Annotated in this window: 57 protein-coding genes, 1 tRNA gene and 1 riboswitch; of the genes, 19 read left to right on the top strand and 39 right to left on the bottom strand. The window is 41.9% G+C overall.

The window, feature by feature from the left end; translation table 11 throughout:
- Positions 1-66 precede the first annotated feature (66 nt).
- The 5 genes from IWT5_RS07950 to IWT5_RS07930 all read left to right on the top strand — a co-directional run bounded on the left by IWT5_RS07950 (position 67) and on the right by IWT5_RS07930 (position 5,302).
- Positions 67-507, top strand: coding sequence for a MarR family winged helix-turn-helix transcriptional regulator (locus IWT5_RS07950; RefSeq protein ID WP_089109431.1), 441 nt, complete (start codon positions 67-69; stop codon positions 505-507).
- 140 nt (positions 508-647) lie between these two features.
- Positions 648-1,514, top strand: a complete 867-nt coding sequence (locus IWT5_RS07945) for a DegV family protein (RefSeq protein ID WP_089109430.1) — start codon at positions 648-650, stop codon at positions 1,512-1,514.
- Between the two features lie 139 nt (positions 1,515-1,653).
- Positions 1,654-3,348, top strand: a complete 1,695-nt coding sequence (locus IWT5_RS07940) for an oleate hydratase (protein ID WP_089109429.1) — start codon at positions 1,654-1,656, stop codon at positions 3,346-3,348.
- A 110-nt stretch (positions 3,349-3,458) separates the two neighbouring features.
- Positions 3,459-4,184, top strand: a complete 726-nt coding sequence (locus IWT5_RS07935; protein ID WP_089109428.1) for an SDR family NAD(P)-dependent oxidoreductase — start codon at positions 3,459-3,461, stop codon at positions 4,182-4,184.
- Between the two features lie 17 nt (positions 4,185-4,201).
- The gene (locus IWT5_RS07930; RefSeq protein WP_089109427.1) at positions 4,202-5,302 is read left to right on the top strand and encodes an NADH-dependent flavin oxidoreductase; all 1,101 of its coding nucleotides are present in this window, start codon (positions 4,202-4,204) and stop codon (positions 5,300-5,302) included.
- 86 nt (positions 5,303-5,388) lie between these two features.
- On the opposite strand, the gene IWT5_RS07925 is transcribed toward IWT5_RS07930, so the two are convergent.
- Complete coding sequence (locus IWT5_RS07925; RefSeq protein ID WP_089109426.1) at positions 5,389-5,910, bottom strand: helix-turn-helix transcriptional regulator; 522 nt, start codon at positions 5,908-5,910, stop codon at positions 5,389-5,391.
- 259 nt (positions 5,911-6,169) lie between these two features.
- Here IWT5_RS07925 and IWT5_RS07920 point away from each other — a divergent pair, with 259 nt between their 5' ends.
- Both IWT5_RS07920 and IWT5_RS07915 read left to right on the top strand, forming a co-directional pair.
- Positions 6,170-6,841, top strand: a complete 672-nt coding sequence (locus tag IWT5_RS07920; protein WP_089109425.1) for a response regulator transcription factor — start codon at positions 6,170-6,172, stop codon at positions 6,839-6,841.
- Positions 6,838-7,749 carry a sensor histidine kinase gene (locus IWT5_RS07915; protein WP_089109424.1) on the top strand — a complete coding sequence of 304 codons (912 nt, stop codon included), beginning with the start codon at positions 6,838-6,840 and terminating at the stop codon, positions 7,747-7,749. The genes IWT5_RS07920 and IWT5_RS07915 overlap by 4 nt, the downstream gene beginning before the upstream one ends.
- A gap of 25 nt (positions 7,750-7,774) precedes the next feature.
- Here IWT5_RS07915 and IWT5_RS07910 read toward each other — a convergent pair whose 3' ends face one another.
- Both IWT5_RS07910 and IWT5_RS07905 read right to left on the bottom strand, forming a co-directional pair.
- Positions 7,775-8,551, bottom strand: coding sequence for a DUF2705 family protein (locus IWT5_RS07910; protein ID WP_089109423.1), 777 nt, complete (start codon positions 8,549-8,551; stop codon positions 7,775-7,777).
- Complete coding sequence (locus IWT5_RS07905; RefSeq protein ID WP_089109422.1) at positions 8,544-9,470, bottom strand: ABC transporter ATP-binding protein; 927 nt, start codon at positions 9,468-9,470, stop codon at positions 8,544-8,546. The genes IWT5_RS07910 and IWT5_RS07905 overlap by 8 nt, the downstream gene beginning before the upstream one ends.
- Positions 9,471-9,821: 351 nt before the next feature.
- Here IWT5_RS07905 and IWT5_RS07900 point away from each other — a divergent pair, with 351 nt between their 5' ends.
- From IWT5_RS07900 to IWT5_RS07890, 3 genes are all read left to right on the top strand, one after another.
- A complete protein-coding gene (locus IWT5_RS07900; RefSeq protein ID WP_089109421.1) occupies positions 9,822-10,394 on the top strand; it encodes a DUF2975 domain-containing protein in 573 nt (190 codons plus the stop codon).
- Between the two features lie 18 nt (positions 10,395-10,412).
- Positions 10,413-10,631 carry a helix-turn-helix domain-containing protein gene (locus IWT5_RS07895; protein WP_089109420.1) on the top strand — a complete coding sequence of 73 codons (219 nt, stop codon included), beginning with the start codon at positions 10,413-10,415 and terminating at the stop codon, positions 10,629-10,631.
- Between the two features lie 116 nt (positions 10,632-10,747).
- Positions 10,748-11,995 carry an IS256 family transposase gene (locus IWT5_RS07890; RefSeq protein WP_143443090.1) on the top strand — a complete coding sequence of 416 codons (1,248 nt, stop codon included), beginning with the start codon at positions 10,748-10,750 and terminating at the stop codon, positions 11,993-11,995.
- A 112-nt stretch (positions 11,996-12,107) separates the two neighbouring features.
- Here IWT5_RS07890 and IWT5_RS07885 read toward each other — a convergent pair whose 3' ends face one another.
- A complete protein-coding gene (locus IWT5_RS07885; protein ID WP_089109419.1) occupies positions 12,108-12,440 on the bottom strand; it encodes a winged helix-turn-helix transcriptional regulator in 333 nt (110 codons plus the stop codon).
- Between the two features lie 150 nt (positions 12,441-12,590).
- Here IWT5_RS07885 and IWT5_RS07880 point away from each other — a divergent pair, with 150 nt between their 5' ends.
- Positions 12,591-13,529, top strand: a complete 939-nt coding sequence (locus tag IWT5_RS07880; protein ID WP_089109418.1) for an NADP-dependent oxidoreductase — start codon at positions 12,591-12,593, stop codon at positions 13,527-13,529.
- 601 nt (positions 13,530-14,130) lie between these two features.
- On the opposite strand, the gene IWT5_RS07875 is transcribed toward IWT5_RS07880, so the two are convergent.
- A complete protein-coding gene (locus IWT5_RS07875; protein ID WP_089109417.1) occupies positions 14,131-14,415 on the bottom strand; it encodes a helix-turn-helix domain-containing protein in 285 nt (94 codons plus the stop codon).
- A gap of 306 nt (positions 14,416-14,721) precedes the next feature.
- On the opposite strand from IWT5_RS07875, the gene IWT5_RS07865 reads away from it, so the two are divergent.
- Positions 14,722-15,345 (top strand): helix-turn-helix domain-containing protein, encoded by a 624-nt coding sequence (locus IWT5_RS07865; protein ID WP_089109416.1) that lies wholly within the window; start codon positions 14,722-14,724, stop codon positions 15,343-15,345.
- Positions 15,346-15,454: 109 nt separating this feature from the next.
- Here IWT5_RS07865 and xerS read toward each other — a convergent pair whose 3' ends face one another.
- The 3 genes from xerS to IWT5_RS07850 form a co-directional block, all read right to left on the bottom strand.
- On the bottom strand, positions 15,455-16,567 hold the full coding sequence (gene xerS, locus IWT5_RS07860) for a tyrosine recombinase XerS (RefSeq protein ID WP_089109415.1): 1,113 nt from the start codon (positions 16,565-16,567) through the stop codon (positions 15,455-15,457).
- Positions 16,568-16,631: 64 nt separating this feature from the next.
- Entirely contained in the window at positions 16,632-18,599 is a 1,968-nt protein-coding gene (locus IWT5_RS07855) for a glycosyltransferase-like membrane protein (protein ID WP_089109414.1), read from the bottom strand.
- A gap of 19 nt (positions 18,600-18,618) precedes the next feature.
- Positions 18,619-19,263: a phosphatase PAP2 family protein gene (locus tag IWT5_RS07850; protein ID WP_089109413.1), complete on the bottom strand. Its 645-nt coding sequence runs from the start codon at positions 19,261-19,263 to the stop codon at positions 18,619-18,621.
- Positions 19,264-19,649: 386 nt separating this feature from the next.
- Between IWT5_RS07850 and IWT5_RS07845 the strand changes: the two genes are divergently transcribed.
- The 3 genes from IWT5_RS07845 (at position 19,650) to IWT5_RS07835 (ending at position 22,835) form a co-directional block, all read left to right on the top strand.
- Positions 19,650-20,519: a bifunctional 5,10-methylenetetrahydrofolate dehydrogenase/5,10-methenyltetrahydrofolate cyclohydrolase gene (locus tag IWT5_RS07845; protein WP_439959092.1), complete on the top strand. Its 870-nt coding sequence runs from the start codon at positions 19,650-19,652 to the stop codon at positions 20,517-20,519.
- Between the two features lie 109 nt (positions 20,520-20,628).
- Positions 20,629-22,083 (top strand): cardiolipin synthase, encoded by a 1,455-nt coding sequence (gene cls, locus IWT5_RS07840; protein ID WP_089109412.1) that lies wholly within the window; start codon positions 20,629-20,631, stop codon positions 22,081-22,083.
- A gap of 152 nt (positions 22,084-22,235) precedes the next feature.
- Entirely contained in the window at positions 22,236-22,835 is a 600-nt protein-coding gene (locus tag IWT5_RS07835; RefSeq protein ID WP_089109411.1) for a hypothetical protein, read from the top strand.
- Positions 22,836-24,272: 1,437 nt separating this feature from the next.
- Here IWT5_RS07835 and IWT5_RS07825 read toward each other — a convergent pair.
- From IWT5_RS07825 to parE, 9 genes are all read right to left on the bottom strand, one after another.
- Positions 24,273-24,647, bottom strand: coding sequence for a hypothetical protein (locus IWT5_RS07825; RefSeq protein WP_089109409.1), 375 nt, complete (start codon positions 24,645-24,647; stop codon positions 24,273-24,275).
- A 78-nt stretch (positions 24,648-24,725) separates the two neighbouring features.
- Positions 24,726-25,163 (bottom strand): peptide-methionine (R)-S-oxide reductase MsrB, encoded by a 438-nt coding sequence (gene msrB / locus IWT5_RS07820; RefSeq protein WP_089109408.1) that lies wholly within the window; start codon positions 25,161-25,163, stop codon positions 24,726-24,728.
- A gap of 165 nt (positions 25,164-25,328) precedes the next feature.
- On the bottom strand, positions 25,329-26,618 hold the full coding sequence (locus IWT5_RS07815) for an NtaA/DmoA family FMN-dependent monooxygenase (protein WP_089109407.1): 1,290 nt from the start codon (positions 26,616-26,618) through the stop codon (positions 25,329-25,331).
- A 22-nt stretch (positions 26,619-26,640) separates the two neighbouring features.
- Complete coding sequence (locus IWT5_RS07810) at positions 26,641-27,237, bottom strand: ECF transporter S component (protein WP_089109406.1); 597 nt, start codon at positions 27,235-27,237, stop codon at positions 26,641-26,643.
- Complete coding sequence (locus tag IWT5_RS07805; protein WP_089109405.1) at positions 27,234-27,953, bottom strand: TenA family protein; 720 nt, start codon at positions 27,951-27,953, stop codon at positions 27,234-27,236. The genes IWT5_RS07810 and IWT5_RS07805 overlap by 4 nt, the downstream gene beginning before the upstream one ends.
- A gap of 121 nt (positions 27,954-28,074) precedes the next feature.
- A riboswitch (TPP riboswitch) is annotated at positions 28,075-28,168 on the bottom strand.
- A gap of 145 nt (positions 28,169-28,313) precedes the next feature.
- Positions 28,314-29,243, bottom strand: coding sequence for a manganese-dependent inorganic pyrophosphatase (locus IWT5_RS07800; RefSeq protein WP_089109404.1), 930 nt, complete (start codon positions 29,241-29,243; stop codon positions 28,314-28,316).
- A gap of 51 nt (positions 29,244-29,294) precedes the next feature.
- On the bottom strand, positions 29,295-30,254 hold the full coding sequence (locus IWT5_RS07795) for a LysR family transcriptional regulator (protein WP_089109403.1): 960 nt from the start codon (positions 30,252-30,254) through the stop codon (positions 29,295-29,297).
- Between the two features lie 114 nt (positions 30,255-30,368).
- Entirely contained in the window at positions 30,369-32,813 is a 2,445-nt protein-coding gene (parC, locus tag IWT5_RS07790; RefSeq protein WP_089109402.1) for a DNA topoisomerase IV subunit A, read from the bottom strand.
- A 20-nt stretch (positions 32,814-32,833) separates the two neighbouring features.
- On the bottom strand, positions 32,834-34,819 hold the full coding sequence (parE, locus tag IWT5_RS07785; RefSeq protein WP_089109401.1) for a DNA topoisomerase IV subunit B: 1,986 nt from the start codon (positions 34,817-34,819) through the stop codon (positions 32,834-32,836).
- 122 nt (positions 34,820-34,941) lie between these two features.
- Here parE and plsY point away from each other — a divergent pair, with 122 nt between their 5' ends.
- Positions 34,942-35,592 carry a glycerol-3-phosphate 1-O-acyltransferase PlsY gene (gene plsY / locus IWT5_RS07780; RefSeq protein ID WP_089109400.1) on the top strand — a complete coding sequence of 217 codons (651 nt, stop codon included), beginning with the start codon at positions 34,942-34,944 and terminating at the stop codon, positions 35,590-35,592.
- Between the two features lie 90 nt (positions 35,593-35,682).
- Here plsY and IWT5_RS07775 read toward each other — a convergent pair whose 3' ends face one another.
- A complete protein-coding gene (locus tag IWT5_RS07775) occupies positions 35,683-36,567 on the bottom strand; it encodes an aldose 1-epimerase family protein (protein WP_191981302.1) in 885 nt (294 codons plus the stop codon).
- Between the two features lie 181 nt (positions 36,568-36,748).
- Here IWT5_RS07775 and IWT5_RS07770 point away from each other — a divergent pair, with 181 nt between their 5' ends.
- Positions 36,749-37,795, top strand: coding sequence for a zinc-dependent alcohol dehydrogenase family protein (locus IWT5_RS07770; RefSeq protein ID WP_089109398.1), 1,047 nt, complete (start codon positions 36,749-36,751; stop codon positions 37,793-37,795).
- A 70-nt stretch (positions 37,796-37,865) separates the two neighbouring features.
- Here the strand turns inward: IWT5_RS07770 and hslU are convergent, their stop codons facing one another.
- The 20 genes from hslU to IWT5_RS07675 all read right to left on the bottom strand — a co-directional run bounded on the left by hslU (position 37,866) and on the right by IWT5_RS07675 (position 54,167).
- The gene (hslU, locus tag IWT5_RS07765; RefSeq protein WP_089109397.1) at positions 37,866-39,278 is read right to left on the bottom strand and encodes an ATP-dependent protease ATPase subunit HslU; all 1,413 of its coding nucleotides are present in this window, start codon (positions 39,276-39,278) and stop codon (positions 37,866-37,868) included.
- A 23-nt stretch (positions 39,279-39,301) separates the two neighbouring features.
- Positions 39,302-39,844 (bottom strand): ATP-dependent protease subunit HslV, encoded by a 543-nt coding sequence (gene hslV, locus IWT5_RS07760; RefSeq protein ID WP_089109396.1) that lies wholly within the window; start codon positions 39,842-39,844, stop codon positions 39,302-39,304.
- Positions 39,845-39,863: 19 nt separating this feature from the next.
- Positions 39,864-40,775, bottom strand: a complete 912-nt coding sequence (xerC, locus tag IWT5_RS07755; RefSeq protein WP_089109395.1) for a tyrosine recombinase XerC — start codon at positions 40,773-40,775, stop codon at positions 39,864-39,866.
- A 90-nt stretch (positions 40,776-40,865) separates the two neighbouring features.
- Positions 40,866-42,995 (bottom strand): type I DNA topoisomerase, encoded by a 2,130-nt coding sequence (gene topA / locus IWT5_RS07750; protein ID WP_089109394.1) that lies wholly within the window; start codon positions 42,993-42,995, stop codon positions 40,866-40,868.
- A 168-nt stretch (positions 42,996-43,163) separates the two neighbouring features.
- Positions 43,164-44,048, bottom strand: coding sequence for a DNA-processing protein DprA (dprA, locus tag IWT5_RS07745; RefSeq protein ID WP_159459308.1), 885 nt, complete (start codon positions 44,046-44,048; stop codon positions 43,164-43,166).
- A 41-nt stretch (positions 44,049-44,089) separates the two neighbouring features.
- Positions 44,090-44,863, bottom strand: a complete 774-nt coding sequence (gene rnhB / locus IWT5_RS07740) for a ribonuclease HII (protein WP_089109392.1) — start codon at positions 44,861-44,863, stop codon at positions 44,090-44,092.
- Positions 44,856-45,710: a ribosome biogenesis GTPase YlqF gene (ylqF, locus tag IWT5_RS07735; RefSeq protein WP_089109391.1), complete on the bottom strand. Its 855-nt coding sequence runs from the start codon at positions 45,708-45,710 to the stop codon at positions 44,856-44,858. Before ylqF ends, rnhB begins: the two co-directional genes overlap by 8 nt.
- 112 nt (positions 45,711-45,822) lie before the next feature.
- On the bottom strand, positions 45,823-47,073 hold the full coding sequence (locus tag IWT5_RS07730; protein ID WP_089109390.1) for a tyrosine-type recombinase/integrase: 1,251 nt from the start codon (positions 47,071-47,073) through the stop codon (positions 45,823-45,825).
- Positions 47,074-47,148: 75 nt separating this feature from the next.
- On the bottom strand, positions 47,149-47,385 hold the full coding sequence (locus IWT5_RS07725) for a DNA-binding protein (protein ID WP_089109389.1): 237 nt from the start codon (positions 47,383-47,385) through the stop codon (positions 47,149-47,151).
- A gap of 3 nt (positions 47,386-47,388) precedes the next feature.
- Entirely contained in the window at positions 47,389-47,889 is a 501-nt protein-coding gene (locus tag IWT5_RS07720; protein ID WP_089109388.1) for a hypothetical protein, read from the bottom strand.
- Entirely contained in the window at positions 47,886-48,485 is a 600-nt protein-coding gene (locus IWT5_RS07715) for a replication protein (RefSeq protein ID WP_089109387.1), read from the bottom strand. The genes IWT5_RS07720 and IWT5_RS07715 overlap by 4 nt, the downstream gene beginning before the upstream one ends.
- A gap of 207 nt (positions 48,486-48,692) precedes the next feature.
- The gene (locus IWT5_RS07710; RefSeq protein WP_089109386.1) at positions 48,693-49,298 is read right to left on the bottom strand and encodes a hypothetical protein; all 606 of its coding nucleotides are present in this window, start codon (positions 49,296-49,298) and stop codon (positions 48,693-48,695) included.
- The gene (locus IWT5_RS07705; protein WP_089109385.1) at positions 49,295-50,374 is read right to left on the bottom strand and encodes an AAA family ATPase; all 1,080 of its coding nucleotides are present in this window, start codon (positions 50,372-50,374) and stop codon (positions 49,295-49,297) included. The genes IWT5_RS07710 and IWT5_RS07705 overlap by 4 nt, the downstream gene beginning before the upstream one ends.
- Positions 50,374-50,688: a hypothetical protein gene (locus tag IWT5_RS07700; protein ID WP_089109384.1), complete on the bottom strand. Its 315-nt coding sequence runs from the start codon at positions 50,686-50,688 to the stop codon at positions 50,374-50,376. The genes IWT5_RS07705 and IWT5_RS07700 overlap by 1 nt, the downstream gene beginning before the upstream one ends.
- A 168-nt stretch (positions 50,689-50,856) precedes the next feature.
- A complete protein-coding gene (locus tag IWT5_RS07695; RefSeq protein ID WP_089109383.1) occupies positions 50,857-51,282 on the bottom strand; it encodes a hypothetical protein in 426 nt (141 codons plus the stop codon).
- Positions 51,283-51,992: 710 nt separating this feature from the next.
- Positions 51,993-52,364, bottom strand: a complete 372-nt coding sequence (locus IWT5_RS07690) for a hypothetical protein (RefSeq protein WP_089109382.1) — start codon at positions 52,362-52,364, stop codon at positions 51,993-51,995.
- A 115-nt stretch (positions 52,365-52,479) separates the two neighbouring features.
- Positions 52,480-52,695, bottom strand: a complete 216-nt coding sequence (locus tag IWT5_RS07685) for a hypothetical protein (protein WP_089109381.1) — start codon at positions 52,693-52,695, stop codon at positions 52,480-52,482.
- Between the two features lie 59 nt (positions 52,696-52,754).
- A tRNA-OTHER gene (locus tag IWT5_RS12200) sits at positions 52,755-52,814 on the bottom strand.
- A 34-nt stretch (positions 52,815-52,848) separates the two neighbouring features.
- Entirely contained in the window at positions 52,849-53,754 is a 906-nt protein-coding gene (locus IWT5_RS07680) for a hypothetical protein (protein ID WP_089109380.1), read from the bottom strand.
- 23 nt (positions 53,755-53,777) lie between these two features.
- Positions 53,778-54,167: a hypothetical protein gene (locus IWT5_RS07675; RefSeq protein WP_089109379.1), complete on the bottom strand. Its 390-nt coding sequence runs from the start codon at positions 54,165-54,167 to the stop codon at positions 53,778-53,780.
- A gap of 223 nt (positions 54,168-54,390) precedes the next feature.
- On the opposite strand from IWT5_RS07675, the gene IWT5_RS07670 reads away from it, so the two are divergent.
- A complete protein-coding gene (locus IWT5_RS07670) occupies positions 54,391-54,720 on the top strand; it encodes a helix-turn-helix domain-containing protein (RefSeq protein WP_089109378.1) in 330 nt (109 codons plus the stop codon).
- Positions 54,721-55,226: 506 nt separating this feature from the next.
- Here the strand turns inward: IWT5_RS07670 and IWT5_RS07665 are convergent.
- On the bottom strand, positions 55,227-55,658 hold the full coding sequence (locus IWT5_RS07665) for a MarR family winged helix-turn-helix transcriptional regulator (RefSeq protein ID WP_089109377.1): 432 nt from the start codon (positions 55,656-55,658) through the stop codon (positions 55,227-55,229).
- 123 nt (positions 55,659-55,781) lie between these two features.
- Here IWT5_RS07665 and IWT5_RS07660 point away from each other — a divergent pair, with 123 nt between their 5' ends.
- Positions 55,782-57,149: a DHA2 family efflux MFS transporter permease subunit gene (locus tag IWT5_RS07660; protein WP_089109376.1), complete on the top strand. Its 1,368-nt coding sequence runs from the start codon at positions 55,782-55,784 to the stop codon at positions 57,147-57,149.
- Positions 57,150-57,671 lie beyond the last annotated feature (522 nt).

Here is a 57,671-nt window from a genome sequence, read left to right as displayed (position 1 = left end):
TTAAGCCGCATTTTAATCAAAAAGATGTATAATACAAGTAAATCATAGTGAAAGGGGCGTCGTGCCTTGGAGGGAATCTTAGATAACTTAAGTTTGGCCGCTAAATCATTGCAGACACAAACGACTAAACTCACAAAACATTATCACGTGACCATTGCTGAATGGCGGCTTTTACGTCAAATTCAAAACCAGGTCATCACACAAGATGCAATGGCTGAAGCCCTGCAGCTCGATACTTCGACTTTAAGCCGGCAGTTAAAAAGTCTCAGCAGCAAGGAATTGGTCTCCAAAACGGCAGTTGGTAAAGATCGCCGTCAATTGGAATATGCATTGACCGCCACTGGCCAGGAGACCCTACAACACATCAACGCGGATTATGATGCGTTGATCGACGCTGTTTTTCATTATTGGCCTGAAGATGAACAGCAGATGATGAAGATCATGTTGAATCGGCTGAGCCGAAGTATTGATCGGGCAGATAGTCTTTTAAACGAAACAACTCATTAACGAAGCGTAACGATTGCTAGAATTCTTAAACAATCGTTACGTTTTTGTTGACGCTTGCTTTAACGGCGGGTATTCGTTACAATTAATCCCAGACTTAAACAATAGGTAAGTAAAATCGAAAAAAGAAACGGGTGTTTACAATGAAAATAGCTGTCGTCACTGATAGTACCAGCTATTTGTCAAAAGAAGACATTGAGCGCTACCAGATTCACGTCGTTCCGATCCCAGTGATCATTGACGGCCGTTCCTATAACGAAGGTGTGGATATCAGCACCGAGGAATTTTGGGATAAATTGCGATCATCTAAATCATTTCCAAGTACCTCTCAACCACCGTTGGGTGAAATGATTCAGTTATACCAGCAGCTAGGTGACGAAGGCTATGACACGATCATTAGCATTCACTTAGCCAGCACAATCTCCGGTTTCGTCAACTCACTGAAACAAGTTAACGAGAACTTGACCAACACTCACGTGGTTGTTTACGATTCACAAATCACCGTGAAGTTGATGGGTTATTTAGCGATTGAGGCGTCAAAATTAGCTGCAGCCGGTAAGTCTGTGGACGAAATCATCTCTCGCTTGGACGCTGTTCGGGCTACGATCGATGAAATTTTCGTGGTAGATGATCTTCAAAACCTTGTGCGCGGTGGTCGGTTGTCAAACGCATCAGGCTTTGTTGGTAGTTTGCTTAAAATCAAGCCACTCTTGACCTTTGATGATGAGAGTCACGAAATCGTGGCTTTTGAAAAAGTTCGCTCACGCAAAAAAGCGTTGCTGCGGGTTGAAGATTTGTTTGCTGAAGCAGTGGCAGCTGCGGATTATCCCATTCGTGCCATTATCATTGATGGTAATGATCCCGAGGGCGGCGATAACTGGCAGAAACAAATTAAAAATAAATTTCCAGAAATTCCTATCGAACGCAGCTACTTTGGGCCAGTGATTGGCACTCATTTAGGGGAAAAATCCCTGGCTTTAGCTTGGCTGATGGATACGGATAAAGCTTAATCTTGCTATTATCATTCGATTTATTCTTAGGGAGTCGCTCATTATGCGACTTCCTTTTTCTTTTACAGAAAGGTTTTGTATTTCCTGATAGCGCTTTATAATGAAGAGGATAAGACATAAAACTCAAGGAGGCTATCTCATGGTGAAAACGAAAGCAATCATGATTGGTGCTGGCTTAGCCAATATGGCAAGTGCGGTCTATCTGATTCAAGAAGCACACTGGTCTGGTAATCAGATCACGTTTTATTCGATTGATGATCATGGCTCAAATGATGGTGATGAGGTAAAGTATGCCAAGGATGATTATTGGAACAAAAATCATCCCACTGAAAACCAGGAAGGCTATATTGCCCGCGGTGGCCGAATGCTTAATTACCGGACCTATGTGGACTTGATGGACTTACTGGGCCGCATCCCATCGGCCACCGAAACCGGCATGACAGCAGCAGCCGATACCCGCGAGTTTGATGCCCGTCACCGGACCTTTGATAAAGCCCGGTTAATGCAGGGCGGCAAAGGCATCATCGATGGTGGTAAACTTGGTCTGAATAATAAGGATCGTGCACTGTTGACCAAATTAATTTTAATGCCAGATGATCAAGAGGAGCGGTTGGATAACGTGACAATAGCGGACTACTTTAATGAAGATCCGCACATGTTCCAAACGAACTTCTGGTATATGTGGGAAACCACCTTTGCCTTTCGAATCCAAAGTTCGGCACAGGAATTACGCCGTTACATGCACCAAATGATTTACGAATTTACGCAAATTGAACATTTAGTGGGGGTCAACCGGACCCGCTATAATCAGTACGAAAGTATTATGTTGCCGTTGGTTAATTATCTGAAAGATCAAGGTTGCAACTTCGTTTTGAATCGCCGAGTGACTGACTGGCACTTCAAGGAAACCCCGCTTCAAGACGAAATCACCGTCACTGGCCTGGTGATGACTAACACAGAGACTGGTGAAGAAGAAACCGTCGACGTGGATGAACAGACCGCCGTCATTTTCACTAATGGCTCGATCACGGATTCAGCAACCATGGGTGACTTCAACACGCCAGCTGCTGAGAATATGGATTATGGTGCTGCTTCAAGTCTCTGGAAGAAAGCAACAGAACACTTCTATAACCTTGGCAATCCAGATAAGTTCTTTGCTGATCGGAACGCCAGCGAATGGAGCAGCTTTACGTTAACCACCAAGAATCACCTGCTCTTAAATGAAATTACGCGGATCACCACTCAGGTTCCTGGCAACGCACTGAATTCGTTTCTATCAACCACGCCAATTACTGATCTGGGTCAAAAAGATGTCAACATGTCCATTGTGGTCCATCATCAACCGCACTTCACCACGCAAAAGCCAAATGAATCAGTGATCTGGGGTTACTTCTTATACCCACGTCGCCACGGTGAATTCGTGGATAAACCCTATATTAAGATGACGGGTAAAGAAATGGCTGAAGAACTCATTGGTCAGCTGTCAAAAGTTGATCCTGGCCCTGGTAACATTATGACCAAAAAGGCTGATATCATGGACAGCATCATCAACTGCATCCCCGTTTACATGCCATATGCCTCCGCACTGTTTAATAACCGGGCTAAAACGGACCGCCCAAATGTGATTCCTAATCACAGTACCAATTTGGCATTTACCGGTGAGTTTGCTGAACAGCCTTATCAAATGGTCTTCACCGAACAAAGTGCCGTTCGTTCAGGAGAGATTGCCGCTTATCATTTTGCTGGCATTCCAATGAGTAAACTCGTTCATAATCCGCGTTACGATAAGGATTTGAAGACATTGGCTAAAGCCACTAAAAAGCTGTTCTCTTAGTTATCATTAACCGTAAAAAGTATCCAATGGTCTGACTTCTAATGACAAGTGGTGATCAGGCCATTTTGTTGATGATACATTAAAATATTTTTCAGTAAAGAGGTCTTTAAATGTCAGAAACAGTATTGATCACGGGTGCTAACAAGGGAATCGGCTTTGAAATTGCCCGCCAGCTCGGCCAAAAGGGTTGGACGATTTTGTTAGGTGCCCGGAACAAAGAACGGGGATTAGCGGCGGTTAAGAAATTGCGGGCGCAAGGTGTAGAAGTTGAATGGGTGCCAATTGATCTCAACGACTTAGCAACCATTCACGTTGCAGCCGATAAAATTGCTAGTGTTCACCCCGAATTAAAGGTACTTGTCAATAATGCCGGTATTGCCGGTGATATGGATGCTGAACCGCTGGCTACCAAGACGGCGGATCTAAAAGCGACACTGGATGTTAATGTTATCGGCAACTTTGAACTGATCAAGACATTTACCCCGATTTTGGAACGTCATCATGGCCGCATCGTTAACATGACAATTCCAGCGGCTGGTAACCGATTCTTTCATCCATTCGCGTACTGTACCAGTAAATCAGCTTTAAACCAGATGACGAAAATGTTTGGTGAAAGTTTCAGGTCACAGCACATCCCAGTAGAAATCTTTGGCGTAGTTCCAGGTGGTATCACCACCGACTTGAATAACCACATGGATAACCGCTTCATGCGCTCGGTGGAAGATGGTGCCGGTTCCGTGGTTAAGTTGATCCTCGATAAGCATCACCATCAGGGTAAAATTGTCACGCGATTTGGCGGTTTAAAATTGGTTAAGAAAGTCATTACGGGTCATTAATTTTTGTGGGAGGAAACATGACAACTTATCAAGACTCATTTACATTTCAATCCGGCGTCACCGTTAAGAACCGTTTAATGATGCCACCCATGACGACGTTACAGAGCTTTTACGATGGGACGATTACCACCGACGAAATCAATTACTATGCGCAACGCGCTAAAGGCGTTGGCGCCGTGATCACTGGAGCAGCAAACGTCACCGATCTAGGTAAGGGATGGCCAGGCGAACTGAGTATTGCTCATGACGCGGATCTACCTGGACTAACTGAGCTAGCAAGTGGGATAAAAGCGCAGAGGGCCAAGGCGTTCGTTCAAATTTTCCATGGCGGACGGATGAGTGATCCGAACGCGTTAAACGGGAAACAGCCCGTTTCTGCCAGCGCGATAGCTGCAGAACATAGTGATGGCTCACCCAAGACCGGCATCCCTCGTGAAATGACCATTGGAGAAATTCACGAAACCATTGCCGGCTTTGGTAACGCTACAAGGCGCGCTATTGAAGCTGGCTTTGATGGCGTTGAAATTCACGGAGCGAACCTGTATCTGATCCAGCAGTTCTACTCACCGCAATCCAACCGGCGAACGGATCAATACGGTGGTGACCGGGCAGGCCGATATACGTTCATTAAAGAAGTGCTCGACAGTGTCTTCACAGCAGTGAAACAATACGCTGACCGGCCATTTGTGGTGGGATACCGGTTTTCCCCAGAGGAGTTCACCACTCCTGGCATTACGTTGGAAGATACCTTTTACCTAGTTGACCAGCTTGTGCAGACGCCATTGGATTATCTGCACGTTTCGTTGGATAAATTTGACCGGGTACCTCAAGCTAAGGCATACCAGGATCAGTCGATCCTTACTTATTTGCACGAACGAATCGCCGGCCGTAAACCACTAGTGGGCGTTGGTGGTGTGCGAACCCGGCAAGATGTGACAGACCTCCTGAAGCATGCTGAATTTGCAGCAGTGGGTCAGCAGCTCTTGATCGATCCAACTTGGGTTCAAAAGCTAGAAAATAAACAAGATGACGATATGATCACCGGTAAATTTGCTGATGCCATTCAATGTACACCGTTTACGCATCCGTTGTATCAATTCTTAGTGCGAAGATATTAGGCAACAATCCAGCTGAACGACTTAATCAATTTTGAAAACATCAAGCGCCCAAGCAGACGTGACTGCTTGGGCGCTTTTTTCATTGCTCACTTCTTTAAGAAATCCTGTGCCCACCAACCATAGACAGGGCTTAACCCCAGAGTCAAAATAGCGATAAACATTTCAGAGAGATAATTAATAGACAGATTATGTTCAAAAATATAGCTAATTGCAAGCTGCAAAACAAACAACATGAGATTCATGTATACAGCAATTGTGAGTGTAAACAGCCAAAAGATAAAATTACCTTTGCCCCATTTGGGATGATGACCAAAATGAACAAATAGATAAGAACCAATAATCCCGAATCGGTGCCGAATTTGTTTCAAATAGTGCAGATCCCGCGAATCCGTCTGAAATTTTGTCATGAGGTCTTGATCCCCCTTTAATAGCGTATCCAGTGAAATTTGGTAGAGATCACTGATTTTAATGAGGGTCGGTATGTCCGGATAGTTATTGCCATTCTCCCAGTTTGAAATTGCTTGCCGGGTAACGTTTAGTAATTCAGCCGCTTGCTGCTGAGTCAGACCTAATGATTGTTGTCGTGCTTTTAACTTATCTTTTAACATACTCATCCTCATCTCTATTATTAAATTGTTTAAGTTCAGTATACTAGCAAGAGGTCGTTACAGCACGACAGGGTTTCTTGCATCCGCGACAAATTGGGAATTTCGGTTGTTGTGGCTTGTATTACCATGCTTAACTCGAGAGGAAGAAAGACGGCTGGTGCCACAGCTTAAATCTTTGAATTTCTAAATCAGTTAAAATCACACTTGTTTTCATCACTTTTAAGCCATAAGCTTACCTTAAGAAGTAGAGGTGACTACCATGAAAACCATCTTGATCGTTGAAGACAGTGATGACATGCAGGGGCTCTTAACCAGTATGCTGTCATCTGATTACCAAGTCATTAGCGCTTATTCAGGTACTGAGGGCCTGCTGCTGTTTAAAAAGTATCCGGTGTCATTAATTTTGTTAGACCGATTATTACCTGGTAAAAGCGGGGATGAGGTGCTACAAATTATTCGACAGACGTCGCAAGTGCCAATCATCATGCTGACGGCATTAGATGATGCCACAGACATTGCTGATTTACTGGTGGCTGGGGCTAATGATTACGTGACGAAGCCCTTTGATATTAACGTGTTAAAAGCGCGAATTATGGTACAGTTGCGACACACAGGGGCTGATGCAAATGATGAACAGCCAATCACTTATCAGCAGTTAACGCTGTATCCACAGGAATTCGTGGTTAAAAAGGGCGCTGTAAGTTGTCCGTTGAAGAAAAAAGAATGTGTAATTCTAACCTTGCTGTTTAAGAACCCGCAGCAAATTTTTACCAGAGAACAGCTTTATGAGCAGGCCTGGCAAACACCTTATATGGGCGATGAAAATACGATCAACGTTCATCTCAGTAATTTGCGCAATAAGTTAGCCAAACTGGATCCAGACCATTCTTATATCAAAACTATCTGGGGAATCGGGGTGCGGTTAGCATGATACCATTAGCCATTATTTTTGTTATTCTGCTTGCCATTTTAACCTACTTCTTGCTGATAATGATGGATCTTAGAACTTTAATCACCCAGTTAAAATTCATTAATCAGCACACCACGAATCAACAGTTGAAAGTCAAAACTCGCAATCCAGTGGTCGTGACTTTGACCCAGCAAATCAATCACATGATTGCCAAGCAGCAAGCCACCCATCAACGGTCAGTTCAAACACAACAACAGTTGGACCTGGCGATTCATAATATTTCTCACGATTTGAGGACACCGTTGACGGTTGCTAGCGGCTACTCACAGTTGTTATTAACAAATGAAAATCTAGCAGAAACTGAGCACCAGCAGGTCAGTAAGTTAAATCAAAATCTGCAGACGTTGTCGAAGCACCTTAACCTGCTCCTGCTATATAACCGGCTATTAGAGAATCGAATCACGATTACTCCTAAGCCGTCAAACCTGTCAAAGCTGCTGACCCAGACCTGCTTGAATTACTACGACGCGTTGCAGCAGAAACAAATTATGACGGACTTGAAAATTGAGCCGAACATCACGTGGCAACTGGATGAAGAAGCGACCACCCGAATTTTACAGAATATTTTGGGTAATATTCTGGATCATGGCTATCAAAAAGCGACCGTTGAACTCAAACACATTGATCAAGGCGTTCAGCTAACAGCAACTAATCAACTGATGACGCCCATCAAGAACTTTGATCGGCTGCTAGATCGTTTTTATACTGAAGACCTATCTCATCGCGAACAAAATGCCGGGTTAGGGCTGTACATTATCGCGGAACTCGTGCGGATGCAGGGCGGTCAGGTTAGCCTGAATACCAAGGATCTGCAATTTCAAATTCAAGTGACGTTTAAGTTAGCGGACACAGAAAAGGATGAGGCCTAAAACAAGGCTTCATCCTTTTTGCTGTTTACAAGTTGCGCTTTCTAAAGGATAAGAAGGCCAATACTAAACAAACAATAATGGTCCCAAATCCGACCAAAAGCAATTGATTCATTTGACCAGATGTGTAGTGGGTAAAGTAAGCAGAATCAACGTTATTTTGAAAACTAAAATACTTCAGCCAATGCTGCTTGGTAAAAATCTGTACCAGAACTGTGATGATCAACGGGAAAAGGATGGTCGTCACCACAGCAGTAATCGTTGAAAAGAAGAGGTACATGACTAACGTTGAGATGGCAAAAATGGCACTGAGTTCTAGTAATTGAATACTTGAGGTTTGAAGTAATTTGATTAAGAAATGACCGGTAATTTTGCCAAACCCATTCTTAAATCCGCCAGCTAAAAAGATGAACAGGTAATAGAAAATCACCTGACAAGCCGAAATTAGCAGAAAGATAACGTACTTGGAAATAAAGTAGTTAAGCCGCGTCATGCCACTGCTGAGCGGATTTTTATAAATCTGTCTCGAAAATTCGAAACCAATCGTCATGATAAATAAGGGTAAAATAAAGTAAATCAGTGCACTCGTTTCACTAGACATCGCTTTAACACATTGGACGCCGGTCCAGACAACTCTTTGATTAGTTGCCTGAAAATTGGAAAGGGCATCAGAGCCACCGCCGATAATACCAATTGTTGATGTCAGGATACTAATGGTTGTCACAATAATCATCAGAATTTGGGTGATGTAAAACCCTTTAGAGTGGAATAAACGATACATATCAGCTCGTGCCATATTAAGCATTAGGGGTCACCTCGTTTTCCGAGACAATTGATTTGAAGTAGTTTTCAAGATTAATGTGCTCACGGACGATAGTAGTGACACTGACTGAGGCAGCCACAAGCATTTCCACCAATGCCGCGTTGTCCAGTGACAAGTCATAAATATTAAGCGTATGCTGATCGATGACTTTAAAATCGTCAATCCCCATCTTATTAAGTACCGTAGCCGCCAGCTTAGGCTGATCAACTTGCAGTTTAATGTACTCGCGGCTTTGAGCATCGAACTCGTCTTTGGTGAGTTCCTTAATAATCGTTCCGTGATCAATAATGCCGAAGCGAGTCGCCATTTGGTAGAGTTCTTCTAGAATATGGCTGGAAATGAGAATCGTCATGCCTTGAGTCTGATTGAGTTTTACCAGTAGCTTACGGAAATCAGCAATGGCAATGGGATCCAAACCGTTAATAGGCTCGTCCAGAATTAAAAAGTCCGGTTTATTGAGTAGGGCGATTGCCAAACCTAATTTTTGCTTCATGCCTAACGAGAAATCCTTAAACTTCTTTTTGCCGGTATCAGTCAGCCCCACGAACTTCAGCGCGTCATCAATAGCATCTTTATCGACGATGCCTTTGATTTTGCAGTAGTAAGTCAGATTCTGCCGAGCCGTTAACTGATTATTGGCAACGGGCGTTTCAATCACGCTGCCGGTTCGTTTCAACTGCTTGGTGTAATCTTTACCGGAGGTTGCACTGAACAATGTAATGCTCCCTTCATTTGGATAAAGCAACTGAACAATCGTTTTTAAAATCGTCGTTTTGCCAGCACCGTTTCTACCAATTAAGCCGTAAATATCACCGGGTTGAATAGTTAAATTAACGTGATTTAGGGCACGCTGTTTACCAAAGGTTTTCGTAATATTTTGTAGCTGTAAGATTGCTGCCATGATTATCATCCCCTTACACTTTTAGAGTAATGGCTTAATGTTAATAGATTATTAATTGAAATCTTAAATGTTTATTAACTGGTTAGGTTTAGTAAATGAGGCATGACTGATCGATTGAAATATCATTCAGATTATATTCAGATTACCACAAAATAACGGCTATCATCTCATTAGCCTTTTGATACAAAGAGGATCTACACGTAGCCTGCTTAAACTTGAATTGGCAATAATATAATTGATTATCAATTTAATATTATTGCTTATCAATTTAATATTATTGTTTTTTAATTATTGATTATCGATAAACGATATGATATTCTAAAACCATCAAATGATGGAGGGGTAATTATCATGTCACGCACATTAAAATATGGGACGAGTACATTATCAGTTTTTCTGTACCTAATACTGATTAGCTTAGTATTTTCATTGGGAGAACCAATTGGCTATGTGATAAATGGTTTTGGCAGCCATTTTGCCCAAAACATTGTTAATAGCAGCGATTATTTGGTCGTCTTGCATCACACACAAGTTTCACAGCACGCAATTGAGCAATTTCCAAATGCTAACTACGGTATTCTAATGGCGGTGGGGCTGACGATTGCGCTGATTGCCTTAATTATTGCCACTTGGGCTGGGCTTCAAATCTTAGAGTCGATAGGCAAAAAGGATTATTTTTCAGTCAATATCATGAAACAGTTGAGACGTCTGGTGATTGCTCAAACGTTGGGTGTTGTCGCGGATCTTCCGCTGGCATCTGCCAATACGTTAGTTCGGTACAAACTGTATCGGATTAATAGCGACCTTATGATTGACTGGACTGACTTAATATCGGATATGATGCTACTCGTAATTATCGGCTTGATCTATTATATTTACCGACAAGCGATAACATTAAAGCAAGAGAACGAGTTGACCATCTAAAAGGAATGTGAATGAAGAATGATTCGAGTAGAATTAAACGTTATGATGGCAAAACGAAATATCACAACGGGTAAGCTAGCCAAGCTCGTTGGCATTACACCGGCGAATATTTCAATCTTAAAAACTGGTAAGGCCAGGGCCATCCGCTTTAGTACCCTGGAGAAGATCTGCCAGGTTTTAGACTGCCAGCCCGGAGATATCCTGCGGTATGTGCCGGAGAGTGAGGATTTCGATTAAGAAAATGACATCAACCGAGAGTGTAATATTAACTGTGTAAGTAACCACTAATCCTAGGCAGGTGGTTACTTCACAGTTTTTATTTTTCTAAAATGAAACTAAGAAGTGATTTTATTATGGCTAGAAAGAAAAGAAATCCCGATGCTGAAAAGCTAGCTGAAACCATTTTAAACGCTTATCAACCTGAATCTGTAGATGACATGCAAGAAGCTCTGAAAGACGTGTTTGGTCCTTTATTTGAGAAAATGCTGCAGGGAGAATTGAACAATCATTTAGGATATGACCCTCATTCGAAAGAACCCAAAGAACATAAGAATCGACGAAATGGCTACGGTAATAAAACGCTTAAAACAAGTTTTGGGGAAGTAGATATTGATGTTCCTAGAGATCGAGATGCCTCTTTTGATCCTGAATTGATTCCAAAGAGAAAGAGAGATGTCTCCGACATCGAAGACAAAGTTCTTTCGATGTATGCTCGTGGAATGAGCCAACGAGATATTGCCGCAACGATTGAAGATATTTATGGTTTTGATATCTCTCATGAAATGATTTCAGATATCACAGATGCTGTACTTCCGGAATTAGAAGAATGGCAAGCACGCCCGTTAGCTAAGTGCTATGCCTTCTTATTTGTTGACTGTATGTATGTTACTTTACGCGAAAACTACGAAGCCAAAGAATACGCGGTGTACACGATTCTTGGGTATGACCTTAAAGGAAACAAAGAAATTTTAGGGGTATGGCTCAACCAAACGGAATCCAAAAATCGCTGGATGCAAGTATTTGATGAATTGAAATCACGTGGTGTGGAAGATGTTTTCTTTATTTCGATGGATGGTGTCTCTGGTCTCGAAGAAGGTGCGAAAGCGATCTTTCCATCGGTCATCGTTCAACGTTGTATCGTTCACCTTGTTCGAAATGCGTTGCGATACATCCCAAGTAAAGACTACAAGGAAGTCTGCAGAGATATGAAAAAGTTTTATGGGGCATCTTCTCTCAATGCAGCACATACCGCTTTCGACAGTTTCCAAAATCGGTGGTCTCACTATTCTGGTGCAATAGATGTATGGAAACGGAACTTCGCTCATGTTGAACAATTGTTTGATTATGGCAGTGCGATTCGAAAAATTATGTATACTACGAATGCCGTTGAAAGTGTCCATTCCAGTTTTAGAAAAGTCACTAAAAAAGGAGCGTTCCCCAATGAGAATGCACTCCTTAAATTGCTTTATTTACGTACAAAAGAGCTACACAAGAAGTGGGCAGGCGGTCATATCCAGAACTGGGCGATGGTGCTCAATCAGTTAATGGTGAACGAGACCTTCACTTCTAGAATTGAAAAATATGCGATCTACCTTCCGTAAGGCTAGGTTTATTTAACTGTACGTTCAAATAGTTTACTCCTAGCTGCTTAAAAATACTGTGAAAGTTTACTCTCTAGAAAACTTTCACAGTTTAGTTGACAAACCCTCTTTGTTAATCTATTTCTTGATATTTTGTTGTCCATTCTTCTAAAGCTGTAAGCACTGGTGAAAATTTTGTTCCTATTTCTGTTAATGAATATTCCACTTTTGGCGGAACTTGTTTGTATACTTCCCTATGAACTATTTTGTACTCCTCTAAAAGACGTAACTGTTTAGTCAATGATGCTTGAGTCACATTTGGAAGTTTTCGTTGCAATTCGCTAAAACGTAATACTCCTTGGCTTAGAAAATATAATATAACCATATTCCATTTCCCACCAATTATTTTTTGAACAGGTGATATAGGACATTGTGCAATAATTTCTTCTTCATTTTCAATTTTCATCTAGTTTCTCCTTAGTATCTTTTTTGATAGTATCTATATTTTTTTTGCGTACTTGTTTCATTTTGCGTATACCCTATAATGTACCTATAACAAATAGAAATTGCAATAAAAACTAGCTTTCAATTTCAAATAAGCGAGGAATGGTGATTAATGAAAAAAATACTTTTACGTGAATATGGTTCAGTAGATGTTCTATTTGAGAGATACGAAGCTCTTCCAACTATTATGGAAAATCAATTAGTAGTTAAGCTGGCAGCAACAGGAGTCAATGATGTTGATGTAGCTATACGAAAAAATGGTTTTCCAGCAACAGTTCTTAGTAAAAAAAAGTTACCTCATTCTTTGGGTCATGAATTTTCAGGAATCGTTACTCAGGTAGGAAAGAATGTCACAAAATTTAAAGTGGGAGACCATGTTATCGGTTTAAATCCATTAGATACCTATTCTGAAAATATTGTAATAGATGAAAATGCCATAATTGATAAAGTGCCAAAAGAGCTAGATTTGATCCCTCTTGGTGGTTTGTTAGTTGCTGCTCTTCCTGCTTGGAGTGCGGTTATTCTTGAGGGAAAAGTGAAGGCTAACCAAAGAGTTTTAATACACGGAGGAGCTGGCGGTGTCGGCAGTATGGCCATTCAATTTGCAAAAAATGCAGGAGCGTATGTCATTACGACAGCGAGAGCTAGGGATAAAGAATATGTAGAATCTCTTGGTGCAGATGAAGTCATTGATTATCAGAATGAGGATTTTGAAGAGCTGGTTAAGGATGTTGATTTAGTGGTACATCTGGTTGATAAAAACACACAGGATAAAAGTTTTAGTGTTATTAAGTCTGGCGGTAAGTTAATGTCCCCGTCGGTTGTACCTGATCAAGAGAAAGCAGAGCAATATAACGTAGAAGCAAAATTTATAAGAGGCGATACTAGTAGTGAAACGCGTGCTTCAATCATTGACTTGTACTCTAATAATAAGTTGTCAATCCATGTGGATAAAATCTATCCTTTTTCATTAGAGGGTGTTAAAACGGCGCATACTGATTTTGAAAAAGGTCCGAATCGCGGAAAGAAAATCATCAAATTTGATGAATAAAATAGCTCTAAATTGTTTAAAAGAGTATGTGTATTTGCAAGTGAGTAGCTATAGATGACTGATCACTTGCATTTATAGAGTCGTGTATTCAATTATTTTTTAAGGTAAGGGTTTACATGGTGGCGGTTCCATACTATTATCTAACTAAATTAAACATTCCTTGGATAGGATGGTCATTGCCAAGCAAGCTAAACCTATCTGTGAGTACGGGCTATTTGTCGTACTCACAGATAGGTTTTTTTGTATGGAAAAAAGGAGGAGAAATTAATTATATTGCTTAAATTTTTTTGAGAAGAGTTTGTCAACTAAACTGTGGAAGTTAATTAGTTAAGTTCCACAGTTTAGTTGACAAACTCCATCAACCTGATATTTGCAGAATCCACCTCGTCCAGTTAAGTAAGCTGAGAGATTCAAGGATAACAATCGTTAAAGCCACCTTATTACAGTCGTTCTTTTAACGAGTTCACAATCCACTGCATATATAGTAGAGCTTCACATATGCGAAGTTTTACTAATCAGTAAAAGCCAGATTTCCTTCCTAAGGAGACCTGGCTTTTGTCATTACATTGTGTAAAATAAGCTAAATTTTTGCTAGTTGCTTCTAATGAGCCAGACTAAATTGAATTGTTAATCGTTGATTAGTTGCCTGAGCGATTTCAGATAACAGTTTAGTCGACGCATTCATTGACCCATTTTCAATTCTAGCAATGGTTGATTGAGGTTTACCAATTAGACTAGCAAAATCACGTTGACTCATACCCATGTCTTCACGTAATTCACGTACTTTAATCGCTACTTCTAAGTTGATATTTTCTTCCTCAACAAGTTTTGCAAACTCAGGATTGTTTTTACTTCTTTCAGCTACATACTCATCAATTTTACTCATTGCTTATTCTCCTTATTAAAATACTGGCTGCGCCGATTTCGAGCAATCATTTTTTCACTTTCCGGTGTTTTGTTCGTTTTTTTGGTAAGCGCATTTGTGATCAAATACTATTTTTTTCATAAACATATGATAGCCTATCTGCTATCACAGGGGAAATTATTTGCTTTATATTTACTTTCTGCGGAGATCAACATACAAACAAACTTCGAGAAAATCTGATTTTTCTAAAATTTAATACCTAACTTTCAAGCTCCCAAGGGATGTCAACTCACTTTGACACCACTAAATCCCCAATGACAACCGAATTTGGCTGAAAATATCTCAATTATGCGCTACATTAAGATTGAACAGGAGGTGGTGGCAACGGACATTCAACTGCAAATCAAACTTAACCGAGAAAGACTAGGGCTAACACAGGATGAACTTGCTGCAAAATTGTATGTGTCACGACAAACCATTTCTAACTGGGAAACGGGGCACAGTTATCCAGATTTAGAAAATCTACTGCGGTTAAGTATATTGTTTGATGTTTCACTTGATGATTTACTGAAAGGAGACGTGGCCGTGATGAAACATGAATTAAGCTACGCACGAACCAGCAAGTGGGCCTGGTTAATGACTCTAATGTTAGGGTTAAGCGCATTATCAATTGGACCGTCAATTAAGTTTTGGGGCTGGTGGGGCTTAGTACTACCTGTTTTACTGGTAAATATTTCACTCTATGCCGGGATTAAAATAGAGCGCTGGAAAGGACAGCATCAGCTGAAAACCTACAGTGAAATTGTCGCTTTCGAGAAGAATAAAGTTATCGATGAAAATGAGCGCCACCACAACGAACTAAAAGATCAAGTTACTCTGGTTGTCACTATGCTCCTATTCATGATAGGGGCTGGCGGACTGGCTCTGCTTGGCTTCTGGTTAGTTAAGTAAACAATTAGATTTAATTTGAACAAAGTCATATGTGTATGAAACGCCAAAAAAGCAGTTCTCCTCATCGTGATCAGGAAAACTGCTTTTTTGTCATAACTGTTTATTTAGTTTACCTATCCTTATTATTTAAAATATCAGGTTTATTCTTATGCAACTGATTCAACGCATCCCGTTGCTGGGTATCGATAATATGGGTATACAATCCCGTAGCTGAGGTAGAACTTTGCCCTAACTGCGTGGCCACCAAATGTTCATTTTTAGTTTCTAAATACAGTTTAGATGCCAAGGTATGGCGCAGCTTATGCGGTGTGATGCGCACGTGGTTAAACGCCGTTGAATATTTGGCAACTAACAGCTCAACCGTTGCTGACGTAATCCGATGCGGCCCATCCGTTCCCTTCGTCAAAAATAGGGCAGGCGTATCAGTAGTTGCCTTATAACGCGGACGACGGATGCGGATGTAACTGGCAATATACGGTAAGACCCACCGTGCAATCGGGACCGAATCCCATTTCCCGCCTTTACGTCGGACGGTCACATTGGCAGCTTTCAAGCTGAGATGGCGGACATCCATATTGGTCAGCTCAGAAACGCGGATGCCCGTCCCCAGCATGAGGGCGTTGATGGCCACGTCACGTTCACAATCACGCTGATAATAGCGCAATCGCCGGGCGTCCAATGACTTCCCATAGTCATCTTGAATGAAATTCAAATAAGCCTTGTCCTGATCGCCTAACATAAGCTGATCCTTAATATGACTAGCACGGGTAGCATAGGTTTCGCTGTCCTGTACCAATGAAACTTTCTTCATCACGTTACGGTAGAAATAGGGCTCACCGTCACTATTCTCCGACTCCGCGGTTAAAAAGCGAAATAAAGCAGATAGGGCATTCAGTGACCGGTTAACCGTCCTGTGGGATAGGGCGCCCTGCGGATGCTGTGCAGTCTGTTTACCGCGGTTCAATAGGTAAGACTTATAAAGTTCAACATCTTGTTTCTTCAGATTTTCAAGCTCCCGAAGACCGACTTGGCTAACAGCGGTTGCCGGGGATATTCCTGAGATGATCAGCCATTCAAAGAAACGTTTAAATTCATTTAAATATTGATAAAGGGTTGCTGGTGACAATGGAACGGATGACTTTGCTAAATAGTAATCGCCAACGAACTCTGGCAATTGCTTAACCAGCGCCTCGTTATGAGCAACGTAGGCGGAATGATCCAAAACAATCAGCCTCCTTTCAAGTTAAGAACACGTGTTCTAATTGTACCATGGATCACTTAAATAATCATCGTGAAAAGGTATAAACAAAGGACCAGTAAGGATAGTCGTGCTGATTGATCTCTAGTGGGTATGGTGCCAGCCGATAAGCGATTGTCTTGGTGATCAACACTGATTGGGAACGTTGCAGGTCATTTTGCAGCTGAATCCGGTATTTACCCGCTGGTAAGGTCCGCTTCAGCGTTAGTGATTTAAAGGTCCGGTAGAGTTCGTAATGCTGATGCGTCTGTTCATTAATCAATGTCCCGCTAAATTCAGCGGCCGGAGCCAGTGATACCGCGAAATGCTTTGCTGGGCGGTTCAATTTAACAACTTGACTTAACGAGCTGTACGGGTGAACTTTAGTTTCTTTGGCATTAAACTGCAAAGAGAGTTGGCTTTGCTGTTGCGCCACATAATAGCCCTGATTACTATACAGGGCGGTAGGCGCCGTCAAATAACCGATCAGGGCTGCCACAATGACGCTGAGTGTCACCCAGCCTTGTTGGGACGTCCGGAACCTGACCCGTCTTTCAGAATCCAGTGCCAGACTAGGCACGGAACAGAGAATCCCCAGCAACGGGATCATCACCTGACCATAGCGGCTTTCGGTTTCCCATAATAGGGTGTGAAAGGCCAGGTAGCCCAGGGCAGTCAGAATCGTTAACATGATTCTGGGGTCATCCGTCGCATGCGCACGTCGCCGCCATAACCGGAGACAACGGAAAAAGGTTTCCGCGTAGAGCAACGCAAAACCAATGCGCATCATAACCATTCCCAGCGCCGAGAGCTTGGCTTCAAATTTTTGATATAAACATGGAGCGGCAATGTAGCCACCGGTGTAGGAATTAGGCATAAAGGAAACGTTCAGTAAAATGCCAGCCTTTTCAAACCAGCGGGCAACGATTCCTCCCAGACCTAATTTTTCTAATCGTTGTGGTAAGGCCTGTTTCAGATAGGCCTGTTTAGCCGCTTTACCCTGAATCGAACTCAGAGTCTGAACATCACTAAATTCATACTTACCAGCACCTTTCGGATTATAACTCATCCAGATCCAGTGGGCGGTGGGGAAAGCATACTGATTGTTATTTTTGAAGTGACTAGCAGCTTTCAAGCCTGCAGAAGTTGGCACGGCTAAGATAAAGCCCAATACGATCAGTAACAGCGGTGTCTTAATTTTCATTAACCGCTGACGGTCTTTGAACAAGAGCCAGATACTGACGAGGAGAACCGCCACCAGCAACACGATCAGGTTCGGTTTGACCACTTCACCGATGAGCACGGAAAGGACAACGCCAATTCCCGTAATGCCCTTCTTCAAACGGCTAAAGGACTGCCAGCCAATGATGACGTTGAAAACCACTGCTAAGCTCAGCAGCGTAGGCAGGTCGGAATAAAAGACCTGTAGATAATAGGTATACGCGAACGGACTGAATAGGAAGAACAGAGCTGGTAATAGGGCTGCACTATGCTGATGGCTTAAACGCCGAACGGAGCGAATAATAGCAAAGATAAAGGTGTCTAATAATATTAGCGATAATAAATGCACGCCCCAATAGGTATCCAAGTGAAATAGATGCGTAAATTTAAGCCAGTAACTCAGCAGTACCGTCAGCGAAACATTGTTCGGAAAACGCCAGAAATATAAAGAATCATTCCAGTTAAAATTGCCGCGGCTAAGCTGTTCAGCTTGAACAAGCACCCGAAATGGATCGTGGTAAACGGATGCCGGCAAGTACTGAATGACCAATAACTGAATGATTAAAATCAAGATTAAAATCACGCTAATGATCTTAGTCATCGTGGCTTCGGAAAGCGGATGCAGCAGTTTAACAAAAATGGGTTTAAGATACCACGCGAGCGCGCAACCAATCAAAACCAAGCATGTGGCTTTAAAGTTGAACGGGATCAAGAGATTTGAAACCATTCCAATCAGCATCGCAAAAGCTAAGATTAAAGCTAGAATTGACGTAATACTTATTTTCTTGATTCGCATAAAAAGCTCCTATTGATAATTATTCTTGTTGCGTTAAGATGATCCGGTTAAATGACAGCCGCAGGATTCCCCACCAGCCAATCGTCAAACATAAGCCTGCTAACACATCGGTGGGGTAGTGAACAAACAAATAAATGCGGTCAAATCCCATTAGACTCAGCCAAATAAGACCAAGGATGCCAACTAGTAACTGCCAAGCATGATGTCTGAACAACGGTATGAGGATCAGCAAAATAACGAGCACCATTGTTGCAGTTGAAGTCGTGTGGCCACTGGGAAAGCTATAGCCTCCCTGAACGACTAACTTGTTGGTGGGCCGTGGCCGCTGCATGATCATTTTGAAAATACCGGTCAGAATATTAATCCCAACCTCGGCTAGTATTACCCAGCCCGCTGCAAAACGATGATGGTACAGCCAGAGCCCCAGGGTAATTGCCAGACAAATCATCAGGTTAGCGGCAGGTGTTCCCAATGGTGCTAACCCTTTAAAAAAAGTGGTCATTACAGGCTGTCTGACTGAAAGGGCAACTTGCTGTCCCATCCGGTCAAAATTAGTGACCCACTTTGTCTGAAGATTCACACTAATGGCGATGATTAGAAATCCAATCCAGGCAATCATGACTGTCAGCCACCATAAGTGGGCCTTTTGCTGATGAATTTTCATAATATCAATTCCCGTCTATTTAAATTGTGTTATTTTCTGTATAATTTGATATGGTTTCAACCTTTACAACGATGTAAAGCAAAAAAACCACTAGTCTTTAAAGCTTGTGTTAAGATAAAAGTCTGTTGGCTTATAAGTGACTAGGCAACAGTTTAATTTTAGACTAAATGCTTTGAAAAAGCCGGTTTTGCATACAAATATTAAACTCTTTTCCCAAAAATTAAAAATATTTTAGTGTGCTAACAGGTCATTTTCACAAAAAATCAGTTATAATATGAATATTAATTTTAATGTTTCCAGAATTGTTCCTTTTTTAAAGATTTAATTTTTAATTCAGCATAAGAGAACACACATTTCCCGTAGAATCCGAAAGGGTGGAGAGTTTATTGATTATAGATGGAAAAAAATTGTCTAATCAGTTAGATAACAGCATGAAAGCAGAAGTGGCAGCCCTTCGCGAGTCAGGTATCGAACCCAAGCTCGTCGTGATCATTGTCGGCAACGACCCGGCCAGTCAGATTTACGTTCGTAACAAGCATCATAAGGCCATCAAGTTGGGTATCACTTCCATCATTGAACGCCGGCCGCAAGATTTCACGCAGCCAGAACTGCTGACACTCATCGATCAGTACAACCGTGATGAGTCTGTTCATGGTATCTTAGTCCAATTACCGTTACCCAAGCAGATCGACGAATCAGCCATTATCCGCGCAATTGCAATTGAAAAAGACGTTGACGGGTTTAGCCCTGAAAATGTCGGCAAGCTTTTCAACAACAGTCATGATCATTACCCGGTTTCTTGCACCCCGAAAGGCATCATGACCATGCTAGCCCATTACAATATTGATCCAGAAGGACAGCACGCAGTGATCGTCGGTGACTCTAACATTGTTGGCCGACCAATGGGGGCACTCTTACTAAACGCCGGCGCTACCGTCACATACACGCACATTCTGACGAAAGACCTATCGTCATATACTCGGACGGCTGATATTCTCATTGTGGCAACCGGCGTGGCTCACCTGATCAAGGCAGCTGACATTAAACCTGGTGCAACAGTCATCGATGTGGGCATGGATCGGGATGAAAACGGCAAGTTAGTTGGTGACGTGGATTATGACCACGCTAAAGATGTCGCCGGTGCTATTACTCCTGTACCAGGTGGCGTTGGTCCGATGACCATTACGTCGCTCATGCAACAAACCCTAGAGTTAGCAAAAGTGGCGAACAACCGCACACTTGAAACAGTTAAATAAAGGTACCTTTAAGAATAGTGTCTAGTTTTCATTGTCAACGTGATTTTCCCTTGTTTTCTTAACCACTTTTGCGTTAATGTAAAAGTATTATGAAACTGGGGGACAATGTATGAGCTGGACGCTATTTTATTTGGTAATTTTTGTCATTTTTACGTTAAACACCATTGCCGCGGTTTTCACCGTTTTTCGTGAACGCCGCGATATTGCTGCAACTTGGGCGTGGTTATTAGTGTTAAACCTGCTGCCAATCATTGGTTTTTTATTCTACGCTTTCTTTGGCCGCAAGTTAACGCACAGCCAATTAGGTAAAATTCAGCGACAACCAAACGTTGAACTGACGGACGCTTTAGCCCACCAACAGGCCTCATTACCACCTTATTCCGCTGATGATACACATCAGGAATCATCAGTTAAAAATATGATTCGACTCTTTCAAAATGTTGATAATGCCTTTGTAACGTTGAATAATCAAACCGAGATCTTTACGGACGGCACCACCTTATTCAACAACATGCAACAGGAAATTCTCAACGCTCAACACGTTGTGTACGTAGAATTTTACACCTTTTATAACGATCAGCTTGGTCGAGAAATACTGAGCACCCTCGTCGCCAAAGCTCAGGAAGGGGTCACCGTCAGAGTTCTATATGATTCATGGGGATCGATGGGGACTAAACGGGAGTTCTTTGATCCGTTACGTGACGCTGGCGGATTTGCTGAACCCTTCCTGGGGATTCATTCAAACTGGCGTGATTTCCGATTAAACTTCCGGAATCACCGGAAAGTGGTTGCTATTGATGGCTGGACAGGTTATATCGGTGGCTTTAATATTGGTGACCAGTATGTCGGTCGTTCAAAAAAGTTTGGCCCTTGGCGTGATACTCACATGAAAGTGACTGGTGATGTCGCTTTGGCACTTCAGGAACATTTCATTAGTGATTGGAATGCTACGGTACCTGAAAATGAACTTGAACGAACCTTGCGGCATTTTCCTAAAGCCAGTGATGAAATCGGGAAAACAATGATGCAGATTGTTACCAGTGGTCCAGATTCTGACATTGAACAAATCAAGTTAGGCTATCTACGAATGATTAATAGCGCACGCAAAAGGCTCTTTATTCAGTCACCGTACCTGATCCCAGACGATAGTGTGCTGAATGCTTTACGAAGTGCAATTTTATCAGGGGTTGACGTACGGATCATGGTACCGCACATGCCTGATCACCCTTTCGTTTATCGAGCAACGCAATATTATGCCCGTCTGTTAGCTGAAGATGGTGCCAAAATTTACTTTTACCAAAAGGGATTCATTCATTCCAAGGTTGTGATGATTGATGATGCCATTTCATCAGTCGGTTCCGCTAACCTTGATTTTCGAAGCTTTAAGTTGAATTTTGAAGAAAATGCCTTCATCTACGATTTTAAAGTTGCACAGAAGTTACGAGACATTTTTAGAGCTGACATGGCTGAAAGCCAATTAGTTACCGCTGAAGACTTTAACAAAATGTCACTTTGGCTTCGCTTTAAGCAGGCCTTTTCGCGTTTGCTTTCACCAATACTGTAATTCTTAAGATAACCATAAGCCGGCCGTTTCTAGGTCGGCTTATTTGCTTTGAGTTGGGCCAGCTGTCATAATGCCCAAAGTTAAATGATCTGTTGCCGACCTTTATCAATCAAAGCGATTGAGACCCCATACAGAAATGGAGCCGTTAATTAATGCTAAATGAACCACTATCCAACTTCTCTACCAATCCAGAAGATGACCGTGTCCATCCCTTGGTTGTTAGCTTTTACCATGCACATCGTAACCCGCAAAAGGTGTTCAAAATTAATTTACTAGCGGAGTCGGAACTCCTTGAATTAACTCAAAACACGAGCTTGCCACTAATGGAAGTAAAAAAGCAGCTATACGCAATGGACCGGAAAAGTGTCATCGATCCAATCTTTTTTGGCCATTTTCAAAGCCTAGGGCATCTAAAAAATGACATTTCACCACAAGCATTGATCGATTTGGGCAGCGAAGAGGAGGCAAGGGAAAATAACTTTTTCTCTAAAGCAGCTTTAGCACATTTAGAAAACACCATTGAGCTGGCAATCTACCACGCATTCTATCGACTGCAAGATGAGTCGGGCATTCAATATGATCAGATTATCTTAGATAACGAACAAGACATCAACCATGCCGTTGTGCTGATTAAAGAGGGCAGTTTTAACTACCACGTGGAAAATATGTCAGAACCGCATCGTATCAATTTTGAACAGCACTTGTACGAAGCCATGGGGCAGGTGAGATATTGGCTCCAAGTTTGTGCATAGTAAATATGTAATCGCACGTTCAAAGCTTGACCATAATTGGTTAGGCTTTTTTGATTAGATTAATGGTGATTTAAGGCAATAGAATAGGGAAAATGGTAAACTTAATAAAATATAGGTTTTATTAAGTTTACTCAAAAAGTATTTGAACCCTTCCCCTAGCAAAAATGACCTTTGAGGGGGGTAAGATCACTGTATAATCAACATAAACACCAAAAAAGGACCAAATATGGTCTTAATGGACTTAAATGACCGCATAAACACGGCTTTCTCGGTATTTAAATGTCTAAAAAAGCTGTTAAATCGCCAAATATTGCTATAGAGCGCTACAATGCAGCATAATTAGATGGATTTCAGCTTTGCAAGTAAAAAATCAAGCCTTAAAAGTTTTAAACTTAGCTCATTTAGCCATTGCATAAGTCCATAATCTGTAGATAATCGATTAAACACCGATCAATATATCGCTATATAACTTATAACAGCTTTATAGTTACGTAGACAAACAGCAAACAATGATTCATCCAATACCGACTCAGTTAAGTATCCAGCTAAAATTGGGGAATTAACGGCGTCCATACGACACACGTTCGCCATTTTTGACGTGTAGTTGTACGAAGTGTCTTTCTAAATTCATCATTAATCTGAATCTTTGCATTGCTGTAGATCACCTTAAGTTGTTTTTGACAAGACTTAGTCAATTAATTTAAAGGGGGAGAACTTTTAGCAGTAATTATGGGGCTATCTTTTGTTTTCTTCTTCTACTTTACATAATATATATTATTCAAAGTAGTTAAATTCACGTTAAATTTAAAGTTTCGATTTCCCATTTCAGAGTTTTACTCGGACGATCGTTAATTGAGTTACATGCGGCCATTATTTCTTTAGCTAAGACTTGTTTAAAGTTCTTTTTTAGGAAAGTATTCTCTTAGTAAGCCATTCCATTATGGTATTCGTTTGAACCACGTTCATGTCCGTGATTACATGTAAATGATTTTAACGGATTACAAAAAGCCATCTAGCTCTATACCTAGATGACTTTTTAAACCTATCAAATAAATTTAATTACCAGCAGCAAAGCCTAATACTATGAATATTGGAAAAAATAATAAGATGGGAAGTAACATGCCTAAAATAAGACATAGAATTAGATTTAGGTTAGTTTTGCAGAGGCGAAAAATAAGTAAGTCACCACACATAAAATAAGAAAACGAGATTAGTCCCATCGCAAAATTTTGAGTTGCTCTGAAGAAGTTTAACACAATTGCTAAAACTAGAGCAGTCCCGACTATTATTTGCATTATACGATACGATTTATGGGTAAACTGTGTGGCAAACGTTTCTTTTACTGACTTCATATTAATCATGATCAACTCCTAATTTATTGGTGGCTTAATCCCCTTATATTTCCAACCCCGAAATATAAAAAAGCACTGCGTTTTGCTAGTGCTCCTTAGAATCTGCAGGTTTTTCTTTTTCAAAGCGATTATTGTACCAGATTGCCATGATGCCAGTTACAATTCCCACAGCGCAAACAATTAATAATGCCACCGTCGTCAAACCAGAATATTTCTTAAATGCATTGATCACCATTGCGACTAGCATTGCTACGGCTAAAATATTGACAAACGTCAGGATAATTTTCTCAGTGCCGTTATGTTTTGCTAAGTACAGTGAAATGGCATACACACCCAAGTAACTCACAACGCTGACTGCAACCTGATATGTTAGATTATTTCTGCTAATGGCTGCAATGACTGTTATCAAGCAGAGACAGATTGCAGTGATCCACGATGTTACAGCATATTTTTTAAACACAGTATAAACAACTCCCCAAATTAGGTATATATTCTATTATCGGTGATTTTTAGGGATTTGCAACCGCTTTTCGTTAAGTTATGCCTCAAATAGCGATTTATATTGACCATAACCAGCTTCTATCAGCTGACTTGCCGGTACAAACTTTAAAGCAGCACTATTGATACAATACCTTAAACCGCCAGCATTCTGTGGACCATCAGTAAAAACGTGGCCTAAATGTGATGCTGCATCTGCCGATCGCACTTCTGTCCGGTACATGCCATGTGACGTATCTAAATGGCGTTTAACTGATTGTTTGTCAATCGGTTTGGTAAATGACGGCCAGCCACAACCAGCATCGTATTTATCCAATGAACTAAACAACGGCTCGCCGCTCACAACATCAACGTAAATTCCGGGTTGGTCGAACTGATCATATTTGCCGCTGAATGGTGCTTCAGTAGCGGCATTTTGTGTTACTTCGTAGGCCGTTTGAGATAATTGTTCCCGTAACTTTTGATCGTCTTTTTTCATTTTTGCCAACTCCTTGACTATTCAATTATTATATTAGATTGTGTACAATTCAAATTGTAGATCATTCACCTTTTTTTAGCAAGAATTAGGCTCCTAACCTTAAAAGCCAGCTGATCAATGTATTTCATGGGCATTGATCAGCTGGCTCCGATTTTTTAATTTAACTCAACTATTTAAGTTACCACGTAAGCTTGATTGTTCATAATCAGTTCGTAACAGTCCCCGTTCCTGAAGAATTGGCACCACCAGTTCAACAAAACCTGCCATGCTTTCGGGATAAGTTGGAAACATCAAGTTAAAACCATCAGCTACCCCATTTTCAAACCAATCTTGCATCATGTCAGCAACTTCTTCAGCAGAACCAACGATCGTAGCATGCCCACCAGCACAAGCTAACCTCTGGAGTAACTGACGAACGGTTGGCTGTTCTGTTTCAACAATTCGCTTAATGACTTCAAACCGTCCCTTAGGCCCTGGAAAATCCGCAATTTCTGGTAATGGTGGAACAGGATCATCTAGTGGCCAATCGGCTACAGGCAGATTTAAAAAGTCGCTTAATTGGGCTACCGAATCAGCAATTGGGAGCTGATCGTCTAATGCTTTTTGTTTCGCTGCAGCTTCCTCATAGGTTTTACCAACGTATGGCACTAATCCGGGTAAAATAACTGGCACATCCCCTGCTCGACCGTAACGCTTTGCCCGCTGCTTAACATCATCATAATACACTTGCGATTCGGCTTGATCCCAGGCAACTGAGTAAATGGCTTCAGCATACTTGGCGCCCAGCTCCTTTCCCTGGTCTGATTGGCCAGCTTGAAAAATAACTGGTTTGTTAGTCGCCGAAGTTGGGATATTTAGCGGGCCACGAACATTGTAAAATTCACCGTGATGGTTGATCGACCGAATTTGACTGGTATCTAACCAACGGTCGTGTTCAGCATCATTAATAATGGCTGACTCCGGAAATGACGCCCACAACTCGTTTAAAGTTTGAATAAATTCATCAGCTCTCCGGTATCGGTCTGCGTGATTGGGCAGTTTGTCGAAACCGTGATTTTGTGCTTCTTCATCAAACATTGAGGTAACAATATTTACCCCTGCCCGACCATGGCTAATGTGATTGAGGCTGCTGATCAGTCTGGCAGCATTGTAGGGATCATATAGTGTTGACGAAATTGTCGGTACCAGCCCAACGTGTTCTGTTGCGGTCGCAATGGCGGTCATACACGTGATTGGTTCTAGATAGTAAGAAACCCCGCCGTAGTAACCGCCCATGATGGACTGACCGTCAGCAAAGAAGATGGCATCGAACCGCCCCTTCTCAGCTAATTGGCCTAAATGCTGCCAATATTGATAATCGCCAACTTGTGTGATGGTCGAATTTGGCCGCCGCCAAGCAGCACCATGGTGACCCGAACTAAACAAAACAGTTGCTAAGTGCATTTTTTTACTCATCGAAATTACCTACCTTTCCCGATTATTCAGTCACGTTGGTTTTGTCAGTTGTATGATGCTGCTGCATGGCATCAAAGCGAAGTGTGATCAGCTTGACCATTACACCGTCAAACAGCAAAGCCGAAGCAATATTCACAATTAAAACTAAGGCTAATAGACCCGGTTTAAACTGCTGATAGCCATAGACAAAGTAGTTATAGATAAACGCCGCAATGCTGGCTCCAAAGGCGCCCCACAAACAGCTAGACCAGCTAAAACGTTCGTACTTACGGGGATTGGGGAAAAAGCCCACTTCATTACCAGCACCCTGAACGATACCGTACAACAAAGTCATTGCACCCCATTGGCCGCCCAGAAACATTTCCACCACTGCTGCTAACGTTTCACCAATTACCCCAGCACCAATCTTAGGCACAAAATACATTGATAATGGTGCTGCTATAAACCAAAGGCCGGCAAAGGCACTATCGACTACTGGACCAAGACCCGTTGGCGTGACGGCTACTTTAACCAGGTTATAAAAGAGGTTAACCACGTAGGTGTAGATGATTCCGCAAAATATACCAATCAAAGTGACTAAAATAATGGCTCTGATGTCCCAGCGAGTTGCTTTCCTCATAAGAGATCACCTGCCTGTCCATCAAGTGCAGATGCTGTCCAATTTTCCCAAGTAATCTGTTTAAAGGCAGCATCCCAGAAATACCACTCAAAGAGACTGCTTCTAAGAAACGCTTCTTTAGCCACGGCTAATTGCTGATCACTCGCCTTAGCAGCTTCACGGTCAATGACGGCCATAAACTGATTTGAAATCCCATCTTCACCAGCAAACTCACCGTGTTGCAAGTCATCGACCCACGGGTAAAACGGGTTATCCTGACGCACTTGATCGCTTTGACTCAAAAACTTCCCCAGCTCCACATAGAGCCAGATACCAGCCTCAAACGGTGTTAGGATAGCCAGCAAATTGGCAGAGGGTAAGGGTGACAAAATATGCTGTCGATACAAAAAAGTGACTGGCTGAACGGTTGCTTTTTGCTGCTGTGACCAGTCATTATGGTTATTTTGTGATAGCTGCTGAAACAGTGCGCTAACTGATTTTAAATGCCGGCTGAGCTGATCAGCGAACAATTGTTGGTCAGCAACCGTTTCGCTGTTGGCAACCAAAGCGGTTTGGACAATGGTTTCAGCGTTTGCATACTGCAAGTCTTGTTGAATGTAGTAAGCCAAGGCTTTAGCATCCACCTGATTGTGGAGGACGGATTGAATGAATGGATGTTGCTGATTAGCAATCAAATATGGCTGACCTGCTTCAATTAATTCTTGTGAAAATGACACGTAAAACACCCCTTTTTGTTTGGGGTCAGTGGCGGTTAAATCGGCTGAGAATCCTCTTTGATTCTACGAAAACAGCCCACTCGAATTGCGAGTGGGCTGTTAGTCAATTGAAGTTAATTTCGACTAAAAGAAATGGTGCTCCCTACGGCAGTACTAACTGCGTCAGGTTCCTTGGGTATGTCTCAGCTGATCAAACAGCACCCCAGACCACAAACTGATATTTTTGCTACACCTGCATTAAACAAGATTAGCTTGACATTGTCAACAGGTTGGCTTGATTTTAGGTAAAAATAACTGCTCACAATGAAAAAAGAAGCAATTCGCTATCTCGCGGATTGCTTCTTTAACGATCATTAATGATTAAGCTTCAAAAGCGTTCTGCAATGGTGGAACCACTTGCTTTTTACGTGAAACAACACCAGGCAAGTTAGCACGATCATCTTTCAAAGTTGTGTTAAAGGCTTTTTCAACAACGTCTTTTGGTTCACCAACAACGAATAATTCGGAATTGCTGTCCAAAACGTTTGTTGCCAAAACTAAGAACAAGTCGTAACCCTTTTCGGCCGCTTCATCGTTCATTGCTTTCTTAATACCGTCTTCACGACTGATGACATCGTTTAAGTCAACAGTGTTGATTTGGTCGATGCGGATGCTCTTGCCACCCATAGTAAATGACTTAGCATCGGCTGAAACTAATTCAGCGTCACTCTTAGCTGATAAGTTAGTACCGGCCTTGAGCATTTCGATACCATAACTTTCGTAATCAACGTCAGCAATTTCAGCCAGTGCTTTGACTGCTTCGCGGTCTTTATCAGTTGTGGTTGGTGACTTTAATAGCAGTGTGTCAGAAATAATTGCTGACAGCATCAAACCAGCTAATTGAGCTGGAATATCAATCTTGTTTTCAGCAAACAAGTTGGTGATGATGGTGCTGACACAGCCAACGGGTTCTGCACGGTAATACAATGGTGCAGCGGTATTAAAACCGTTGATCCGGTGGTGATCAACCACGTGAGTGACAGTGACTTTGTCAATATCGTCGGCACTTTGCTGTGGTTCGTTGTGGTCAACTAACATAACCGAATCAACTTCGTTAGAAACCGTCTTGACAACACGTGGTGCAGCAACACCAAAGTGCTTCAAAACAAAGCTGGTTTCCATATTAGGTTCGCCAAGTGCAACGGCTTCAACATCATAGCCTAATTTTGATTGTAAATATGCGTATGCCATAGCGGCAACAATAGCATCAGTATCCGGACTCTTGTGTCCAAAAACAAGTTCTTTTGACATAAACTAATCGCTCCTCATACCATTTTTATTTTTATATCACTAATCATACTATTATTTTTGTTGAATTTCTTGTAAACGCGCCAAATAATCTTTGGTTTTCAAGTATTGATCAAACTGAGCCAAGAAATGACCAATACGTGGAATCTTATCCTTACCAGATCTGAAGACAAAGGCCAACTCGAAGCGAATGTTTGGCTCGAAACGTGCCGTCCACGTGTCAGGCTGTTCACCTTGTCCCACGACAAATGAATTAGGTAAGGCCGTATAAGCTCCCGTTTCATCTGAGAACCGTAACAACTGACTTGGTGTCGTAAATTGCGCGATACTCGTTGGGAGATCGACCATCGCATTCTTAAAGGATTCACGCATCACGTGGTTCAAATAGTATTCACCAGGATATGTGACCCACGGCTTATTTGGTGTGTCAACAAACTTGATGCGCTTCTTCTTGCTGAGTTTCTCATCATGGTGAATAAAGAGTAAGTCATCACTTATGATTCGCTTAGATTCATATGGCTTCCAGTTTTTAATGGATTCATCTGGTAAGTACATAATCGCTAAGTCAATTTGATTATTTTCCAGCTTGTCCCAGATCTCTTTACGGGTCAGCATGTGCAGTGTAATCTTAACGTCCGGATTTTCCCGGTAAGACTGAATCATAAAATCTTCAAAAACGCTATCTTCAACCGATGCCAACATCCCAATATTAATATCACCTTGGGTAGCACTGGTGGATTGCTGAATTTCATCAGCTGCGTCATTTAAAACGTCGTAAATGCGGTGAGTCGCGTCTAGCATGGTATAACCAGCATCAGTTAATCGTAACTTCTTACCAACAGAATAGAATAACCGTGCACCAACCGTGCGTTCAAGTTTTTTGATTTGCTGCGTTAATGCAGGTTGCGTAATGCCCAGAATCTGAGCAGCCTGCGTATAGTTCATCGTTTCTGACAGTTGCAAAAAATACGTCAACGTCTTAGATGAAAAAATACTTTCTTGCTTGCTTTTCATGTGGGAGCCTCCTAAATAGGTTGTCCTTAATGTTTTGTTATCAAAACTATAATAACCATCTTCGGCGAAATACGCAATTATTGTAATCCGAAAATAACTAAAAACTAATAAAAATTAAGACAAAGTTAAAATAGTTGGCTTATTACGTAACACTTCTGGAATTCCCTCCGACTCAGTATCAATCACAAACGAGCCATTGGAATAGCGATTATTCATTGGGTGCTCAGCGGGTAAAATATCGTGCAACCGGCGTCTGTCAGTAATGACCTCTAACGGCGACGAAGGGTCGGCTAATTTAATGAAATCAACCACTTCATGTGGCTTGGATTTAAGCGCATGCAGCACTAAAACACCCTTCCGTGCCCGACTAGTAACTGGCAAATCACTGGCTGGCATCTTCTTGAAAGCACCACGTTGGGTAATTAAAGCGACTGTGTCGTCGCCGTTCACAAGCTGCAGATCAACGACTGAATCGCCTTCGCCGAGATTCATGGAGCGGACCCCTGTCGTTCTGGCACCATTAACGGAAACTTCCGCTAGATCGTAACGTAAAGCTAAACCGAATCGAGACATCAGCAAAATTGATGCTTTAGCTGGTTTGGCCAGGTAAGTCACGTTCACAACCTTGGCCGTATCTGACTTCAATTTTTCAAAGACTTTGGCACTGGACTTATAGGTTCGGCCCGGTAGCAAACTATCAAACGCTGTCCGTTTAATATAGCCATCGTCCGTTGCAATTAAGAACTCGCCGGGAGCCTTAAGTGATTTGAAGGCAAAAGTAGCGATGATTTCTTCATCATCAGCCAGACCAATCGTTTGAGAAATATGTTCACCCGTATCTTTCCAACGCGCATCAGTAATTTCATGGACTGGCCGGTAAATTAAATTACCTTTGTTCGTAAACATGAATAAATGGTCCAGCGTGCTCAGCTTTTCCGTAAAGATTGGATAATCTTCAGCTTTCAAGCCGTTATCTTCCGGATCAGAAGCATTGTAGGAGCGGACGCCACTGCGTTTCAAGTAGCCGTCACGGCTGACCAGGACAACCACGTCTTCATCAGGTACCATGACTTTGGTGGCAATCTTCAAAGGCGTAATTTCTGCCTGAATTTCCGTTCGCCGGTCATTGCGATACTGCTTATTGATCTCGCGTAATTCTTTTCGTAAAACTTTATTCAAAGCTTTAGGATCAGCAAGGACCTCTTTGTAGCTCGCAATATTTTTGGCAAGTTCCGCTGCTTCTTTTTCTAAAGCCGTTACATCGGTATTGGTCAATCGATAAAGCTGTAAAGCAACAATGGCATCTGCCTGTGCTTCAGAAAAATCATAGGTGGCAACCAAGTTGTCCCGGGCATCCTTACGGTTCTTGCTTGCCCGGATGGTTGCAATCACTTGATCTAGAATCGATAAAGCTTTAATCAAACCCTCAACAATGTGTTGGCGTTTTTCAGCTTTATCCAAATCAAACTTTGTCCGTCTGGCAATCACGTCTTGCTGATGTTCCAAGTAAGCTGCCAAAATCGTTTTAAGGCCAACGTGTTCAGGCCTTTTATGGTTAATGGCCACCATGTTGAAATTGTAGGTCACCTGCAAATCGGTATTCTTGAATAAGTAATTCAAAATACCTGTTGCATCAACATCTCGCTTAAGCTCAATGGCAATAGAAAGACCATCACGATCAGATTCATCACGAACTTCAGAAATGCCGTCAACTTTTTTCATTAACCGCAGTTCGTCGATTCGTTTAACAAGGTTAGCTTTGTTCACTTCGTATGGGATCTCACTGACGCGAATCAGTTGTTTGTTACCACGAAGATCCTCAATCGCTGTCCGAGCGCGGACAACAACCCGGCCGCGACCAGTTTCATAAGCCTTTTTAATGCCATCCAGACCCTGCAGGATACCACCGGTGGGAAAATCTGGTCCCTTAACAAACTGCATTAATTGTGCCAAATCCGCTTTTGGATGATCTAGCAGGTAAAGCAGTGCGTCGATAACTTCTCCCAAGTTATGCGGTGGAATATCGGTAGCGTAACCGGCGGAAATCCCAGTTGCACCATTCACCAGCAGGTTCGGAAATTTCGCTGGCAGAACGGTTGGTTCATACTCCGTGTCATCGAAGTTTAAAACCATATCAACGGTTTCTTTATCGATATCACGCAGCATTTCACCCGCAATTTTACTGAGACGAGCTTCCGTATAACGCATGGCAGCAGGCGGATCACCATCCATTGAACCGTTATTACCGTGCATTTCAATCAACGGTTCACGGACTTTCCAATCCTGGCTCATACGGTTTAAGGCTTCATAAATTGAACTGTCACCATGGGGGTGAAAGTTACCCATGACATTACCAACAGCCTTGGCAGACTTCCGGAAAGGTTTGTCATAGGTGTTGCCGTCCTTATTCATTGCAAATAGGATCCGCCGTTGAACGGGTTTTAAGCCATCTCTAATATCTGGGAGCGCCCGTTCTTGAATAATTGATTTTGAATAGCGACCAAATCGGTCACTCATAACTTCTTCTAATGTGAGTTCTTGAATCTTAGTTCCCGCCACTCAAAGGACTCCTTTCATACCTATTTCGTTGAGGCTGATTCCTGATGAGCTTCGTTAGCAAGGGTACTATCGAGGATGCTGCCGTCTTCTTCCAAAGTAAAGGCAACGTTTTCTTCGATCCATTTACGTCTAGGCTCAACTTTATCACCCATGAGGGTCGTCACCCGCCGTTCTGCCAATGCAGCATCGTCGATTCGGACCCGAACTAATGTCCGGCCGTCCGGATTCATAGTCGTTTCCCAGAGCTGCTCAGCATCCATTTCACCAAGCCCCTTGAATCGTTGAAGTTTATAACCCTTTAAATTCTTGGTCTTCGTGGCTAATTCTTCGTCAGTCCACGCATACTCATCAACCTGCTTTTTACCGCTGCCCTTTTGAATCATGTAAAGCGGTGGTAAGGCAATATAGACCCGACCAGCATTAATCATTGGCCGCATGTACTTATAGAAGAACGTCAACAGTAAAATTTGAATATGCGCACCATCATCATCGGCATCAGTCATAATAATGATTTTGTCATAATTAGCATCTTCAATATTAAATTCAGAACCCACACCCGCACCAATCGTATAGATCATCGCGTTTAGTTCTTCGTTTTTCATCACGTCTTCAAGTTTAGCCTTTTCAGTGTTCAAAACCTTACCACGCAAGGGTAAGATCGCCTGAAATTTACGGTTTCGGCCCTGTTTAGCTGAACCGCCGGCAGAATCACCTTCGACTAGGAAAAGTTCATTCTTGTCAGCGTTTTTCGATTGAGCCGGCGTTAATTTACCTGACAACAGCCGTTCTTTACGCTTATGTTTCTTGCCGGAACGGGATTCGTCACGGGCCTTTCGAGCAGCTTCGCGGGCAGTCCGGGCACGCAATGATTTATGAACCAGCATCTGCGCGAATTCGCCGTTCTCCATCAAGTAATAACCCAGTTGTTCACTGACAACGTTATCAACGATGGCGCGTGCTTCAGGTGTCCCCAATTTTTCTTTGGTCTGGCCTTCAAACTGCAGGATTTCTTCAGGCACCCGCAGTGAAATGACGGCGGATAACCCTTCACGAACGTCAGAACCGTCTAAGTTCTTGTCCTTTTCCTTTAGCAAACCGACTTTTCGGGCGTATTCGTTAAACGCTTTGGTCCAAGCACTACGCATACCGGCTTCATGAGTCCCGCCATCAGGTGTCCGAACGTTATTGACAAATGACAGTACCGTTTCCGAATAGCCGTCGTTATACTGCGCAGCAACTTCAACTTCAACGCCTTGTTTACTGCCGTCAAAGTACATCACGTCACCGAGGGTTTCCTTGTCTTCGTTCAAATACGTGACAAATTCCTTGATGCCTTCCTCATAGTGGAAAACTTCTTCACGTTCCTGATTCTTACGTTTATCCGTTAAAGTGATTTTAACCCCCTTCAACAGAAAGGCTGATTCCCGGAGCCGCTCAGACAGTGTGTTGAAGTTAAAGACAGTGGTCGTAAAAATAGCACTATCGGGTTTGAAATGAATCATCGTCCCCGTTGGCTTACGGGTATTGCCCTTCTTGACCAAGGTCGTGATAGGGTGACCGCCATCTTCAAATTTTTGTTCATACATTTTACCGTCACGCACAATGTTAACGGTTAATTCTGAAGATAACGCGTTAACCACACTGGCGCCCACACCGTGAAGCCCCCCAGAGGTTTTGTAGCCGCCTTGACCGAATTTACCCCCGGCATGTAAGACCGTTAAAATTACTTCAGGCGTTGGTTTGCCAGAGGCGTGCATGCCCACTGGCATCCCGCGACCGTGGTCGGTAACCGTGATACTGTTATCAGCTTCAATCACGACGCTGATTTCATCGCCGTAGCCTGCTAAGGCTTCATCAACGGCATTATCAACGATTTCATAGACTAAATGGTGTAATCCACGAGCATCGGTAGAACCAATGTACATCCCTGGCCGTTTTCGAACGGCTTCAAGTCCTTCTAGAACCTGGATCGATGAATCATCATAAGTTACTTTTTTACTCGGCACCAAAAAGACCCCTTTCAATATTTAATTACGTTTTTTTCTTGGAATTCATGATCACGATAAAATTATCCTGTCACGGGATAGGAAACATGCTAAAATATTAGCCGTGACACGTGATCATGACAATGGAGGAATTGAACTTGAAACTCGCACTCTTATTATTAATTGCCTACCTCTTAGGTGCTATTCCAAACGGTGTCTGGATCGGTAAACGATTCTTTCATACCGATATCAGAAAGGCTGGTTCAGGCAACATTGGTACTACCAATACCTTTCGGGTATTAGGACCCGTTGCCGGCACTGCCGTTTTGATCCTAGATTTAACCAAGGGAACGGTTGCAACACTGCTGCCAGTGTGGTTCTTTCATATCAGCCAGCACTCGCCAATGCTTTTACTTTTTGGCTTGATGGCTATTCTCGGCCACACAGTCTCAATCTTTGATCGTTTTAAAGGCGGTAAAGCCGTTGCAACCAGCGCGGGCATGCTACTCGCATATAACCCGCTGCTCTTTGTGATTGCTGCAACTTGTTTTGTTAGCCTTATCTATTTAACCAGCATGGTAAGCCTTGCGTCAATGGTTAGTTTTACAATCATCACAATTTTATGCATCGTGATTCAAGATTGGTACCTATCGGCGTTAGCGGTTTGCTTGACCATTTTCGTCTTTTGGCGACACCGGTCTAACATTACCCGGATCATGAACGGAACGGAAAACATGGTGTCGTTTGGCCTTGGCAATAAACACCGCCAACGCCAGCAGCAAAATAAAGACTGAAGCCGGTTGCATCACAAATACTATCTTATAAGTAAAAGTGGAGCTATGTCAAAATGATTTTTGACATAGCTCCTTTTTTCAGGTCTAAATTTAGAAAAAGCGGATTTGAAAACCAGCATTAAACGAGGTTTTTGGACCAGCTGTTTGAATGTCCATCTTGTGCATTAAATCACCATCGCTGTCAACGTTATCGGCGATCCCCCACCATGGTTCCAAGCAAACGAAGGGTGCTCGCTTAGGGTATGGTGACCAGATGCCAACATACGGTGCGTTTTGTAAGGTCAGTGCTACCCCGTGATCGTTCAGCTGAGAACTTAACATTAAAGTTGTCTCAACGTGGTCCAAATCAAGGATCAGTGCATCCTGATCAAACAAATCATGGTCAAGACTTAGTGGTGTGCTCAGATTCAAGGTTTTCTCATGTTTAACATCGTTGTAAGGGCCCACCAGTGGAATCTGCTGATAGGCCTTTTTGGGAGCCACAGTAACGAAGTAATCGGTGAAGTCACCCTGGCCTGGTTCTAGAGGCACGTTAAAGGCCGGATGACCACCAATTGAAAACGGTAGCGTTTCGTTATTGCTAGGGTTGGTTACTGTATAGTGAACGGATAAGGTGTGGGCATCAAGTGTAAAGTTCACCCGTAAATCAAACTCAAACGGATACTTTCCCCGTGTCTCATCAGTTGCTTCAAGCTGAAAAACAGCATGATCATCTTCGTGTTCGATCACCATGAAAGCCATGTCGCGGGCAAAACCATGCTGAGTCATTTGGTAGGTCTGACCATTAACGGTATACTGATTATCTTTTAAGCGGCCCACAATCGGAAATAAGACGGGCGCATGACGGCCCCAAAATTTAGGATCCGCTTGCCACATATATTCAATGTGATCATCAACGCTCTTCACACTAGTCAATTCAGCGCCGTGTTCGTTTATTTTAACTTGTAAATCATCGTTTTTAAGTTCAATCACTATTTAAACCCCATTTCTGATTATTCCCTAAGATTAGTATAGACCATTATGTAACCTCTTTCAACGGTCGAACCCAGTTTAACTAATCTCAACAGCAATGCAACTATCTCAGCTTGCTATGTGCCAGTAACCTGATTACAATGAAATTGATTTGAAAGCACATCTTTCACAAGAGGCGATAATAATGACTAAAACAGTTTCGAATTTACCAACCACCATGCGAGCTTGGGCAGTTACTGAACCCGGCCCCATCGATGGCAAAACCAGTCCGTTAGCGTTTACAACCAAACCAGTTCCCACCCCACAACGCGGTGAGGTATTAGTCCGGGTATTGACCTGTGGCGTCTGTCATACTGATTTACACGTGTCTGAAGGCGACTTACCCGTTCATCAACCCCATGTGACCCCCGGCCACGAAATCGTTGGTGAGGTGGTTGCAATTGGCCCTGATGCGAACCGCTTCAAGCTGGGCGATCGCATTGGTGTGCCGTGGTTGCGGTGGACCTGTGGCGTTTGCCAATATTGCCGTTCAGGTCGGGAAAATCTATGTCCGAATTCCAAGTATACGGGTTGGGATCACGATGGCGGCTATGCGGAATATACCACGGTACCCGAAGGCTTTGCTTACCGGATTCCAGAGCGGTTTGCTTCACAGACAGCTTCACCGCTGCTCTGCGCTGGCATCATCGGCTACCGTGCTTTTCGGCGTGCTAACGTCCCAGCTGGCGGCCGCTTAGGGCTTTACGGCTTTGGTGGTTCCGCTCACATCACCGCACAGCTGGCAATTGATCAAGGGATTGAAGTCCACGTGCTGACCCGTGGTAAAGACGCCCGCAAGTTCGCCCTGCAGCTGGGTGCCAAATCGGCTGCTGGTGCTTATGACCTACCGCCAGTCAAATTGGATTCGTCAATTATCTTTGCGCCAGTTGGCGATATCGTTCCCAAGGCGCTCGAAGGTTTGGCACCAGGGGGCACCCTAGCATTAGCTGGAATCCATTTAACCGATATTCCATCGTTAAACTACCAGGATGATATTTTCCACGAGAAGAATTTAACCAGTGTGGAATCTAACACTCGCCATGATGGCGAAGAGTTCTTGAAACTGGCTGACCGGCTAAATATTCACCCTGAAACGACGCCTTATGCTTTTGATAAAGCGGATGAGGCTTTAAGATACGTTAAAAAAGGCGATATCCGCGGCGCTTGCGTTTTGAAGATCGGTGAAGATTAATAGAGAATACATCAAAAGCACCTGATTGCTGATAATGGCAATCAGGTGCTTTTTAAGTACTAGCGTGAAATTAAAGAATATACCGTGATAGATCTTTGTTCTTAACGATGTTACCAATTTTATCGTTGACATAGCTTTCAGTGATGGTGATGTCGCCCATCTGCATATCTGGCCCTTCGTATAACAGGTCTTCCAGTAATTTTTCAAGGACGGTATGCAGCCGCCGGGCACCAATATTTTGATTTTCGTGGTTCAGCTGATAAGCTAACTCAGCAATGCGATTGATGGCTTCAATCGTGAAGGTCACCTTGATGTTGTCGGTGCCGATCAGCGCAATGTATTGTTTGATCAAGGCATTGTTGGGTTCCGTCAAAATTTTAACGAAGTCCTCCTGACTTAATTCATCCAATTCGACCCGAATTGGGAACCGGCCTTGTAATTCAGCAATCAAATCACTTGGCTTGCTTTCAGCAAAGGCACCAGCAGCAATAAACAGGATATGGTCTGTATTGATTGCCCCATACTTGGTTTGAACCTGGGTCCCTTCAACGATTGGCAAAATATCACGCTGAACCCCTTCACGGGAAACCTCACCGCTGTTTTGCTTCGACTTAGAAGTGATCTTATCGATTTCATCAATGAAGATGATCCCGGTATTCTGTGCCCGTTCAATCGCATCGTGGTTGATATCAGCGTTGTTGACCAACTCTTCTGACTCTTCTTTGATCAAGATCTCCCGTGCTTCTGAGACGGGAACAGTCCGCTTAATGCGCTTCTTGGGCATCATCTGTCCCAAGGTTGAGCTCAGGTCGATCCCCATTTGATTCATCATTGGGTTATTCCCCGCCATGGCTTGCTGTGGATCATCCATTTCAATCTGCACTTCAGAATTTTCCAGTAAACCATGCGCTAATTGATCAGAAACAGACATACGCTGGTTCTTAATTTCCTCAGTCACTTCTTCTTTTGGTGCATCAGCAGTTGGCATGTCGCCCTTTTGCATTTGGGAGAACATGTTCATCAAGTTAGAAAAATCGGCCTGCTGATTCTGCTTCGGCTTTTTACCGGGTACTAATAACTTAACTAGACGGTTATTCGCCCGCTTAGTGGCTTCGGCACGCACGTTTTCGAACTGATTATCCTTTTCCATCTTCACAGAAACGTCAACCAAATTACGAACCATTGATTCAACGTCACCGCCAACATAGCCAACTTCGGTAAACTTAGTGGCTTCAACTTTGACAAACGGTGCTTTCACAATTTTAGCGAGCCTGCGTGCCAGTTCAGTTTTACCAACCCCAGTCGGGCCAATCATCAGCATATTCTTAGGGGTAATTTCGTCTTGCATATCTTGCGACAGCTGCATACGACGATAGCGGTTACGCAAAGCAATCGCAATCGACTTTTTAGCAGCGTCCTGGCCAATGATGTACTGGTCAAGAAGCGACACGATTTCGCGTGGTGTTTTTGTAATTGGATCCAATCAAATCCCTGCTTTCTGTTGGGTTATAATTCTTCGGAAATGATGTTGTGGTTCGTAAAAATGTCAATATCGCCGGCGATGCCGATGGCAGTTTCAGCAATCTCCTTTGCACTCATGTCTTTAGCATGATGGTGCAAAGCCATTGCTGCGGCCTGCGCAAAGTTACCGCCGGAACCAATGGCTAAAATGTCATCGTCTGGTGCGATGACTTCTCCAGAACCGGATACCAGCAACATATCCTTATCGTTCATGACGATCAGCAATGCTTCTAGTTTTTGTAAGTTTTGATCAGAGCGCCAGTCCTGCGCAAGTTCGACGGCAGCCCGTTCCAGGTTACCTGAAAATTCGTTTAACCGGGCTTCAAATTTTTCTTCAAGTTTAAAGGCGTCAGCCACACTACCCGCGAAACCGACGACAACTTGATCGTTATAAATTCGACGGACCTTGTGTGCGGTACCCTTCATAATCACTTTTTCGCCCATGGTAACTTGACCGTCGCCGGCCATGGCGTTGTGCCCATTGTGACGCACGGCAACGATGGTCGTTGCCTCAAATTTTACTGGCATGTGTTAACCCCTGCTTTCTTTAATCGTGAGTGGCGCGTGGAAAATATCGGCGGTAATCACGCTGGAGCTGTGATTTGGTGACATGGGTGTAGATTTGCGTTGTCGACAAACTGCTGTGTCCCAGCAATTCCTGAACGGTCCGCAAGTCCGCACCGTGGTTCAGCAAATGCGTTGCAAACGTGTGCCGCAGCATATGCGGATGAATGTCACCAGTTAAACTGCTGCGGGCAATCATCTGATTGAGGACGTATTCAACACCCGTTGACGTGATCGGATCACCGTAATGGTTGATGAAAACCACATCGTGTTTCTTATGATACTTCGTCATTAGTGGCGCTCGAGTGACTTTCAGATAAGTTTGCAAAGCATCCTTAGCGTAGTGGCCAAAGGGAACGTAGCGCTCCTTATTGCCCTTCCCATGAATCAGCATCAGCTGACCGTCAAAGTCAATCGCACTCAACGTGAGACCGCAAAGTTCACTGACCCGGATACCGGTGGCGTACAGGACCTCAAGAATGGCAGAATCACGCTTCGCTAATACCGAATCAGGATTCTCGCCAGCGGCTTTAAACAGTGCCGTCATTTCCTTTTCATAGAAAAATCGGGGTAAGGGCTGTGGCCGTTTCTTTAAAGTCACGTAGGCAAACGGATTGACCTTAACCAAAGCTTCACGAATCAAGAAATCGTAAAACGATCGTAAACTGGAAATTTTCCGGGCAATCGTGGTTCGCGCCTTATGGTCATCATATAACTGGCTAAGATAAACCTGAACGTCCAGTTTTGACACCGATAGTAAGTCGGTATTGCCGCCGGTCTCAGCTAAAAAGGTTTGAAAGGCTGCCAAATCTTCTCGATAGGCCTTCACTGTTTCCGGTGAATACTGCCGTTCACTCTCCAGGTAGGTGATAAACAATTCAACTGGTGTCGCCATGTGAACCGCCTCCATGATTGTAATGTATCAAAAAACCAACCCCGATGCAATACATTTGGTCAAGGTTGGTCAAACTTAAACTTCTTATAACTATTTTTGAACGGGTTCTTCGTAATCACCGTTAGGACAAACGACTTGAACGCCGCCTTTGATCTTCTTTTCAACTAAGAAATGACCATCTTTAGGGCAATCACGACCCACTGGTTTATCCCAAGTAACAAAGTCACAGTCAGGATAACGCGAGCAACCGTAGAACAGGCGGTTTTTCTTTGACTTTCTTTCGATCACTTGGCCTTCATGACACTTCGGGCAAATGACACCGATCTCTTTAACGATTGGCTTTGTGTTCCGGCAGTCAGGGAACCGTGAGCAAGCGTAAAACTTACCGTATCGGCCCATTTTGATGACCATTGGCGCACCACAGATGTCACAATCAAAGTCAGCCGGTTCGTCCTTGATTTGAATTTTTTCAATCGTATCTTGGGCATGGTCAACTTCTTTAGAAAATGGCTTATAGAAGGTATCGACAACTTTAACCCAGTCCTGGTTACCTTCTTCAATACCATCGAGCTGCTCTTCCAAACCAGCTGTAAAGTTAATGTCCACGACATCTGGGAAGTAATCCTGGATGATGGTGTTGACAATTTCGCCCAGCTCGGTTGGTTCAAATCGACGGCCCACTAGTTTAACGTAGTAACGCCGTTGAATGGTGTCCAAAGTTGGCGCATACGTTGATGGCCGCCCAACACCATTTTCTTCCAACGCTTTAATCAGGGTGGCTTCTGAATAACGAGCCGGTGGCTGAGTAAAGTGTTGGGCCGGATCGGTTTTAGAAAGGGTTAACTGGTCGCCTTCTTTTAAGTCAGGCAACAGGTTATCCTTTTCCTTACCATCCTTGTAAATCTTCAAGAAACCATCGAATTTTAATTTCGAGCCATTAGCACGGAAGGTCACGTCGTTTTGTTCGATGGTGACCGCCATGGTGTCCATGACAGCGTTCGTCATTTGACTCGCCATAAACCGGTTCCAGATCAGTGAGTAAAGCTTGTATTGATCATTAGTCAGATACTGCTTTAAATCAGCTGGCGTCCGGTAAACCGATGAAGGCCGGATAGCTTCATGGGCATCCTGAGCACCTTCTGGTAACTTACCCTTAATCGGCTTAGTTGCCGCGTATTCAGCGCCGTATTTCTCATGAATAAAGGAAGAAGCTTCATGCTTGGCAATGACCGAGATTCGAGTGGAGTCGGTCCGCATATAAGTAATCAGCCCCTGTGAGCCTTCCTTGCCAATATTGATGCCTTCATACAGCTGTTGAGCAGCCATCATGGTTTTACGAGTTCTAAAGTTCAGCTTCTTGTTTGCTTCCTGTTGCATAGCCGAAGTCGTAAACGGTGGTTGTGGTGTCCGTTTACGTTCTTTACGGGTAACCTTAGTGATATTAAACGGCTTATCGCGGTCTAATTTAGCCAAGACCTTTTGTACTTCATCATTATCTGGTAACTCATGCTTCTTGCCATCCAAGCCATAAAAACTAGCGGCAAATTTAGACCGTTTTAATTTGAATTCTGAATCGATCGTCCAGTATTCTTCTGGTACGAAAGCTTTAATCTCGTTTTCGCGATCAATAATCAGCTTTAGCGCAATGGATTGTACCCGACCAGCAGAAAGACCCTTTTTAACCTTTTTCCAAAGTAATGGTGAGATGGAATAACCCACTAACCGGTCCAAAATTCGACGGGCTTGCTGTGCGTCAACTAAATCCATATCAATCGTTCGTGGCGTTTTAAAAGCATCCTTCACGGCGTCTTTAGTGATTTCGTTAAAGACGACCCGGTTTTTGGCCTTTGGGTCCAAGTTCAATAAATGAGATAAATGCCACGCAATGGATTCACCTTCACGGTCCGGGTCAGCTGCGAGATAAACTTGTTTGGCTTTTTTAGCTTCAGAACGTAATTCTTTAATGACGTCGCCCTTACCACGAATTGAAATGTAGTGCGGATCGTAGTCATGTTCAACGTCGACACCCATTTTACTTTTAGGCAAGTCACGGACATGCCCAAGGCTGGCCATCACCTTATAGGTCCGGCCAAGATATTTTTCAATGGTTTTCGCTTTTGCTGGGGATTCAACAATCACTAACTTTTTTTGCGGTTTTCTACGCTTAGTTTTAGTTGTTTTTGTTTTTGTAGCTTTTGGTTTTTTAGTTGTTGCTGCCATCTAATTACCCCTTCTATGAGTATTGAATATTTAATGTTGCGAGATTACTAAATCTTTCACATCATATTTCATAAAAATTAGATTGTCAACTGAAAAAGATTTCAAAAACTACTATATTATGTGGTAAATGGATGTCGTTTTCATAAAAGCAGCATTCTTTCAGACTGGTTATTTAACCGTTAATGACGGGTATTCATCCAAAATATCGGTGGCCGTTAAAACCGCTTTGGCACCGGCTTGAATCAGCTGATTACACCCACCCGAAAGCGGATCGTCGATTCGACCGGGTACTGCCATGACATCGCGATTATTTTGCAGCGCTAAACTGGCCGTGATCAGGCTGCCACTTTTTTCTTGTGCCTGCACAACGATGGTGGCCTGACTCAAGCCCGCAATAATTCGGTTACGTTCCACAAAATGATATTTCTTTCCCACCGCATCTAACGGATATTCAGACAAGACCAGGTCATGTTGGGCCATGTACTGCTGCAATTTTTGACTGCTTGCCGGATAACTCAGATTTAAGCCGGTGCCAATAACGCCAATCGTATGACCCTGATGACGCAAAGCTAACCGATGACTTAAACTGTCAACACCCATCGCTAACCCTGAGACGATCACTACCCCCTTTTCAACCAAAGCCGGCATCATGGAGGTTAGCACCGTTTCCGAATAGGGGCTGGACTTTCGGCTGCCCACGACACTTAACAGTCGATCAGCATTCAATAGGTCAAGATTACCCTGATAAAACAGCACCACTGGCGGTAACCAGCTTTCCTTCAGCATGATTGGATACTGTGCGTCAAAAAAAGTCAGGTATTGCGACTCCTTTTCGTGTCGTGCCAATGCCTGACTCACTTTCTCACTCATGAATCCCCGCTCAAATTTTTGCCGATGTTGCGGTAAGACGCCCGCAATCTCGCTGACTTTTTGCGGCAGCATATTTCTCAGCTGCCCAGGATGTTCAGTTAGCCACTGTGCCACCAAATACTCACCCTTAAAGCCAATGCCCGGGGTTAAATGTAACCGAAGTAAAAATTGATTTAAATTCACGATCGTCCACCTCATACCTCATTTCAGCAAACTACGGGAAGCTAGCCAAAGTAGTTTGAGACTGGAGCAAACGTGCGCCGATGGATCTTTGAAGGACCCAGATCTTCTAAACCTTGTAAATGAGCCTTGGTCCCATAGCCAGCATTATGAGCAAACTCATAACCGGGATACAAGACGTCATAACTCTGCATGAGGTGGTCCCGAAAAACCTTAGCGACAATGCTTGCCGCCCCGATGGAAACACTTTTGGCATCGCCATGAATCAGCTTTAGTTGCGGAATCGCACTATCAATTTGCATAGCGTCGATCAGGAGTTGATCGGGTTTTACCTTCAAGTGCTCAACGGCTGCCAACATGGCCACGCGAGTCGCCTGATAAATATTTAAGTGATCGATTTGTTGAGCGGATGCTGTCCCAATTCCTACCGCGATAGCTTGATCCAAAATCTGGGGGTAGAGTGCTTCTCGCTGATGGTCAGACAGCTGTTTAGAGTCGTTGACCTCGATCACATCAAAATCATCGGGTAGAATGATTGCACAGGTGACCACTGGGCCAGCTAACGGGCCACGGCCCACTTCATCGATCCCCGCAATTAAATGATGTCTCTGCTGCTGAAATTGCCGTTCATAAAAAAAGCGCTGCTCAAAAGCGCGCTTTTCCAATGCTAACTTAGCTAGCCGATGCTGAGTCGTTGCCATCAATTTCTGAACACCCGTCCGTGGATCAGCCGCATATTCGGTGAGCAGCGGATCACGCTCGTCGGTAATTTGTTTGAACAACTCGGTGAGCTGACGAATTGAAGGTGCTTTAGGCATCAACCTCACCGTCCGTTCGGTTCAATGTGTAGCGGCCCAGCTTACTCTTACGGATATCTAAAATCAACCGGTCAGAAGCCCGTTCGTAATCATCCTTCATCCCAAACTGTTTGGTCAGTTTTAGTAGGAGGTCAACGTCTGAAAGGTCGAAATCATCCTCAGTAAGTTTGTACCGTTCCTGCAGTGCTTTGGGATAGTATTGGCGGAAAAACTTTAAGGCGTATAACGCCACGTCATCACTCGCAAATCGCTGGTCCTTAATAGCACCAGTCAGTGCCAAAGCCTGGCCAGTTTCTTCATCGTCAAACTTAGGCCACAAAATTCCTGGCGTATCCAGTAACTGCAGCTTTGAAGATGAACGTAACCATTGCTGGCCCTTTGTCACACCGGGCCGGTCGCCAACTTGGGCAGCCCGTTTGCTGACCAAGCGGTTTAACAGTGTTGATTTACCAACGTTAGGAATACCAACTGTAATGGCTCGAATTGGCCGTTCTTTTAATCCCTTTTGCTGTTCATTATTTAATTTATCCGCCAAAATCGATTGGGCAATACGGGTCACTGTTTTAGTGGTGATATTGGCCTTTGAATCAACCGCAATGGCAGGAACTCCCTGAGCTTTAAATTGCTTGATCCAATTGGCAGTTTGATCCGGATCAGCCAAATCACTTTTGGTCATAATCACCAGATGGGGCTTATCCTTGATCAGCCGTTCAATTTCTGGATTCCGTGATGATTGCGGAATTCGGGCATCGACCAGTTCAAATACAATATCCACCACATGTAAATTTTCTTCCAGTTGCCGAATGGCTTTTGCCATATGGCCTGGAAACCATTGAATAGTAGCCATGTCTTCTAACTCCTTTAATAGCAAGGGTTCTAGCGCCTTGCTTTTTACTTATTGCCTAAACGTGCCCAAAATATGTCATATGTTCTGTACAGTTTAGGGCACATTTTGCGTCTCAATCTAATATGCCAACTTGTGAAGCAAACCTATCGACAGCTTCTACCGACTTCTTTTGCGATTTATTCATTAAATGCGTATATCCAGCAGTCGTTTCTTCTTCAAGATGACCAACCCGTTGTTGAACCTCTTTTAAGGGAATAGAAGGGTCAGCCCGAAGAATACTGACATGAATATGGCGGAAACTATGGGGCACTACATTTTTTGTCCATTTGAAACCATATCGCTGTTGACAATTAATCTCCAAATCACGATTGATTCTTCCCAATACTTCGCGGAAGCTGTGTGACGTTATTGGTGAACCATACTCGGTACGAAAAATCGACTTTGAGAAGGTAAATGCATCACTGGGATTATCACGATGGGCGTCATCCATCAATTTATTGCGTTCTAAGCATCTTTTTAATGCTGAAATAGCAAAGTCTGGCAATGCTTCAATACGTTCACCAGCAGATGTTTTCGTCGTATCAAGATAATAATTTTTCACACGTAAATTAGTGCTTTGCAAGGAGGCTTGAATACTGACTGTCTTTCTATCAAAATCGATATTTTCAGCAGTTAATGCTCCCGCTTCACCAATTCGGCAACCCGTACCAATTAAAAATAATGTTAAATCAAGATACGCTGGATTACGTCTATTCTGAAGTTCTTTAATCAATACTTGAACCTCACGAGCATTTAAAAACTTTCTTTCAAGACGTTCTTTTTTCTCAATTTTATCATTTACAGAAGCATGAACCTTGACTACTCGGGCTGGTGAAAATGATAAGTAGTTATACAGGACAGCGAAATCAAAGATCTTATTCAAAGTTGACTTAATATGTTGCATTGTTGTGAACGTTGATTGATAGGTTTCTTGGTAATTATCTATGCATTGTCGAATTAACAAAGGAGTAATCTTCTTAACTAAAATATCATCACTTATCAATGCTGATACTCTTCGCACCAAGACTTTTTCGCGTTCCATTGTTTGTGGTTTAACCGTTGCTGACCATTCATCTAACCACTGTTGTTTTAGTTTACCAAAGGTTAAATTTTCAGCAATTTCAGCTTGTGAGCTTTCCCTCTCTTCTAAAATACCAGTAATCTTTTCGTTCAGTTCTCTACGAGCCTGAGCTTTTGCTCTGGCTGTATTTAAATTGAAACTAACCGAACAACGCTTCCGTTTTTGCGTTAAAGGGTCAATGTAACTTTCCACCGCTAAGTTATAGCAACTTCCATCTGCGTGTGTTTTCTTTTCAATATGCATAATTTTATCCTTTCCAAATAAACAAAAAAGATAAAATAGAATTCTAATCACAAGTTCTATTTTATCATTTTTCGTTTACTTTAAGTAGTTGTGTTGTTTCCAAAATAAGAAATTTTGAAACTGCTTAAAATTTATCCAAACAAGCTTGTGAGTTGGATTAACAACGCCCTTTTGGAATTGTTTATTATCTCTCATCTCACCTAACCATCTATTAAGGGTGTGAATATTTAGGCCTTCATATCGCGCTAAGATTGCAGCTTTATTACCCCATTCAGGTTTGAGCATTAAATTGGTTCTAATAACTGATTTCATTCTCTACATCTCCTTCTTGGAGTCGCTCAAAGATTCTAAATTGTTCGAGATGGAGTCGCTTGCTTTACCGATTGTCACCCGATCAATTGAGTCTTCTTGACCACATGAAAGTAGAAGCGCCGTCACCTTTAAGTAGACTTCAGTAAGGTCGCAATTCAGTTGTTCAAGCATGGGACGAATTTCATAGAAATCACTAGTTGATGTGTCATTTAACTTAGTTATTTCATCTAAAATCATGACCGTTTCTTGCATTAATGCTGTTGCTAATTCTTCGAGTTTTTCATTATTCATGATAAACTTCCCCTTTGCAGGGACATATGGAAAGCAAAATGTTGTACAATCAAACTGTTCCATACATCTTTTAGATTTATGGTTCACTCTTAGGGTCATCAGCAGGATTTGTAGGAAGTCAGCTGATGATCTTTTTGCGTCATTTGACGCTTTATAAGTGGGTGGCGCATTGTTAAAAATAAATGGCGGAGTTGTTACAATTCTCATCTTCATTCGTACTTATCCTCCTCATACTCAATCTTGTTTTGTTGATCATATCTTCGAGAATCGAGTAGTTTTGAGACAAAGTAGGTTTTGTCTACAATCAGATTCAACATACCCTGATTGTTTTCGCGGGCATAATTGACTAAATCCATGAACTCCACAAAGTTTTTCTCTTCAATGATATCAATGACATCATTTATGACTGTTCCATTACTTTGAGACATTAAGAACTTCCGCAAGTTAAAGCCTGAACCGCATTCAATATCTTTCTCATCATATTGAGTCTTCTCCGGATTATTTGCGTGCGTAAAATAATCCAACATACCCTTAGGTGACTGTACGACTTCAACATGAGCAGGCCCGTTTAGCTTGTCACTAATTAATTCTGAAACTTGGTGGTAGCCTTTTAAAGAATCGAAAAATAGCGCACCATGCTTATGAACCTTTTTCAATTCACCAGTATCTTTAACAATATCTTTGTCATGCCATGGACTTAATACATACGGCACATGAATGCTATCTAATACATCCTGATAATTTTCAGGTGCACTGTCCTTATACATTAAAAACGCCCATTTACTGGATCGTTGTTCTTTTTTTGTCATGATTCTACCTCCTGATTATTGATTATTGATCCTATAGGGGGACGCTTACCCCCTTGATTACTGATTACTGATCCTATGGGGGAAGCCTCCCATTTGCTTGATTATTGATTCCATGGGGGTCGTAGTAACCCCATGGAATCAATAATCGCCATATTCTGTTAAGAAGCGCTTCTGTGGCTGTCACTGCGTGAGGCCACAGCGCGCTTCTTATTTTTTTGTCCCGTCAAATCTCATTAAATTCTTACTACGAATAGGCTGAGATATAGTGTAGTCAGGATTACGATTGGAGATTTCCTCTCTAATATCCGATTCCATCTCTTTGAAGATCTTTTGTGCCTGTTGTGAACTAGGCAGTTTGATAAAAACAGTAATCGTGTTCTTATTCAACTCAACAACCGCTTTTTGAGCTGCTCGATTAAAGGATCTTATTGCTGGTGTACGACTTATTGTAGTGAATTGAGCACTGTAAATTATCGGCCTAATCTGAGTTTCCGTATAATGAAGAAACCGCTGTAGTAACCAGCTTTTATATACGGAACTAAACAAATATGAAACTCGGTCTCTTTTGGCGTGTAGTAATATTTCGTAAGCCAAGAGAAAAGTTAGAATAACGGAAATGATTATTGTGACTTTCCAACCGATATTTACTTCAGGTTCAATTGCTGCTGCCAAGCGTACCAAACTTGGCGCTCTACTATTACTTAATTCGCTAGTAACGAATGTTACAAAGCCAGCAGTTACTGCCAGCAATAAATCAACTTTCAATCCCAAGACAAATGTGTGATAAAGTTTGGCAAATAAACTTTTCTTCATTTCAAATTACCTTCTTTCAAATAATAAGTGGGCGTCAATAATGGCAAAACTTGATACGGGTGCTCATTATCAATGATCTGGAGCAATCCAGTTCCTTTACCTGTTGGAATCACAATTCCTTCAGGATCAAGGTCTGGAAAGAGAAATTGTATTGATTTACGATTAATATTTCCAACTTGAATGAGCACATTGAGTTGTTCACGTACTGAAACCGGCATTGTCAGATGATCAAATCTCTGAGAAACAAGTAATAAATGAACTTTGGTAGCACGTCCCATCAAAGCAATTTGAGATAATAAGGAAAAGAACGAATCCTTAATTGCTTTATTCACACCTTCTGACAAAGCCATAAGTTCATCTATGACGATTGTTAAATGTCTAAATTGATGCATGGGCTCATTAAAGAGAATTTGTTGTCTATCTTGAATCGTCTTCAGCGCGGAACTCAGGTTTTCATTAATCTCGGAAACAAAATCAGACTTCGACCGATTTTGCTGTGGATGAATTACTGGGATACCCTTTTGAGCCCCCCAACGACTTGGACTATCAAACTTCGGATCGACTATTAGTAGGTCAGATCCACTTAGCAACATTGCCAAGAAATAGGTTAATGTGTAACTTTTTCCAGAACCAGATTGACCGGCTATGGCAATCGAAGTCACCTTGTTCATATCTATCGTCAGTCCCTTCATGATTGGAATCTTCAATGGTTCGTTTACAGACGCAAATTCATTCAGGTCTGGGATAACTAATCGTTCTGATATGCCGATTTTCCACGGAAAGTACAAGGCACGTTGCACATGGATATCATCAGTTTTTAATGGTACGAAATAGGCAGAAGACTGCTTCAATAGCGTAAAACGTGGATATAACGCAGCGTTGGCTATCAAAAATATCTTTTGGTATAAATCGTTATCAATGATGTAACTCGTTGGTAACCGAGGAATAAAAAGAAAGCCCATCTTAACAATTTTGACATCAAAACTGTTGGTATAACTGGTTTCACCTTGCATCATGCCACCTAAGCTCATATTCAAGCTTTGTAACAAGTATTGAGTTAGTTCTTGAGTGTTCATTACTTAACCTCTTTCAAACCGTCAGCCTTGAAGTAAACGTTATACTTGATCTCAATAGCTTGAAGATTGTCAAATTCTACGATTGACATATATTCCGGCAGTTTAATTTTGTCTCCGAATTTAACCGTAAACGGCGTTAATCCTTGTTGGATAAACCACGCCTTGTAACCGGCGACTTCATCAGTTCGCTTTCCGTCTTCGTACTTATACTGAGTTTCAAGCTCACTGCTGAGACTATAAATAGGTTGTTCATTAGTTACATATTGGTTGGCGATATCGTTTGAGTAACCGCCTTTGTGAAATTGGCGTTTCATAATTCATTGCTCCTTTTCATTTTTGAGTTTTCCGGCAACTTTACTGAGATACTCATTATTAATTTGGACTGCGAACTTTTATTGGCATGTTTATTTTCTCCTCATACTTATGGAGATTTTAGTGATAGTTTTTAAGCTAATTTCTAAAATTAATTATTTTTAGTAAATTTATTTAGTGTCCCTATCATTGTTTTCAAGGTTCTTTATTTTTTTTTTTAGCCTTTCTCTTCTATTGTGGATTGTTGCAACTGATACTTGCATTTCATGCGCAATTGTTGTCAAACTAGCCCCCTGACATAATCTGATTAGCAAATAACAATACATATCCCCTAGTGTACATACAAGATTACATATTTCTTCAATTGTTTCTTTCTCAATTAACTTTTGCTCTGGATTTAATTCATCAGACGAAATCATTGTTCCTAGCTCATTACCAGTTGTCTGAGATTTTTGTTCCAATCGTACAGTGTGATGATACCTTTCTCGCCTTTCAATATTATTCAGTTGCCGGTTTAAAAGCTTTAATACTTCACCCCAGTTATCTTCAACTGCCAATCTAACAAGCAATTTTTTATATTCTACTTCATCTTTCATTTAAAACTCCTTCCTGCTCATTACTGATCAAGAAAGAATCAAACAATTCATTATTCATTCCGTACTGATGCAAACAAACATACGGTCAAACAAAAAAAGCCATCAAACAATTGGTTTGATGGCTTGTCTAATTCAATCTGATTCAGTAAAATCGCTTCACCAGTTCAGAACTTATATTATTTTTTAAAACATTTCTCGATAATTTTAGTCAAATTTGTTTTAATTTTCTTCCCCCTTTCATCAGACTGTTCTACTAAAAACCCTTAACGTGAATACTTGACAAATGCCCACAAAATTATTAAGATGAGGCTGTAGCCAAGGGTTAAAGGAATTAAGTTTTTAATCTTTTACATAAGTAAGTTTGGGGTGTGGGGCGCAGCCCCAATAAATTGAGTCGGCGTAGCCGAGTCACCCCACCTACTCCTACCCACTGAACATAGACTACTAGTTAATTAGGCTGACCGAATTATTATTTTTCAAATTTTTCTATACAAATACAAAAAAGGGTAATCCAATTGGATTACCCTTTTGATCTTTTCAAGACAATATTTTTCGTCTCGTTGAAATATACTATGTATTATTTTAATAAATTAAAACTGAAATAAATTCTAAAGGCACTGGTGATTTTTCCCGTTAGCAATAAGGTTAAACATTACTATGAACCGACCTAAATAAAAAATTAGCCCAATGTAAAAAAAGTATTGAGCTTGCTATGATTTAGCGGATACACCTAAAGTTAAAGTCTTAGCAATCAATGATTTTAAAATAGCCTGTTCATCTTGATTAAATTGACTGAGATAGCCCAAAACGACAGCTATATCTTCATTGGTGCCGGTACGGTGGGCGTGTAAATAAGTTAATAAAGCCGGAAAACTGTCCGCTTGATAATCAAGGGCAACCGGCTTATTTAATTTCTTGGTGGATAAGCCCACCGCATCAAAGGGGTTCAATAAAAACTCAATGGCCGTTTTGAAGTTGGGCGTAGTCGCATTCGCCTGTAAAACTTGTTGTTTATCCGCTTTGGTGGAAGCGGTTTGTAATGTGAGCAGTGCTTGAATTAATTGTGATTCATTAGTAGCCATTAAGAATACGCCCTTTCTGAAACTATATTTTCCGGTTAAGCACCGAACCGGGAATTGAACCCAGACAGACTGACCACAGTCGGTGATAAGCACGCCCGTAGGGGCATGATGATACTTATATTTGAAACAGGGTACTAAAAGCGATTTCAATGATGGCATTTGCAATACTCAGAAACGTAACTACGAATAAGCCTAAATAAAAAGCCAAGGCCGTATAAAAAATAGCATTTGGCTTGCTCAGATTATGACGATAGCCATATAGGCTGCCGACGACTAAAAATGCACCAGTAGCTAAGACAATCCACAACAAAAGCATAATTGCTTCGGTCATTTATAATCACCCCAATTCAGTTTTAGATTTATTTGATTTTTATTTCGAATAACAACTGATAGATATGCTGGGAATCGAACCCAGGTCACAAGGTGTGCTGCCAATTACACCACATATCTGCGTGAAACAATGAACCGATATTACTTAGAACGATTAACCCCAAGCATTGATGTTTGAACCATAATGTTCTTCAATTTGTTTTGCTGTTTTGTTTTCAACATCACCTTTTTTCAAAATAGCTCTAACTTTGTCGGACCATTCATTACCTTCTTTGGTCCACTGATCGTTAGCATTTTCAGTGTAGGTATAAATACCAGCACCTTTTGAACCAACTTCGCTGGCATTATCAACATGAATAAAACCATCACTATTAGCAGCTTGGCCAGAATTACCAGTTGAGCTGGTGATATTATTTTGAGCAGCTGACTTATGTTCACCAGCAGTCAAATAGCCGTGCCAAGTCCAGCCCTTAGTACCATCAGTACCAACGACATAGAAGTAAACGGAAGTCTTACCCTTCTTGTAGATGTTACGTTGAGCAGTAACAGCATAAGTAGCACTGCTGTTCAAACTCTTACCACTCTTAAACTGGAACCAGTTGTTATTACCCTTCAACTGATAAACCTTACCATTGGAGTTCATAATGTAGTCTTTGCTGGTAACGTTCTGAGGATTAGCCATTTGGTAATCACGGCCAGTCTTCATATAAACTTTGTTGACCCAACCCGATGCACCATTTTTAGCATCTTTAACATAGTAGTAAGTACTGCTGTGACGACCATGCTTAACCGTGGTCTGCTTAGTTTTAACCCAAGTTGAGTTGTGGTAGTTCTTCAAATCGTGGCTGGTCTTAAAGGTGAAGTGGGAAGCACTGCCTTTAAAGTTATAAGTCTTACCCGTGTTTGAAGTACTGTACATTGCGGTCGACTTAACGGATTTGATACTGGTCCGGTGATAAACGGTGCTGGCATTAGCAGTCGTCGCAATACCAGTCAAACCAAAAGCAACGGAAGCAGCAACCAACATCATTTTAGTGATACTATTCAAATTCTTTTTCATTTTAATTACCTCTTTCAGAATAACTAATATTTATAATATGTCTGCTTATTGTATTTGATATTTTTGCCAACCTTTACGATGGAACTTTTTAAATTCTTGCCACCTTTAAAGATACCATTGCGATGTGCGTCATATTTCAAAACATAGTGGTTATGACTTGTTTTCGCGTAATGCAAATTATAGCCATTTACTATAGGCATTCCTGAAGCCCAATAATAAGTTGATTTGCTGTTAATCTTATAGATTGCCATCAAATCAGCACCATATTTTTTTGTCTTGTACTTGCCTCTTAGAACCTTAGGTGTACCTCTATGCCAAGTGACCTTCTTAGCTTGGGCATTAATGGTACTAGATCCAGCAAGCACTGTCCCTAAAGTGACCAATATTAGTATTGATCTCCCTGTTTTCCTCATATGCTATTTCCTCCCAATTATGTTTTCCGCCAGAAAAATTAATAGATATTGATTCCCCAAATTTATAATTTTCTATAGGATTGTCTTCATTTTACTTCTGTACACGCTTATAAGTCAATAAGTGCCTATATATCAATTTAAATAATTATTTTAGGCATATAGTCCCTGTAAGAACGTGACTACCTCTAATAAGCTTGAATTAGTATATAGGGAGGCAAAATCAGTGGGAGTTGACATAGGCAACAAAATAGGTGAGCGAATTCTTGAACTGCGTCTTTCTAAAAAAATGACGCAAGAACAACTAGCCGAAAAAGCACAAATTGATCCATCTGTGATCTCTCGAATTGAGCGGGGCACACGAACCAATCTGCGATTAAATACCTTGGACAAAATTGTTAACGCTCTAGGCACCGATTATGAAACCATATTTAGTTTTTCAGAGAATACATCTGTCAATAAACGAATCACCAGTAAACTAGCGTTAATTAATGATAGTGAAACACTGCAAACAATTGAAAAATTAATCGATCTTTTGATTAATGCAAAATCATGAGAAATTCTGATTTTTATATGACTATTCAGTTAAATCTTGTGCCCTAAATTGTGCCTAAATATGGTTATTATTGAGAATTATTGATTAAGTACCTTACAAACAGCTAAAATTCACCAAGCTTACATGAATAGTAAATTATATAAATAAGTATAAAAGCCTACCGAAATGGTAGGCTTTTTGTGATTTAGAATTCTAATTTATCCATTGTATTTTATAAAAGTAGATGTAGGAGTTTCAACATGGCTAATAAACCATTGAATAGTTGCCATAATGCTTTAACTCCTTTTAATACCGAGAATCCTTGAATCCTCGTTCGTTAGTATTAAGTCTAAGCGTGAGTCATTAATACCCACCTAAGCAATTTAATTGTTTTTCTCGATTGTGAGCATTCTGAATTTAAAAAGATGGTCAAACAGAATCTCAATGAGCAGACTCTATTTTACCATCTAATTCTTTATTTCGCCTATCTTTTTGGTAAATGTCGAGCACACTGCGACAGATTAAATTTATACCAATCTTGCTAGGTGATCATTCAACTGCTCAGATAGTGCCTGCAGGCTGCCCTGTTTTGCAAGATTGACCGATGCAACAATATCATTTAACTGATGAAAAGTTGTCGTAATCTTCTTTGCAGCCTTCTCACCCTGAGGCAACAGGAAAACCTGCCGCTGATGCGAATCTTCTGGATCTATTCGTCTGACGACCAAATCCTGTTTCTCCAGTTTTTTAATCATATTGGTCAACGTTGCCGGCTGTACATTTAAGTACTTAGCTAATCTGACTTGATTGGTTCCAGGTGCTTCGCTGACGTAATGGAGCAACCTAGCATGATCCATTCTTATACCAATATCGGCTAGTTGCCGTTGGATAATCTGGCCTTCGAGTTGCCCAACCTGATAGATTAATTCAGCTGTTGTTGCAATCCGTTTTTCCGTCAATTTGACATCCTCTTTTCCATGTTGTAGTTAAAACTTAAAACAATTGACTTCAAATATCAAGTGTTATAGCATTAGTAACGTTCAAGTTGTATCTACAACTTCATAATTATTTTGGAGGTTATCATGCTAGAGGTTAAACAATATCATGTAAAAACGATGCTCTTTATTTTCAGTTTAGGCGCATTTATTTCCATTTTGAACCAGACATTATTATTTACTGCATTTCCAGGCATTATGCGAACATTCTCTGTCAGCAGTTCTACCGTACAATGGCTGACCACAGCTTACATGCTAGTTAATGGCGTTTGGATTCCAGTTACAGCCTATCTAATCAGTCGTTTCAGTACGCGCCAGCTAATGCTATTCGCGCTTGGTTCCTTTACGCTGGGAACCTTGCTGTCCGCAATCTCGCCAAGTTTTCTTTTGCTCCTGATTTCTCGTCTTATTCAGGCGATTGGTGCCGGAATCATCATTCCCTTGATGCAAGTAGTGATGTTCTCGATTGTTGATAAGGACAAACACGGTTCTGTTATGGGTATTATTGGTCTTACTACCGGCTTTGCACCACTGATTGGCCCTACAGTTGCTGGTTTTATCCTCAGTCGATTAACATGGCGTTATCTCTTTTGGCTGGTATTTCCAATCGGGGTGGCCCTGATTGTTGCCACAATCTTTGGGATGCAAAATGTTGGCACCCCGCAGCAACAAAATAACCCACTTGATTACCGTTCAGTCGTCTATTCAACACTTGGATTCGGTATCTTGCTTTATGGCACCGGCAGCTTCAATCAAAATAAGACACTGGGAACGTTTTTTGTCGCGATTGGAGTTATCTTTATTGTGATCTTCATTCATCGCGAACTGCAACTTGCTAAACCGATGTTGAACTTTCGCGTTTTTAAAAATCGCCAGTTTTCAATTTCACTCGTTTTAGTGGTGCTCTCATTTGTCACTCTGATTGGACCACAAGCAATTATCCCCACACTAATTCAGTCAGCAATGCACCACACAGCTCTAACATCTGCTTTGGTATTATTGCCCGGAGCGCTTGCCAGCGGTTTAACTTCATTGATTGCTGGGCGCCTTTACGACCATGTTGGTGGGAAAATTTTAGGAATAATCGGTAGTCTGGTGGTCTCAATCTCGATGGTACCGTTCCTGTTTCTAAACATTCATAGCTCACTGATCATGATGGCGGCATGTTTAATATTCAAAATGATGGGCAACTCTCTTGTGATGACACCACTAACGACAGAGGCATTGAACGTATTACCAGAGAGACTACTAAACCATGGGAGTGCTATGGTGAACACCTTACGACAAGTTGGTGGTTCCATTGGCACAGGGTTACTAGTGACAGTCCAGTCCTTTTTTGATATGCACTCAGCATTTATTGGTGCCCGTGCCTTTTTCAGTGGGATTATTATCATCGGACTGGCTCGCTTCGTACTAGCCATGACGTTAAAACCAACTATTCAAACGAGTAAATAGTTTCCCCTGCTGATATTATAGTAGTTATCAATATGATAAATTTTTATTATTAGATAAAATATACATCAAGTGCGCCTTAGTGAAAAATAAGGCGCACTTTTATCTTTTAAAACAGCTTCAAATGAAGGACTGTGTCAAATACAATTCAATAACCGGTGGGGACAAATTTGGGGACAGAATTTGATTATTTTTGCTCATTATTACTCAACAACGCGGATGCGCATTTTTAGAATCATTTTTTCAGAAAATTATTTTAACTAAAAAGATCGGCTCTACAATATCTGTTGTTGGTAATAGATTCTATCTATTACTGATAACAGATTTTTTGTACACTATTAACTAATAAAAAAACGGGCATTCCCGCCCGTTCATTAAAATCAACCACGACGAAGATTTCTAGAAGAAAGGAATACCCTTATGAATTATGATACTACGAAGTTGTTGCTAGGCATAGATGATAAACATGTAAAAATTAAAGGTGGTACTGAACGGGCTGATGGGGTTATCCAGGTTACTGGTAAA

Source organism: Secundilactobacillus mixtipabuli (genome assembly GCF_002217925.1).
Lineage (GTDB): Bacteria > Bacillota > Bacilli > Lactobacillales > Lactobacillaceae > Secundilactobacillus > Secundilactobacillus mixtipabuli.
Note: the sequence above shows the minus strand (reverse complement) of the source record. Positions and strands in the feature narration are given on the sequence as shown.

Excerpts from the sequence above, each read along its gene's own strand:
- IWT5_RS07915 (WP_089109424.1), top strand. The coding sequence starts at position 6,838 with ATGATACCATTAGCCATTATTTTTGTTATTCTGCTTGCCATTTTAACC.
- IWT5_RS07895 (WP_089109420.1), top strand. The coding sequence starts at position 10,413 with ATGATTCGAGTAGAATTAAACGTTATGATGGCAAAACGAAATATCACA.
- IWT5_RS07770 (WP_089109398.1), top strand. The coding sequence starts at position 36,749 with ATGACTAAAACAGTTTCGAATTTACCAACCACCATGCGAGCTTGGGCA.
- plsY (WP_089109400.1), top strand. The coding sequence starts at position 34,942 with ATGGAGGAATTGAACTTGAAACTCGCACTCTTATTATTAATTGCCTAC.
- IWT5_RS07730 (WP_089109390.1), bottom strand. The coding sequence starts at position 47,073 with ATGCATATTGAAAAGAAAACACACGCAGATGGAAGTTGCTATAACTTA.
- IWT5_RS07675 (WP_089109379.1), bottom strand. The coding sequence starts at position 54,167 with ATGAGGAAAACAGGGAGATCAATACTAATATTGGTCACTTTAGGGACA.
- IWT5_RS07935 (WP_089109428.1), top strand. The coding sequence starts at position 3,459 with ATGTCAGAAACAGTATTGATCACGGGTGCTAACAAGGGAATCGGCTTT.
- IWT5_RS07885 (WP_089109419.1), bottom strand. The coding sequence starts at position 12,440 with ATGAAAATTGAAAATGAAGAAGAAATTATTGCACAATGTCCTATATCA.
- IWT5_RS07920 (WP_089109425.1), top strand. The coding sequence starts at position 6,170 with ATGAAAACCATCTTGATCGTTGAAGACAGTGATGACATGCAGGGGCTC.
- IWT5_RS07945 (WP_089109430.1), top strand. The coding sequence starts at position 648 with ATGAAAATAGCTGTCGTCACTGATAGTACCAGCTATTTGTCAAAAGAA.
- ylqF (WP_089109391.1), bottom strand. The coding sequence starts at position 45,710 with ATGGCTACTATTCAATGGTTTCCAGGCCATATGGCAAAAGCCATTCGG.
- topA (WP_089109394.1), bottom strand. The coding sequence starts at position 42,995 with ATGGCAGCAACAACTAAAAAACCAAAAGCTACAAAAACAAAAACAACT.
- IWT5_RS07900 (WP_089109421.1), top strand. The coding sequence starts at position 9,822 with ATGTCACGCACATTAAAATATGGGACGAGTACATTATCAGTTTTTCTG.
- IWT5_RS07720 (WP_089109388.1), bottom strand. The coding sequence starts at position 47,889 with ATGAAGATGAGAATTGTAACAACTCCGCCATTTATTTTTAACAATGCG.
- xerC (WP_089109395.1), bottom strand. The coding sequence starts at position 40,775 with ATGGCGACACCAGTTGAATTGTTTATCACCTACCTGGAGAGTGAACGG.
- IWT5_RS07855 (WP_089109414.1), bottom strand. The coding sequence starts at position 18,599 with ATGCGAATCAAGAAAATAAGTATTACGTCAATTCTAGCTTTAATCTTA.
- IWT5_RS07815 (WP_089109407.1), bottom strand. The coding sequence starts at position 26,618 with ATGAGTAAAAAAATGCACTTAGCAACTGTTTTGTTTAGTTCGGGTCAC.
- IWT5_RS07795 (WP_089109403.1), bottom strand. The coding sequence starts at position 30,254 with ATGAAAAGCAAGCAAGAAAGTATTTTTTCATCTAAGACGTTGACGTAT.
- IWT5_RS07905 (WP_089109422.1), bottom strand. The coding sequence starts at position 9,470 with ATGGCAGCAATCTTACAGCTACAAAATATTACGAAAACCTTTGGTAAA.
- cls (WP_089109412.1), top strand. The coding sequence starts at position 20,629 with ATGAGCTGGACGCTATTTTATTTGGTAATTTTTGTCATTTTTACGTTA.
- IWT5_RS07715 (WP_089109387.1), bottom strand. The coding sequence starts at position 48,485 with ATGACAAAAAAAGAACAACGATCCAGTAAATGGGCGTTTTTAATGTAT.
- IWT5_RS07910 (WP_089109423.1), bottom strand. The coding sequence starts at position 8,551 with ATGCTTAATATGGCACGAGCTGATATGTATCGTTTATTCCACTCTAAA.
- IWT5_RS07810 (WP_089109406.1), bottom strand. The coding sequence starts at position 27,237 with ATGAGGAAAGCAACTCGCTGGGACATCAGAGCCATTATTTTAGTCACT.
- IWT5_RS07850 (WP_089109413.1), bottom strand. The coding sequence starts at position 19,263 with ATGAAAATTCATCAGCAAAAGGCCCACTTATGGTGGCTGACAGTCATG.
- IWT5_RS07875 (WP_089109417.1), bottom strand. The coding sequence starts at position 14,415 with ATGAGTAAAATTGATGAGTATGTAGCTGAAAGAAGTAAAAACAATCCT.
- IWT5_RS07680 (WP_089109380.1), bottom strand. The coding sequence starts at position 53,754 with ATGAAAAAGAATTTGAATAGTATCACTAAAATGATGTTGGTTGCTGCT.
- hslV (WP_089109396.1), bottom strand. The coding sequence starts at position 39,844 with ATGCCAGTAAAATTTGAGGCAACGACCATCGTTGCCGTGCGTCACAAT.
- IWT5_RS07695 (WP_089109383.1), bottom strand. The coding sequence starts at position 51,282 with ATGAAAGATGAAGTAGAATATAAAAAATTGCTTGTTAGATTGGCAGTT.
- IWT5_RS07710 (WP_089109386.1), bottom strand. The coding sequence starts at position 49,298 with ATGAAGAAAAGTTTATTTGCCAAACTTTATCACACATTTGTCTTGGGA.
- IWT5_RS07835 (WP_089109411.1), top strand. The coding sequence starts at position 22,236 with ATGCTAAATGAACCACTATCCAACTTCTCTACCAATCCAGAAGATGAC.
- IWT5_RS07880 (WP_089109418.1), top strand. The coding sequence starts at position 12,591 with ATGAAAAAAATACTTTTACGTGAATATGGTTCAGTAGATGTTCTATTT.
- rnhB (WP_089109392.1), bottom strand. The coding sequence starts at position 44,863 with ATGCCTAAAGCACCTTCAATTCGTCAGCTCACCGAGTTGTTCAAACAA.
- IWT5_RS07930 (WP_089109427.1), top strand. The coding sequence starts at position 4,202 with ATGACAACTTATCAAGACTCATTTACATTTCAATCCGGCGTCACCGTT.
- IWT5_RS07800 (WP_089109404.1), bottom strand. The coding sequence starts at position 29,243 with ATGTCAAAAGAACTTGTTTTTGGACACAAGAGTCCGGATACTGATGCT.
- IWT5_RS07685 (WP_089109381.1), bottom strand. The coding sequence starts at position 52,695 with ATGACCGAAGCAATTATGCTTTTGTTGTGGATTGTCTTAGCTACTGGT.
- IWT5_RS07690 (WP_089109382.1), bottom strand. The coding sequence starts at position 52,364 with ATGGCTACTAATGAATCACAATTAATTCAAGCACTGCTCACATTACAA.
- IWT5_RS07725 (WP_089109389.1), bottom strand. The coding sequence starts at position 47,385 with ATGAAATCAGTTATTAGAACCAATTTAATGCTCAAACCTGAATGGGGT.
- IWT5_RS07700 (WP_089109384.1), bottom strand. The coding sequence starts at position 50,688 with ATGAAACGCCAATTTCACAAAGGCGGTTACTCAAACGATATCGCCAAC.
- msrB (WP_089109408.1), bottom strand. The coding sequence starts at position 25,163 with ATGAAAAAAGACGATCAAAAGTTACGGGAACAATTATCTCAAACGGCC.
- IWT5_RS07890 (WP_143443090.1), top strand. The coding sequence starts at position 10,748 with ATGGCTAGAAAGAAAAGAAATCCCGATGCTGAAAAGCTAGCTGAAACC.
- IWT5_RS07940 (WP_089109429.1), top strand. The coding sequence starts at position 1,654 with ATGGTGAAAACGAAAGCAATCATGATTGGTGCTGGCTTAGCCAATATG.
- IWT5_RS07925 (WP_089109426.1), bottom strand. The coding sequence starts at position 5,910 with ATGTTAAAAGATAAGTTAAAAGCACGACAACAATCATTAGGTCTGACT.
- IWT5_RS07705 (WP_089109385.1), bottom strand. The coding sequence starts at position 50,374 with ATGAACACTCAAGAACTAACTCAATACTTGTTACAAAGCTTGAATATG.
- IWT5_RS07660 (WP_089109376.1), top strand. The coding sequence starts at position 55,782 with ATGCTAGAGGTTAAACAATATCATGTAAAAACGATGCTCTTTATTTTC.